Origin of the sequence: Synechococcus sp. N26 (assembly GCF_900473975.1) — a bacterium.
Lineage (GTDB): Bacteria > Cyanobacteriota > Cyanobacteriia > PCC-6307 > Cyanobiaceae > Parasynechococcus.
In genome coordinates, this window is sequence record NZ_UCNM01000011.1 from 1 (window position 1) to 53,820 (window position 53,820).

A 53,820-nucleotide genomic window follows, 5' to 3' on the forward strand; every position below is an offset into this window, starting at 1 on the left:
CTTCTTTGATTCGGTTAAGGCTGTTGGAAGTCAGCCCCGCCGATAGAGGGGGCTGACATCACGCAATTAATCAGACATCACTAGGGTCTTGCCCCGCAGAGCTGCGGATTCTCTGGACTGCTCATCTGGAGAAAAAGACGGATGAGGCAGGGGGTGAGATCCCTGCCTTTTTATTGCGAGGGCTCATCCCACCCCAAGAACCCAGCCCACCTGCTTTTGCTACCACGGAGCCCAGAGCTTGTACTTCTCCTTCGTGGGCTCGCCTCACGGGCGTAGCCCACTACGCGAGTGAATTCGTGGTGCCCCTTATGACCAACTTGCTCGTGCTTTTCGCAAACCATCCACATCTCATGCACCTGGGAGGGGCGGCCTCCCTCCTTGTCCTCTTTGCTGCGATGCAGGACGAAATCGCATAACCACGACCGGTGCCAGCTCTGGTGCAGATGGTGCCCGGGGGGATGCAGACCCCTCGGGCTTTACCTTCGTGCCCTGAATCGCTACCTTCCGCTGAGACTAGAAAGCCATGTCGTCGCGATGAAAATTTTTCTGACTTTATTTACCGTATTTGGGATTGCAGCGTTCACACCCACATCAGTTCAATCAGAACAAAAAATAAGTGAAAACGATACTTTCAATTCGTTTTGGTCTGGGGCTTCGCAAGCCGGTGCAGGAGTGATTTGTCACGCATACAAGGAAGGAATGATTGAGGTAGATCAAGCTCTAGACTTGATATTTAATGAATATCTTGTCGCATACAATGTCGAGATGGATTCATGGGATCCAGGAATTGATTGGAAAGGTCAAAGCTTGGGCAGCTCTTTTGTGGCTTCTTTTCGCAAGGAGCTTGATAGAGCTGGATGCGCATCTCTGAATGCTCCTAACTATCTTTTTGCTACTGATGGGGACAGCAATGCAGTCACTAAATCTATTCAAAAATCAATTAAAAGACGTGCTGGAGGCTTCTAAGGGGTCCTTTGCATAGAAATGCTTTCGGGTCACCCGAAGTCGCGTTGTTTGCCTAAGCACGACCGTTTGAAATTTGTTTGGTCTGAATTAGTGGCTTTTACGCGGTGCTACCTCTACGCCATTCATATAAGCGGTCATTGAGAAGAGCAAAACTCAATTTAAGTAGCAAGTGATACGCAGGGTGCTGGGTCTCCAAAGTTGTGACTTCGGTGCTCCAGTTGATTTGCACCTCTGAGAGCGGCGATATCACCTCTGTGTAGGCGGTGGTTTCGCTTGTCAAAAGCTGTGATTCAACATGCAGTGGGTGACGCTGCGGCACGTGATTGAACTGGCTGAGGACAGCTAACGCCTGCGTCGCGCTTTGGCTTTTAAGGCTCGCTTGTTGCGCCATACGGCGAGATAACCGCCGAGCCCTAATCCAACCAGCAGGAGAAGAGGACTCATGCGTGTTCAGAGAGCATTAACCACCATCTACCTGACAGCCGACCATTGCTCCTGCTGCAGCTCCAACAGGGACTCCCACCCAACGGCCTTTGTCCCTGGACAGAGCCGCGCCTAATCCTGCTCCAAGCAATCCACCAATCACACTCCCTTGGCTGCAGTCGTTGTTGTCGATATCGACTTCTTGGGATTTCTGCGTAGAGGCCTGAGTCGAGCTGCCAGAGCAGGCAATCTCTACCTTTTCAGTCCAATTCCGTACGTATCCAGGCCTGTCTTTTGTACCAGGTACGTATTCCTCCCTGTACTCGTCCCGAAAACACTTCGTACTACGCGAATAACCAGGCTGGGAAACGGTTTGGGCTTCTGCGCCTACAACGACAACGAGCGGCGTAGCCGCTGTGCCAATCAGCAGGGACACAAGGAAAGGTTGGAGCGAGGGCATCGTGATTGTTCCTCTACAGAAAAGCTACTCCCATAGAGACGCCAAGGTCAGCTGATTGGAAGACACCGAAATGGGAAGTTATGGAACGCCAATGAGCCAAGTGAAGAAAGCTGCCGAGCGCCTTTCTCATCAACCTTCAGATCTCGACTACTAAACCCAAACGAAATTAAATATTATTTCACCAAATCACTCAAGTGATGTTGCCTGGCTGGCGAACTGCAGCGCTGATGCGCCAAAGACTTGTAGGCGCTCTTCTCAACCCTGCTCAATGATCTCCATCTCCCCTGGTCTAACCATTCTCTTAAAGCCACATCGACGCAGTTTTTATATCCTTCGTCGCTGTCAAACCTCTCCCAAGCAAAAGCTGAGTGAGCCGAAATGAGCAGAACAGAAAGGAGCACCGGCAGTCGTTTCACGTAAAACCCTCGAACCAAAGTTCAATATGGCTTGAAATATCCTAGGCCGCAAAAGGATCGCAACTTTCAGTAAGCGCCATACAATGCCAAGGGGTGAAGAGCGGCTGAACTCCGAGCATAAGAAAAAGCTATGTCACTTTGTGTCGAACACAGCAAAGGTGTACGAGCAATGGATAGACATTGGGGACTACAGCTTGGTTCTGTCCCGCCTAATTCATGTCAAGGTGATCCGCTGCAGCTCATAGAGCAGATCACCTGAGCCAAGACCGCCATTTTCCTGGCCATCTCGTCTCACTTGCATTCATAGCAATGAATCGTGAATCGCGTCTACAACACTGGCCGGAGACGCAGCTCTGCATCCGCAAGCCTGAGAAGATCAATCAATAGATGGAGAAATAGGCGCTACTACAGAACCAATTGATCCTTCTGGCCAAGAGGAGGTCCAGAATGAGTGATAACAAAGTGATCCGAAAACGCCGATGACGAGTAGTAGGGCCAAAAAATGGGACTGGCGAACGAACAGCAAAGAAATGCTGTCCTGGATTGCCGAGGCTGTCGTTGGTAGTTCATCAGCTTGGGATGAAACTGATGACGACGAGATCGACCCCATCGCAGTTATGGGGAGAACGGATAATCGCTCTGACTGGGTTGGTGCAACTACACCAAAAGGAAACCGTGGAACAAGATCGCCCCAGCGGCCCGATCTGGCACGGCGCTACTTCATCAGCCGTGAACAATCACCTGTAGGCAACTTCTTCGAGAAAAAGAAACCAGAGTGGACGCGCGAACAGCAGATTGATGCATACCGCGACTACGTCTGGGATGAGTGGCTCCAGAAAGGGAACATGCCCGACGGGGCTGACCGTTGGTTACGTGCGCGTGCTGCAGAGGTAATTGCAGGCAAAACCATCGACTTGATTTCCGACTCCCGCGAGTTCAGCCGAAAAAATGGAGGAGGCTTCATCGGAGAAGGAGCTCCTTATGACTGCCATGGCCATGTCGTCCGAGCCTTAATCCTGATCAAGGCTGGACGGATCACCAAAGAGGATTACTTCGCTAGCCAGGCTGAATATCTCCTGAAGATGGAGGGCGATCCGATTGGATTGGCCTGGAAGCAGGAGGCCAAGGAAATCATCGCGGCACGTGAGGCGGCCCAAGAGGAATCCAAATCGGACCCATGGTCTGAGTAAAGCTGCTCTCAAATGATCTTTGTCGGGGCTTACTCGATACGGTTGAGCCCGTTAAGCCGTCCAAGGTTTTGTGACGAACCGAACGCTCTGTCTCGGTCTACTCAGTCAAGACTAATCCTGCTGCCTACTTATTGGGTCAGCTGGAACCCATGACATGAGAGCAACCAAACTCACCACCGCTCCACAAGGCTTCGAGTACTACAGGGTCTGCGACAAAGAAGGTGTATGCCGCGTAGTCCGTGGGGTGTGGGCAGCCCAGCACCTCATAGAGGACATGCCTCACTTAACCGCCACCAAGACAAAACTCTTTCCAGTGGACTGGGGTTAGCGCTCAAGCAAAGCAACGTGGCATTAGCTAGTGGGCAGAGGCCGTGGCACCCAAAGCCGATGGCCACTAAAAAGAGATCCAAAGCCTCAATGTCTTTATGGCCAGGGTCAAGTGGGAAACAATGACTGACGAAAGTCAGGCCATGGCTAAGAAGGTCGGACTGATCAGCCTTGGTGGAGTCATCCTGTTGGCCCTCAGCAAGATGATTTTCCCCCTAGTCCTGCTTGGTGGCGGCAGCTATGTCGCCTGGAGAGCCCTATTCAAGAAGTAGGACGCAGTACTTTCACTAGGACGCACTTCCAAGTCAACCCACACAAATCAACTGCAGGGGAACAGGTTTCAAGAAAGCTGTTCAGGAGTTTTAGTCACACCCTAGCTAGCCAAAAGCCAGATGGGCACAAACGAGTTGCGATCACTGTGTCCTGCCCTGCAGAACAAGACCTACTTCAATTACGGCGGCCAAGGGCCTTTGCCCAATCCTTCCCTGGAGGCGATCACCGCAAGCTGGGCGTGCATTCAGGAGTTGGGGCCATTCACAGCAGATGTTTGGCCCTACATCGCCAAGGAGGTGAACAGCACCCGCCGCCTTCTGGCCCAGTGCTGCGGTGTTCCGCCCCATCGGCTTGCCCTCACTGAAAACGTCACCAGCGGCTGCGTGCTGCCGCTCTGGGGGTTGCCCTTTACCGAAGGGGAGCGGCTGCTGATCGGCGACTGCGAACACCCCGGTGTTGTGAGTGCCTGTGTGGAACTGGCCCGACGCCAGAACCTCGCCATCGATGTACTGCCGGTGAAGCACTTGCGGGGTGATCAACCCCAATGCGATGCCGCCGTGGTCGAGGCGATTGACCAAACCCTCACCCCCCGCACCCGTCTGGTGGTGCTGAGTCATCTGCTCTGGAACACCGGCCAGGTGATGCCGATTACCGCCGTCGCCAAGCAACTCCATCAACACCCCCAACAACCTTTCCTGTTGGTGGATGCAGCCCAAAGCTTTGGACAGATCCCCGTCGAAGACGCCGCTGCAGCTGCGGACATCTATGCCTTCACCGGGCACAAGTGGGCCTGTGGACCGGAAGGCCTGGGGGGCGTGGCGCTTTCAGAGCGTGTGGTGGCCGAGGCGTCTCCAACCGTGATCGGTTGGCGCAGCCTGCGTGATGAAAGCAAGGTGGATCTGAGCAGCACTGATCTGTTTCATCACGACAGCCGCCGCTTCGAAGTGGCCACCAGCTGCGTTCCCCTGATGGCCGGCCTGCGCTGTTCACTGCAACTGCTGGAGAACGCTGGATCAGCCCAACAACGCTGGAACCACATCCGAGCCCTCAGCGGCAAGTTCTGGCAGGCACTCCAGGGGCTGGATCACGTCACACCCCTGCTGGAAGTGCCGCCCGCCAGCGGACTGGTGAGCTTTCAGATCATTGGCGATGTGCCCCCCATAGAGCATGTAAAGCAGCTGGGGGGCCAGGGGCTGTGGATTCGCGATCTGGCAGACCCCAGTTGCTTGAGGGCCTGCACCCACATCACCACCACAGACGACGACATCAACGCTTTGGTGGCCGCGATCAGCGCCCTTTGATCGGCTCAGATCAACCGCGTCAGAGCAACTTGTTTCAAGACAACCTCAAACGCAGGGCGCGTTCCGCCTCCTCGCGATCATCGAAATGCACCTTTTCGGTGCCGAGAATCTGGTAGTCCTCGTGCCCCTTGCCAGCCACCAACACCAGATCGTTCGGTTCTGCTTCGGCAATGGCTGAGGCAATCGCCTTGGCTCGATCAGCCTCCACAAGCAAATCGCTACCGGCCGGGATCCCCACCACCACGTCATCCAGGATCTGCTGAGGATCCTCGGTGCGGGGGTTGTCTGAGGTGACCACCACGCGGTCCGACAGGCGTGCCGCAATCGCCGCCATCTGCGGACGCTTGCCCCGATCCCGATCACCACCGCAACCGAACACGCAGATCAGCCGCCCGGTGCAGAACGGACGCGCTGCTGAAAGCGCATTGTCCAGACCATCGGGCGTGTGGGCGTAATCCACCAGCACCGGGGGCAAATTCGCTGCATCCACCCCGTTCAGGATCACCCGCTCCATGCGGCCGGGCACGCCACCGAAACGGCCGATGGCCTCCAGCAGCACCGGCAAGGGCAGCTGCTGCTGAAGCAGCACCCCCACCGCCTGGAGCAGGTTCATCAGGTTGAAGCGACCCAACAGGGGCGAACGGAAACGACCCTCGCCCACAGGACTGATCAAGCGACCCTCCACCCCAGCAGCCGTCATCTGCAGGCCACTCATGTGCAACTCGGCCGAGGGATCCACAAGGGAGCTGCGCCAACAGGCTGCCCCAAGCCGTTCGGCCAGGCGCGCCCCCCAGGGGTCATCGCTGTTTACCACCGATCGCACGCCGTCGGCCAGCAGCAAAGGATCCGAAAACAGCGACGCCTTGGCCTCGAAGTAGTCCTCCATTGAGGCGTGGTAATCGAGGTGATCCTGGGTGAGGTTGGTGAACACGGCGCCCGCGAAGCGGCAGCCCGCCACCCGCTGCTGCGCCAGAGCGTGGGAACTCACCTCCATCGCCGCCAGGCCGCAACCTGCGGAGGCAGCCTCGGCGAGTTGCCCCTGCAGGCGGTCGGCAAAGGCCGTTGTGTGGGTGGCCGTGATGCTGTGGCCCGGCCAGCGGTTCACCAACGTGCCGAACAAGCCCACCGATTGGCCGGCCGAAGCGGCCAGATGCTCGATCAAATGGGTGGTGGTGGTTTTGCCATTGGTGCCGGTCACACCAATTAGGGCCATGCGCCTGCAGGGGTGATCCCAGTACGCCGCGGCGATCTCACCAATCCGACGCGCCACCGGCTCTTGGATCACCACCACGGGGTCGTCAGCAGCTGGCGGTTGCGCAGCAGCGGCTTCAGCTCCAATCACGGCAGCGGCGGCCCCGGCCTCAAGGGCTTGGGCCCAGAAGCTGCCTCCATCCACCCGTTCGCCTGGGAGACCGAGAAACAAGGTTCCAGGGCCGACGCGACGGGAATCGGTGGTGATGGCCTCCAACCCAGGGTTCACCAGCCCCGGCGGCACTGCGATGCCTGCGTCACGTAACAGGGCATGCAACACCTGCGTCATCCCGTCTCCCCTGTGCTTGGGGGAGTTTTAAGCCGTTCAGAGCGCCGTGGACAGACAGCGTTGCAACCAATTCAACAGTCCCTCACCCGTGAGCCGCGGGGAAACCCGGGGAAGCTCAGACCCATCGAGCGCGAGCACAGGCACCTCAAGGTCGTAGCGCGCCTTCAGCTCCTGGGGGGTGCCGGACGCATCAATATCGATCACGGTCAGCTCGATCGAGAGCCCCAGGAGATCGAGATCGCGCAAGCGAGATTCCAGGCCTTCGCAGAGGCAGCAACCGGTACGGCTGTAGAGGGTGAGCTGCTTCATCAATCGGGCACCGGGTCACATCCGCAGGGCGTGAAGGGATGACAGCGCAGCAGCCGTTTCACGGTGAGCCAGCCCCCTTTCCACGGTCCATGCTTCTGGATGGCCTCCAGGCCATAGGCGCTGCAGGTGGGCGTGAAGCGGCAGCGAGGCCCGATCATCGGGGAGATGAAACGCCGATAAAACCCAATCCCTGCCAGGAGAACAGCCGCCAGAGCCTGGTTCAACGCCTGTCGCAGCTTGGCCATCGGGCCGCCAGATACAGTGGCAGATTCGTGCATCGCTGCAGATGCCTGGAGCTGTTTCGGTTCCAGCATGGCCAACAACAGCACGAACTCAACACACACCTTCCCACCTATGTCTCGTTACCGCGGCCCTCGCCTGAGGATCACGCGGCGCTTGGGAGACCTCCCCGGTCTCACCCGGAAGGCCGCCAAACGGTCCTATCCCCCCGGTCAGCACGGCCAAGCCCGTCGCAAGCGCTCTGAATACGCGATCCGTCTCGAAGAGAAGCAGAAGCTTCGCTTCAACTACGGCGTCTCCGAGCGTCAGCTCGTGCGCTACGTGAAGAAAGCGCGCGCCCAGGAAGGTTCCACCGGAACCAACCTGCTCAAGCTGCTCGAGAACCGTCTCGACAATGTTTGTTTCCGCCTCGGCTTCGGTCCCACCGTGCCCGGCGCCCGTCAACTGGTGAACCACGGCCACGTCACAGTGAACGGTCGTGTGACCGACATCGCCAGCTACCAGTGCAAGCCCGGCGATGTGATCGCCATCCGCGAGCGCAAGTGCAGCAAGAAGCTGGCTGAAGCCAACCTCGAGTTCCCCGGTCTGGCCAACGTGCCCAGCCACCTCGAGCTGGATAAGTCCAAGCTGAGCGCCAAGGTCACCGCCCGTTGCGAACGCGAGTGGGTTGCCCTGGAGATCAACGAACTGCTGGTGGTGGAGTACTACTCCCGCAAGGTCTGATCCAGATCCGCAGTTCACAACCCCACGATGCGCAACCCTGGGTTCAGGGTTGCGTTTTTTTTGGCTGATCCCCAGGCACTGCAGTCGCTCACCGGCCACGACTGGCTGGGATTAATCCACCCCGTGCTGATGATCCTGTTCGTCTACCCGGTGGTGGGCGCCACGATCCGACTGGGAATCCTGGCGCGAGAAAAGCGGCTCAAGATCAACCCAATTGCCGACACGGTGCCGGTGGAGCATGCGCAGCATGGGGCCTGGGTGACCGGCGGAGTGCTGGTGGCGGTGCTGATCGGCCTGGGCCACAGCCTCTGGAGCAGCCATCCCCTGGGTCTGATCGTTACCGGCAGCGCTGTGTTGTTCAGCTTCGGGCGCCTGCTAACGACCCGGCTGGTCTGGCAGCGCTTTCTCTGGGCTATCGCCAGTGCCTGCGGCCTGCTTCTGCTGGGGCTGCATCCGGCCGTGGAGCGGTTCAGCGATGTTCCCTGGAGCCGCCTGTTCTGGCAGTCCCATTTCTGGATGGGGATGTTGCTCACCGCCCTGTTGCTGAGCTCAACGGCGCTGCAGCCCTTGATTGGTCATTCCGTGCAGGCCAGGCGCATTCACATCAGCAGCAATCTGCTGGTGGCTTTGCTGCTGGCCATGCAAGCGATCTCGGGAACGCGAAATCTGCTGCTGCACTAAGCCAAAGCTGAAAACTGCTGACGCAACCAGGGAAGGCTCAGGCCGATCACGTTGGAATAACAGCCATCCAAGCCATCGATGCAGAGGCCGCCGCGGCCCTCGAGGGCAAAGCCACCAGCGCATTGCAGCGGTTCTCCACTGGCCACATAGGCCTCGATCTCGGCCTGGCTGAGCGCGGCAAAGCGCACCACCGTTTCCACGCAAGCCAACAGCTCAGGTTGTCCGCGACGAATCAGGCAATGGCCCGTCAGCAGAGATCCGCAGCCGCCAGCCATCCGCTGCCAACGCTCGATCGCTTCGGCTGGCCCTGAGGGCTTGCCGAACACCTGCCCTTCAAAACTGAGCACCGAATCACAGCCCAGCACAGCCGTGATCTCGGCATCGCCCACCGGGTCAAGCGTCTGGGCAACAGCTGTGGCCTTGGCCTGAGCCAGGAGTTTCACCAGCTCTGCGGGCTCCGCATGCTGGATCTGGTCTTCATCCACACCGCTGACGCGCACCTGATGCGGGATTCCCGCTTGCTCCAGCAAACGGCGACGCGCCGGCGAGGCGGAAGCAAGCATGAGCACGGGAACACACCGCAGAACAACGCTCCGTAGGCTGCCAGGGACGGAAGGCTTCGCCATCGCTCACCCCACCGACCTGCTGGATCGACGCAGCCGTGACCGGGCCTGCCGGGCCATGGGATGCCTGCCCTTCTCTGAAGCCCTATACCGGGATCTTCAGCAGCAAGGCTTGGATGCCGGCGACCTCTGGAGCGAACCCAGCCGCTACGGCCGCAAAACACGCTGGTTCCGCAACAGCGAAGCCCTAGAAGACGACCTGCGTTGGCTGATCAGCGTGGGCGTGCTGCGCCGGGAAGTGGATGGGCAAGGGCTGACCAGCCGCTTCAGGCTCACGCCCCTGGGTCGCCAACTCCTCGATGACGACCCTGCACTCCTGCAGCGTTCGATTCCGGTATTGGAGCGTCTGCGTCACAGCCTGCGTCGGCACTGGCCGCTGTGACCCGCACCACGCCGCGGCCCCTGATGGTGCTGGGCACCTCCAGCGGTGCCGGCAAATCGCTGATGACGGCGGCACTGTGCCGGGTGCTCCAACGCCGTGGGGAACAGGCGCTGCCCTTCAAGGGGCAGAACATGAGCAACAACGCCTGGGTGGATGCCGATGGCGGGGAGATGGCCTACTCCCAGGCCATGCAGGCCTGGGCGGCGGGCCTTGAGCCCTGCTGCGCCATGAATCCCGTGCTGCTGAAACCCCGGGGAGACAGCACCAGTGAGGTGATCCATGGGGGCCAGAGCGTGGGGATCGCCCGCGCCGAGCACTACTACCGCGACTGGTTCCGCCCCGGTTGGCAGGCGATCCGCACCGGCCTGATGCAGCTCCAGCAGCAATGGCCCCAAGGCCGGCTGGTGCTGGAGGGGGCGGGAAGCCCGGTGGAAGTGAACCTGCAACGCCGCGACCTCACCAACCTGCGCCTGGCCCAGTACCTGCGGGCCAACTGCTTGCTGGTGGCCGACATTGAGCGCGGCGGTGTCTTCGCCCAGATCGTTGGGACGCTCGCTTTGCTGCGCCCGGTGGAGCGCCCGCTGATCAAAGGCATCCTGATCAACCGCTTCCGCGGCCGTCGGGAGCTGTTTGATGAGGGTCGCCAATGGCTGGAAGCCAACACCGGGGTACCGGTGCTGGGGGTGATGCCCTGGCTAAACGAGCTGTTTCCACCCGAAGATTCCCTCGATCTGCTGGAACGCAAACCCACCCGCGGGGCCACCGATCTGGAGATCGCTGTGCTGCGGTTGCCCTCATTGAGCAACTTCTCCGATCTCGATCCGCTCGAAGCTGAAGCCAGCCTGAAGCTGCGCTGGATTCAACCCGGGGAACCCCTGGGGCAGCCGGATGCGGTGATTCTTCCTGGAAGCAAGCAGACGCTGCGGGATCTCGAAGCGTTGAACAGCTCTGGACTGGCCGATCAACTCAGGGCCTACGCCCAGGCTGGGGGGTCCGTCCTGGGCATCTGCGGCGGCATGCAGATGCTGGGCAAAACGTTGAACGATCCGGAGGGACTGGAGGGCACCGATCAACGGGGACCCCAGAGCGGCTTGGGCCTCCTGCCCCTGGACACCACCTTCAGCGGCACGAAACGGCTGAGCCAGCGCAGCATCGATGGCCTCTGGCCCATGGAAACACCGCTGAACGGTTTTGAACTGCACTACGGAATGACCACCCCGGATCCCGGTCTTCGGCCGCTAAGCAGCGACCCTGGTTTGGGGTGGTGGGCTCCCGGGCCCAAGGGTTCGAGCGTGGTGGGCACCTACCTGCACGGATTGCTCGACAACGGCCCCTGGCGACGGGCCTGGCTCAACCGGCTTCGCGACCAACGGGGATTGCAACCGCTGGCCAACGATCCCAAGAACCACAGCGCCCACCGTGATCTGTTGCTCGATCGCCTCGCGGATGCCTTCGAGCAACATGTGAACCTTGCTCCATTGCTCCAGCCATGACGTCGATTCCGGTGCGCTGGCCCGATGGGCGCATCACCCACGAAACCATCGGCGAGGACTGGTTGGTGGCCGCCAGTGGAGCGGGCATCAGCATTCCCACCGGTTGCCTGGGGGGCAGCTGCGGGGCCTGCGAGATCGACGTCAACGGCAAGACGGTGCGCGCCTGCATCAGCACCGTTCCGGCGTCGAAATCAGCGAAACTCAGGGTTGAATTCGCCACCGACCCGCACTGGTGACTCGCCTTCGCCTCAGCCTGATGGCCCTGCTCACCGGCACCCTGAGCGGCGCCGGTGTGGCGGTTGTGATGGGCTGGATCGGCGGCTTAAGCCAGCGGCTCTGGGGAGATCCGGTGCTCGAGGGCTTGGATCGCAGCCTTCCCCTGGGCTGGTCGCTGCTGATCTGCGGCGGCAGCGGCTTGATCCTCTCGCTGCTGCATCACCCCGGCCCCACCACATTGCTACCGGAGCTGCGGGACACCCTGAGCGATCTGCGTGATCCAGACCAGGCGCCGAAACGCGATGAAGCTCGCGGTCTCCTCGGAGCGGCGCTGGCCCAGGTTGGGGGAGGTTGCATCGGACCTGAGGCCCTGATGAGCCGCATGGCCGCCCTGGTCAGTCAACGGATCTGGCGTGGTCGTGACCAGAAGCTTCAGGAAGCAACAGTGGCAGGCAGCCTCGCCTTTTTCGGAGCTCCACTGCTGGGGGGTGCTGTGGTGGGCGAGGTCACTCACCCCAAAAACCGCAAGCAGGCCTTCCTCGACCGCTGGTTGCCGGGCAGCCTCGGCGGTGTTGCCGGTTTTGCCGCTTTCAATGGCATGGGAACCGCCAGCGGTGGATCGCTGCAACGGCTTCCCTACATCTGGCCCAGCAACCTGGGGGAAGATCTCGGCAGCCTCAGCGCAGGCCTGTTGGGGGGACTCATCGGTTGCGGCCTGGGTTTGTTGTTTCTGCAGTGGCGAGGCTGGCTGGAGCAGCGCCAACTCCTGGCCCAATGGCCCTGGTGGCCGCTGCTGACCGGCCTGCTGTTGGGGGCCTGCATGCACTGGTTGCCGTTGGTTCCCTTCGCCAGGGAAGAGCAGCTGCGGCCCCTGCTGGAAGGCCAGAACTCAAGTGAGACCTGGGTTCTGCTCCTCTCCTCGATCGTGAAACTGCTGATGCTCGGCCTTTGCCTGGAAACAGGCTGGCGCGGAGGGGTGTTCTTCCCCTTGTTCCTGGTGGCCTGCGCACTTGGGATGGGACTCCACCTGCTGCTGCCCGATCTGGGCAGCCTGGGCAGCTGGTGCGGCGCCCTCACAGGTGCGTTGTACCGCTGCGTGCTTCCTGCACCCTTGGCGGTTCTGGTGCTCGGGGTTGCCCTCCTGCAGGGTCACGGCACAGCCAGCCTGCTGGTGGGCCTCGGCATGGCGCAGCTGATCAGGCGCCGTGCTGAGCGGGATGGTGGCCCTCCACTTCGCCCTTGAACACACGGCTGGCCCGGATGTCGGCCTCCTCAATCGTGATGAGATCCTGCTTGGTGAGGGCTTCACCCATCCGCGAAAACAACCGGTTGGCCTGGCGCAGACGGGCCCGGTCCAACGCATTGCGAACCGAGCGCGCGTTGGCGAAGAAAGGCAGCTGACGCCGACGCGAGACGTAGTCGGAGAACGCCGTCTCGGCCTTGGCACTGAACTGATAGTGCTGGGCCTCGAGGAGCAGGCCTGCAATCGCCATCAGCTCGTCGTCGCTGTAGTCGGGGAAATCGAGATGGTGCGCCACCCTTGAGGACAGACCTGGATTGGAGCTGTAGAAGGTCTCCATCCGATCTCTGTAGCCCGCAAAGATCACCACAACGTCGCTGCGCCGGCTCTCCATCTCCTGCAGGAGAATCTCAATCGCTTCGGCGCCGTAATCGCGTTCGTTGTCTGGCTTGTAGAGGTAATAGGCCTCATCGATGAACAGCACGCCACCCTGGGCACGCTTGAGCATCTCCTTGGTTTTCGGGGCGGTGTGACCCACGTACTGACCCACGAGATCGTCGCGGGTGGCCGTCACCACATGACCCTTGCGGAGGTAACCCAGGCGATGCAGGATTTGCGACATCCGCTGCGCCACGGTGGTCTTGCCCGTGCCGGGATGGCCGGTAAATGACATGTGCAAACTGGGCGCCGTGCTGGGCAACTCCAGTTGCTGCCGCGCCTGATCCACCAGCAACAGCGCTGCGATCTCTCGGATCCGCGTCTTCACCGGCGCCAGGCCGATCAGTTCACGGTCCAGTTGGTCCAACACCTCAGCCACACCGGAATCGGCATAGGCCGAAGCCAGATCAACTGAGGAGGGCATCGATCTCTGCGGCAAAGGCACGATCGGCTTCGCTCAGCTGGGCCTCGGGGCCGTCATCCTCCGGCCGGATCGTGATGTTCACGTAGGTGCGCCCAAAGCTGATGTCAGGAAAGCGCTGGGTGGCCTCGCTGTGGTCGCCGAGCTTGTCGAGAAAATCCCTGGTGGCGTCGTAGCTCTCAAACTCGAAACGACACTCGAGGCATACGGGTCGTTTCCGCTCCTGCCACTGATTCATCAGAGTCCCCGTTCAGCCTGAACCTGCTGGAAACCTAGAGGAGCGCCACCCGCTGACAGCCCATCAAGCGCCCAGACCAGGCCTCGGCGTAGGCCCGATTGGCGGCCTGCTGCTCGGGGTCATCGGTGTCCAGCGGATGCGGCATCGTGCCGGCGATGGCGGCATTGGTGACGCAGAACATCGACTTCTGGAAGCTGACGCAGATCTGCACGTGCACATCCGTTTGGCCTCGACCGTTGTCGTCGTACCAGAGGCTCAGTTCCTCGGGCAGGTGGCGGTACATGTCCTGCATGCAGAGGCTGGGGGGAATGCCCGCACCCATGCTCGGAATCGGGTCGGCGTAAAGGGCGCCGTACTTGAAATCACTTATGTCCGGTGAAATCTGCCGGGCCTGGGCGTTGTACGACACCGTTCCAAGGAAGGGCATGCCGCGGAAGAAAACGGCCTCCACGTAGGGCACCGCAACATCCACCAGAAAGGTGAGACCCGCCTCAGGGGGAAGCACCCAGATCTCTTCACCACCGATCGTCACCTTGTATTCAATCGGGCTTCCGGCCGCCGCCACCAGGCCATCGCGGATGTGATGCACCACATCGTTGACGCAGGTGACTTCCTTGATCGCGTAGCGGCGGGCCAGGTCGACAAAGATGTCGCTCATCACGCGCCAGAACAGACCGAGGCAATAAATCGTGGTGAGCGAACGGATGGCCTCGGGGGCGAAATCGGGATAAAGGCGGTTGTTGAGGGCCAGCAGAGGGTCCCGCGCCGACTTGCGCTTGATGATCCGCTGGCAGGCCTCGGCGAACTCAGGCGTGTCGAGGTAGGCATCCAACCCGCCGGTGCCATGCCAGAACATCGCCTTCTGGCAGTACTCGGCGTACTCAAAGTTGATGCGATCCCCCATCAGATGGGTCCAGAGGCGCTTGAGGTTGAACCCCTCATGGAAGAAGCGGAACACCGGGAAGGGATTGAGCATCTGCTGCTCGCCCTGATCCACCAGGTTCTTGCTGTAGGCATCGAGAACAAGCCCATAGCTCTCGAGCACATTCACCACCTGCAGCAGATGGTCGGGGGTGTCCTTGAGCAGCGGCGTGTCGCTGAGCAAACGACGGATCAACTCCTCCTGATCAGGAAGCACCGGAGGTTGAACGGGGGATGCGGATGTCGGGGTCATGACAGATCTCCAGTGATCAGGCTGAGGCCCGTGGTGGCCGCCTCACTGAGGTTCGACAGCAGCTCCGGAGCAAGGCCAAGCACCAGCACACCGAGGCTGAGGGCGATGGCCGGGGCCTGCTCCCGCAGCGCCACGCGGTTGAGGATACGGGGATTCACCACCTCGCCGGGGGCGATCGCCAGGCGACCGAAGAAGGCGCGATTCACCAACAGCAGGAAATAGACCGCCGTGAGTCCCGATCCCACCATGGAAAGCAGCGTGGCCAGGGGGAAGGGCTGAAGGCTGCCGCGGAAGATCAGGAATTCGGAAATGAAGCCGGCCATGCCGGGGATTCCGGCACTGGCCATCACCCCGATGATCATCAGAGATCCAGTGAGCGGCAGGCCGCGCTGGGGGTTGAGCAGGCCTCGCAAGACGTTGAGGTCGCGGGTGCCGGTCTGGGCGTAAACGACACCCACCACCAGGAACAGCACGCCAGAGATCAGGCCGTGGCTCACCATCTGGAACAGGGCCCCCATCAACCCAAGCGGCGTGGCGGCAGCGGCGGCCAGCAGCACGTAGCCCATGTGGCCCACCGAGCTGTAGGCCACCATGCGCTTCATGTCGGTCTGGGCAATCGCCGCAAGGGATCCGTAGAGCACTGAGATCGCAGCCCAGCCGGCCAGCCAGGGAGCAGCCACCTGCCAGGCGTCGGGGAACAAACCAAGGCAGAAACGCAGCAGGCCGTAGGTGCCCAGCTTGAGCAGCACACCTGCCAGAAGAACCGAAACCGGTGTGGAGGCCTCGGTGTGGGCATCCGGCAGCCAGGTGTGGAAGGGGAAGAGGGGGATCTTGATGCCGAAGCCGATCAACAGAGCACCCATCAGCAGCAGCTGGGCGGTCATGCCCAGTTCACCGGAAAGGATCGGCCTCAGGCTGAAGTCCATGGTTCCGGTGACCAGAGCAATGCCGAGGAAGGCACCCAGGATCAGCACGCCTGAGACGGCGGTGACGATCAGAAACTTCGTGGCGGCGTAGGCCCGGTTGGCACCACCCCATACAGCGATCAGCATCCAGAGGGGGATGAGCTCCAGTTCGTAGAACAGGAAAAAGAGCAGAAGGTTCTGGGCCAGGAAGGCACCATTCACCGCTCCGGAAATCACCAGCAACAGGGCGAAGTAGACCCGGGGGCGGTTTTCGATCGTGCGCGACGCGATCGCCGCCACCAGGCAGAGCACCCCATTCATCAACACCAGCGGCAACGACAAACCGTCCAGCGCCAAGGCGTAATCCAGCCCGATGGCATGCACCCAGCGGGCCTGTTCCACCAACTGCAAACCTGCGTCGGCGGCATCGAAGGGCAGCAGCAGGGCGAAGCTCGCCAAGCACTGCACCACCAGAAGCACGATGGACACATCGCGCAGGCGTGCACTGGACGGGGATCCCGGCCAGAGGATCAGAGCCAGAGCCCCGAGGAAGGGAATCAGAAGAAGGAGGGAAAGAAGCATCTCGGGGCGATCAGGTGAGGAACCAGCTCACCGCGGTGAGGAAAAGAACGATGGCCAGGAGCACCGTCAGCACGTACGACTGGCTCTGGCCGCTGACGCTGAGCTTGAGGCTGTCGGCACTGGCCAGGGAGAAGCGCGCCACTCCATTGAGAAGACCATCCACAACATTTCGGTCGAACCAGGAGGCCAGGCGAGAGAAGCCAGCCACCACGTTGACGATGGTGAGGCGATAGAAGCGCTCGGTGTAGAAGTCGTAGGCCAGCAGGTCCTGCCACCAGCGCAGAACAGGATTCAGCGAGCGGGACCAGGCCTTGCTCAGGGGGAGAACGGCGCCAGCGAGCAGGCCCAGCAGTCCGCTTCCCACCACAAGAGCTGCTGCCCAGAGGGGGAAGGCCAACAAACCATCGAGCGATTCAAGCCGCACCAGCAACAGCGGGGTGATCAGCACGATCACGGTGAGCGCCACCATCGGGAACGCCATCTGCCAGTTCACCTCGGCAGCCCGGCGGGACTTGATCAGGGAATCCCCCATGAACACATGGCGGAACACCCGCACCAGACCCATGGCGGTGAGTGCGTTGGTGAGCAGGAACACCGCCATGAACGGCACCGAGCGCACGCTCAGCAGCTCAATCGACTGGGCCAGGGCCAGGAAGCCACCCAGGGGCAGGAAGCCCACCAGACCAGCACCACCCACCAGAAACGCCGTGGTGGTAGCCGGCATGCGGCTGCCCAATCCCCCCAGCTCGGTGATGTCCTGACAGTTGGTGGAGGCAATCACGCCGCCAATGCTCATCGACAGCAGCGCCTTGGACACGGCATGGGTGAACAGCAGCAACAAGGCCAGAACAGGGATCTGCAGCGCAATGGCAATGAAGACAAGGCCCATGTGGGCCGTTGTGGAATACGACAGCGTGCGCTTGATGTCCACCTGAGCCAGGGCCACCAAAGAGCCACCGATCGCACTGATGCTGCCGATCACGAGCATCACGCCGATGGCGATGGGAGAGAGCTGAAGGATGGGCATCACCTTCAGCAGCACGATGGCGCCGCAGGTCACCACCACCGAGTTCCGCAGAATCGAAGCAGGGTTCGGACCCTCCATGGCTTCATCCAGCCAGAGGTGCATGGGGAACTGGGCGCATTTGCCCGTTGGGCCTGCAACCAGGCCCAAACCCAACAGCGTTGCCGCCAAGGGAGAGAGGGTGTCTTCAGCAGCCCAGGCGTAGAGGTCGTTGAAACCCATCACGCCGGAATAGCTGCAGAGCGCCACCACACCCATTAGCAGCAGCACATCACCAACGCGCTTGGTGAGGAAGGCATCCCGGGCTGCTGTAACCACCAGGGGTTGGGCGTACCAGAAACCCACCAATAAATAAGTGGAGAGCGTCAGCATCTCCAGCAGGAAATAGCTCTGGAACAGGGAGTCGCTGAGCACGACACCACTCATCGCACCCTCGAAAAAACCGAGCAGGGCAAAGAAGCGGGCCAACGCCCATTCCTTGTCCATGTAGCCCAGGGAGTACACCTGCGACAGCAAGCTGAGGCCCGTGATCAGTTCCAGGGCCACCAGGTTGGTGAGCGACAAGCTGAAGCTGATGTTCAGCTCCAGGTCAGACACGCTGAGCCAGGGGAAGGCCAGATCCACCGGCCCTGATTGGTAAACCTCCTGCAGGATCAGGCTTCCGTGGGCGAAGGCCAGCAGGGTGAGAAGAATGTTGAGGTAGGCCGCCGGTCGATGGGCATCTCGGCGGAACAAGCCACAGGCCCAAGGGAGGGAAACCAGCATCCCGATGAACCCATAGAGCGGGATCAACCAGGCGGTCTGGATGGGAAGCGAAAGCTCCGGGGTCAAAACGGCGAGCGGGATGGTGATCGAGCTGGTCGCTGGTTGGCCGGCGAATCTAGGAGCCGGTCAGGAGCTAAAGGGCTCTTTGTGAACGGCTGTGAGGAGGCTTTTATGCCTTCAGCTGCGGCGAGCTGCACCACTGCCGGCCAACACCGGCTCCACCTCTTTATGAGGACGGGCAATGATGTGAGCAGCGACGAGGCCGTCGCCCACGCGCTCGCAGGCATCGGCACCGGCACGAACAGCGGCATTCACTGCACCGGTTTCGCCACGCACCATCACCGTGACGTAGCCACCACCCACGTACTCACGGCAGATCAGGCTCACCTCAGCAGCCTTGGTCATCGCATCGGCTGCCTCAATGGCAGGAACCATGCCGCGGGTTTCGATCATGCCCAGTGCCACACCGGGAACGATGGGGGAAGGGGTGGCAGCGGGCTTGGTGACGGCTGAGCCGCCGCCGGATCCGGTGTTGGAAGCGCTGCTGCGACGGGTTGTGGTGGACGCACGACGGGTGGTTGAAGCAGGAGCTGCCTTCGCAGGAGTCGACGCGGGAGCAGGAGTGCTTGCCACAGGCTTCACGTCCACAGTCTTGTTCGCCGCGGAGGTGCTGCGGGTGGTACGACGACGGGGGGTGGGGGAAGGAGTGGCCATGGATTGGTAGGTGTGGAAGCGGAACGGAAACGGCGGAGGGAAATGAAGGATCCCTATCCGTCCGGATTCCAGAAATCGATGATGCCACCGATGGTGAGATCGGTGAGAACGGTGTTGTCAGGGCAGGCATGCCGGGCAGCCGAACCGCTGGCGGTGAACACCCAGTTGCCCTCACGGGCACCCACGGGGTCAACAGCCACCAGCTTCTTGCCCTTGTTGTTCTTGAGAATGCGCAGGTGCATGTGATCCAGACCGGCAACCCGGTAGGAGCAGACCAGCGTTCCCATCACCTGCATGATCTCCATCAGCTGGCCTTGCCTCCCGCGGGTTTGCTGGGGCTGGGGGATGGAGAGGGAGCGGAGGTCTTCGGGGGGTCGGGTTCCCAGTGGTCAATGATCCCCACGATCGTGAGGTCACTGGGATACGACTTGCTGCCGGCAGCTTCACGGGCGGCCGAGCTGCTGACGCAGATCACCCAGTCTCCAGGTTTCGCACCCACCGCATCGACGGCCACCTTTTTGGTGCTGCCATCCAGAACCACCTGGAGGTGTTTGTGCTCGAAATCGGGAATCCGGTTGGTGGAAACGAGCGGCTTGACGACCTTGACGATGAGCATGATCAGTGAGCCTCCGGAAGTTGCGGGTCGAGCGTGGAACCGACGACCTCGGCCGGAGCCGTCTGGTTGCGGTCGCGAATGGTGAGACAAGTGTGGAGCAGACCCTCATCAACGAGAGCTGCGTAGCGATCGGCGATGGCCTGGTTCACCCGTTGGCAATCGGCGATGGCCCGTTCCCGAGCACCCGGCACGCGGCCGGAATAGTCGAAACGCACCACAACCGGAATCGGCAGATCCCTGGACACATTCAGACCCTTGAAAATTTTCACGCCCACATCGAGATCGGGGGCGCCCTCCTCGACGGTGTCGAGGTGAGCGAAATAGGTGAGGTTGCGCAGATGCACCTCTTTAAAACCAATGCCAACGCCAATGAAACGCTCGGCGTGCCCGGCATCCGGGTACGTGCCCCCGTGAAGATCCTGCACGTAGTCGATCTGGGAGAAGTTATTGGCGAGCAAACGGGTCAGGAACGACACCATCCCGGCATCCATCGGTCCAGGAGCAGAGCTCTCAACGGCTTCAGCAATCTGTGCCATTGCTTGATCGGCACTCATCGATGCCGTGGCGGCATGCAGTTCCCTGGCGCAGAGCCAGCGGTCGAGCACCATTTCGCTGTCACGGCTTGGGGGATGCACCCGGATCGCATCGGTGTCGGTGTCGAGGCCGATCAGCAGAAGGTCAACGGAGGCACCGCAACAGAAGCTGTTTTCCACCGACTCACGGAAATCGAGCAGGCGTTGATGACCCGCCGCTGCCGCCAGTTCGTCATTGCTGCCATGGGCAGCGCAGCCCTGATGGGAGGGATCGAGGGAACTGAAGTGGTAGGTCACCACCTTCAGGTAACGGGTCGGTTCCGTGGAGGGATTGGGTGAACCTTCGCGGTAGCGACGGTGCTCGGTTTTGACCCAGCGGTTCACCGTGTTCTCCACGTCGAACATAGCGCCAGCGTGGGAACGGCGACGCACAGCGCTGAAGGGAATGCGCAGGGCATAGGCCACGGTGTGAGCCAACCGACCATCGGCACAGGGCGTCAGGTCGAGCAGATGGATCCCGCAGTCGAGCAGGAACTGTTCGAACTCCCGGGAGGCAGCACTGCCCGTACCGGCATCCAGGGGATCGTCCTGGAAGAAGCGGTCACTGAACAGCCGGTGGCTTTCGAACACGCACCAGGCGAACAGGGCACGCATGTCGAGGGGGCGAACCCAGGCCCGCTGCAGGATGTGATCCGGCAGATCAAAACCGAGTTCGGCCCGGCACAACCGCTGGGCCTGGGGAATGAAATCGGTTTCGTGCTGAAGCGCTGAAACCTGCTGGAGCAGGGGAACGATCCGATCAAAGCGGCCCTTGATCTCCTGCTCGTAGGCCTGGAGACGGGCATTGGCCGCTGCATCCGTCAACGGATGACGCCAGTGGGTGATCGGCAGAGAGCTGCGGCTCAGATTGAAAGGAACCGCCCGGGTGGATGCCTTCTCACGGCGGACCCAGCCCGGCTGAGTGGATGCGGGACGTTGAACGTCCTTGCTGGAGCGAATCCGACCACCACCGACCGGGGCGCCGCCCAGTTGAGCGGCCTTGCCCTCAGTGGTGAGGGCAAGGCGCCGATCAAGAGCGTCCTTGCGAGTGGAGGACTCCACGTCAGACGAGGTCTGAACGAAATCAGAGGTTGTGGCCAGCTGTTGAAGCTGACGTCTGGTAGGTGCCGAGGGGGCCTGAGGTCGCCCGCCACGGAGAGGCTTGGAGCGAACCATCAATGAATCAGCCCCGTGCGCCGCCGGAGACGGTGATCAGGGAACCCTTCTCGGTGTTGCCACTGGAACCGGTCACGCGGCTCACAGGCCATTCGTTCTCCTCGTTGCGCTTGCGCTCGAAGGGGGACATGGCACTCATCGGGCCAGGACGGCTGGGGTTACGACGGCGGGCCGAAGCACCCTCAGTACCGGTCACGTGCTCACCACGATCCCAGTCGTCACCAGTGATCTTTGTGGAGGAGCCCTCGCCGGTCACCCGGGATGCAGGCTTCTCGGAAGGCTCGCTGACCACAGCCACGGTGGGCTGGAACTGGCGCTGCTGACGGTTCTGGAACTCGCGGTTGTCGAAGCGGAACTGCTCGGTACCGGTCACCTTGCCACCAGCCATGTCAAAAGGGCCGGTGATGCGATTCCCCTGCTCATAGGAGGTACCCGTCACACCAGAGGCGGCCTCACGTTGCTGCTGGGCAGCACGGGCGGGAGACACCACGCTGAAGCGGGTCCAGGCAGCACCCTCAGGAGCTTTTCCGTGGGTGTCGGTGCCAGCGGGAGCGTCAGCGCCGCAGGCAGCGGCCAGCTGATCAGCACCCACGTAAGGGGTGCCGGTGACTGCTTCGCATGCACCACGCTTGTCGCCGGTCATCACACCACCCACACCAGGCTGGATGCCGGTCATGGCAGCGGAGGGGGTGCCAACACGCACAGGCGTGCGCTCACGGATGGCCTGAACTGCAGGGGTGCCGCAGTGCTGGCCGGCCTGCTCAAGACCTGCATAGGGGGTTCCGGTGACAGCCTGGCAGCTACCGGGCTCGTCGCCAGTCACGTTCTCCGAACGGCCCGTACGGGTGCCGCTCACCACCTGGTTGCGGTTGGTGATGCTGAAGCCAACCTTGGCGGCCTCGGGCTCGGGCTTGCCGCCACAGAACGCATTCACCTGCTCAGCACTCACGTACTGATCACCCGTCACGCGGTGGCAGGAGCCGAACTCATCGCCGGTCACCTGAGCGGAACGGCCGACCATGGTGCCGGTCACGCCAGTGCCGGAGAGGGTTCCGGAGAGACCCACCTTGGCGGCAGGGCGACCTTCGGTAAGAGGATCTGAACCAAGGTACTGATCGCCGGTGAGGCTGCGGTTGGCACCTGCTTCATCACCGGTAACGCTGGCGGAGCGACCCACCATCACACCACTCACAGGACGCCCCTGTTCGGTGAGGCTGTGGCCTACCTTGCGCGGGGAGGTCACGCCACCACCGCAGTAGGCAGCGGACTGGTTAGCAGAGATGTACTCGGTGCCGGTCACGCTCTTGCAGGTGCCGGGCTCATCGCCGGTGACCTTTTCGGAACGGCCGACTTCATTACCGGTGACGCGGTTGCCATGGCTGGTGGCGGTGACGCGCACCTTGGCCGGAGTGGTGGCAGCGGGAGCTGTCTGACAGAAGCTCTGGAAGACCTCGGCGCCCAGGTACTCGGTACCGGTGATCGAACGGCAGGTGCTGGCCTCGTTACCGGTGGTTTTCACCGAGCGGTTGGCCTGGGTGCCGGTCACGGTCTGGCCACCGGTGGTGGTGCTTTCACCCACCTTCCAGTGGGCATCAGCGGCAGCGGCTTGCTTGGCGCCGTGGCGGTTGGGACCGGTGGGGCGGGTCACACCAGCGCTTTGCTTGTTGCGGGCACCGGCCTTGGTGCGCAGCTCACGCACCTGTTGGGCGAGCTCACGGCTAGTGAGGTCAGGATTGGCCTGACGGGCAACGGCGGCTGCACTGGTGGGTTGCTTGCCAGCGGTTTTGCCATGCTTCGACATGGCTTCACGACGGGCCAGCACCAGCGCGCGGCTGGGGTTCTCGATGGCACGACGTTTCGGAGTGGCCGAACGGCGCTCTGTGCGGGCAGACAACTTGGGAGCCGGTGCACTAAGGGAAGCCTTTTCAGCGGCGCGCTTGCCACCGCAACCACAACTCTTGGTGGTTTCAGCGGGTGCAGCAGCAGGAGCGGCTGCTTTGGTTTGACGGGGAACATCAGCGCGGTTGCGATCGCGGCTGGTGTCGGCGGTCTTACCGCGGCGGGACAGGGCATCACGACGGGCGAGCACCAATTCGCGGCTGGGATCGCGATGGGGCTTGACCTGGGAGCTGCGCTTTGCAGGAGCAGCTGAGAAGGACGTGGTCCGCTGCGGAGCTACAGCAGCGGGGGTTGCAGGTGCAGAGGCAGGCTCAGCAGCTGCGGCCGCGTTGGTGCGGGTGGGACGGGCATCAGCAACGGTGCGAACACGGTTGGCGCCATCACCAGCCGCTACCGAGGACTTCTTACCGGAAGTGGTCAGCGCCTTGCGGCGTTCAAGTGCGAGTTCGCGACTGGAGAGTCTTGCCATGTCCGCCCGAGGATGTCGTCGTGAGGTGGAAGGGCACTTGCCCCTCCGGAAAAAGCTGGAGCCCTGATCAGGTCAGGGCTCGGAACCAAGGGTTCGAAGGATCAGCGTCCTTCGAAGACCACGAAGCAGGCACCCTGGCTCTGGGTGTAGGCGTCGTAACCGACGATGCGCACGTGGTGGTCGGGGTATGCGCGGTGGCAAGCCTCGAGCTCACTGACAACGACGTTCAGATCCTTCTCACCGAAGAAGGGGAGCTTCCAATACGACCAGTAGGTGGCCATGGAGTTGCTGGGGTGGACGTGCTCGACGAGCGGGCTCCAACCCTGGGCAATGATGTAGGCGATCTGGTCGTAGATCTCGTCCTGGGTCATCGGCGGGAGGAAGCCGAAGGTCTCCAGGGTGGCGACTGTTTGATAGTCACCCACGGTGCTCTGGAAAGGCATGGGGATCCTGGGTGTAAGAAAAAGGGGTGGCCGGTTGCATCAACCGGCCGTTGAGACGATCAGTTCTGGACGTCGAGCTTGTCGACGGTGTCGAACTCGAACTTGATCTCCTTCCAGGTCTCGAGGGCGATGGCCAGCTCGGGGCTGTGCTTCGCGGCTTCCGTGAGGATGTCGCGGCTCTCTTTCTCGAGATGACGGCCGGCATTGCGTGCCTTGACGCAGGCCTCGAGGGCCACACGGTTGGCAGCAGCACCTGCAGCGGAGCCCCAGGGGTGACCGTGGGTACCACCACCGAACTGAAGAACGGAGTCGTCGCCGAAGATGGTGACCAGGGCGGGCATGTGCCACACGTGGATACCGCCGGAAGCAACGGCGAACACGCCAGGCATGGAACCCCAGTCCTGATCGAAGAAGTTGCCGCGGCTGCGGTCTTCGGGCACGAAGGATTCGCGCAGCTGGTCGATGTAGCCGAGGGTGGTCTGACGATCACCTTCCAGCTTGCCGACCACGGTGCCGGTGTGGAGCTGGTCACCACCGGACAGACGCAGACACTTGGCGAGAACGCGGAAGTGGATGCCGTGCTTGGGGTGACGGTCGATCACCGCGTGCATGGCGCGGTGGATGTGCAGCAACATGCCGTTCTTGCGGCACCACTTCGACAGACCGGTGTTGGCCGTGAAGCCACCGGTGATGAAGTCGTGCATGATGATCGGCATGCCGAGTTCCTTGGCGAACTCAGCGCGCTCGTACATCTCCTCGGGAGTGTTGGCGGTCACGTTGAGGTAGTGACCCTTGCGCTCGCCGGTCTCCTGCTCGGACAGCTTGATGGCTTCCGCAACGAATTCGAAGCGGTTCTGCCAACGCTGGAAGGGCTGGGAGTTGATGTTCTCGTCGTCCTTGGTGAAGTCCAGACCGCCACGCAGGCACTCATAGACGACACGGCCGTAGTTCTTACCGCTCAGGCCGAGCTTCGGCTTGATGGTGCAACCCAGCAGAGGACGGCCGTACTTGTTCATCCGGTCGCGCTCGACCTGGATGCCGTTCGGCGGGCCGTAGCAGCTCTTGATGAACGCCATCGGGAAGCGGATGTCTTCCAGACGGAGGTGGCGCAGAGCCTTGAAACCGAACACGTTGCCGACCAGGGAGGTCAGAACGTTGGTGATCGAACCCTCTTCGAACAGGTCGAGGGGGTAAGCGATGAAGGCATAGAAAGACTCCTTGTCACCAGGGACGTCTTCGATGCGGTAGCAACGGCCCTTGTAGAAATCGAGATCGGTGAGGAGCTCGGACCACACAGTGGACCAGGTGCCAGTGGAGGATTCAGCAGCCACAGCAGCGGCAACTTCTTCCTTGGGCACACCTTCTTGGCCGGTGCACTTGAAGCAGGCCAGCAGGTCGGTGTCGAGGGGGACGTAATCAGGAGTCCAGTAGGTATCCCTGTACTCCTTGACCCCAGCGTCGTACTTCTTGCTCATGGGAAAACTCCGTTAGGTCGGTGAAGAGGTTGAGACGTTCGCGTGCCTCGTCAGAGGCTCAGCGGAAGATCTCAGTCCTTCTGACCCAGGAAGTTGCCGTTGCCCAGAGCAGGCTCCACTTCGCGGTGGGGGCGGGCAATGATGTGAGCGGCGACCAGGCCGTCACCGACGCGCTCGCAAGCGTCAGCGCCAGCGCGCACAGCAGCGTTGACAGCGCCAGTTTCGCCGCGAACCAGAACGGTGACGTAGCCGCCGCCGACGAACTCACGACCGATCAGGCGCACTTCGGCAGCCTTGGTCATGGCATCAGCTGCCTCGATGGCGGGGACCAGACCGCGGGTCTCGATCATGCCGAGGGCGATGCCCATGGTTTCGTTAGCCATTGCCTACCGGGAGAAGGGATGGAATGTTCGCTGGGGACATTGCTTCGCCAGAACCCTTCCCGTCAAGCGATTTGGACGACATTCCCGATCACTGTCCATAGTGAACCAAATAAGCCGGGCTTATCACCCTGTGCCTCACTGTTCCGGTCTGCTGTGGTAGTTCGTGTGATCACATCCCCACAAGTCGTTGTCGGCGCTGGTGAAGCTCCATAGGTTCACGTTGCGTCACCTTCCCAAAGCCTTGCTACGGGGTGGAATGTTCAACCCAAACAGGTGTCGCTGGGTCGAATCCAGAGATTGTTAGCTCCTAGCCCCAACCAGCCCGCACAATGGAGGCCCTCTTTTGACGGCCCTCCTTGGCGCTTCAGCTCACCATTGCCACGGGCAACCCCATCAAGGTTGCTGAAATCGAGGCCATGCTGGGACCTCTTCCTCTGGACGTGCAGCGTCAACCTGCCGATCTGGACGTTGAAGAGACGGGGAGCACCTACCGCGAGAACGCTGAGCTGAAAGCCAGCGCTGCCGCCCTGCGCACAGGCAACTGGGCCTTGGCTGACGATTCAGGGCTTGAGGTGGATGCGCTCCAAGGGGCACCTGGTCTGTATTCGGCCCGCTACGCCGAGGGAAACGACGCCAAGGTTCAGCGGATCCTGGAGGAACTGGTGGGATCGCCTTATCGGAGTGCCTGTTTCCGCAGCACGATGGTGTTGTGTGATCCCTCCGGCAACTGTCGTGCCGCGGCGGAGGGAATCTGCTGGGGCGAACTCCTGAGTGCCCCGGCCTACGCCGGCGGCGGATTCGAATCCTTGCTTTGGGTGCGGGAAGCCCGTTGCAGCTATGGCGAACTGAATGCGGCTCAGCTCAGCCGCCTGGGCAGCCGCGGGAAAGCGGCACGAGCTCTTGCACCACAGCTGCGTGAGCTTCTGCACCTGAGCTGATCCGAGCTGGTCTGAGTGCTCAGCGCAGCCTTGCGTTGCTGTTGATGTGGTCGATGGCGCGCATCGCCGCCGCGGCCGCCTCCTCCACATCACCTTCCCGTCCCGCCAGGGTGAGACGTCCGAAGGCACCCACCGCTTTCACGTCCACCAAGGTGATGTTGGAGGCCTTTTCCGCTTCGTTGGCAGCGATCAACACGTATCCGGCCGGCTCCGTCTCCAGGATGAACATGCTCATCCCGGCTTCGATCATTGAGCCGCGTCGGTTCTGCCGGTTGATCAGCACGGCATGGTCGGGGGTGATCGCCCGGATCACTTCCGTCCAGCTCACATCGGCTGGAGAACGCTGATCGATGGTGCTCCCGATCGCTTCCAGCACCACATCTCCGGAATGGAGCACCGTGCTCTGGTCGCGGTGATAGAGGGCCATCGAGCCGAACGCCCGCTCCACCACCATCTGGCCGAGACGGACGTTGCTGGCCTTCAGAGCGATGTCTGTCACCCGGTGCACCGCCATGCCCGGTGACACCTCCATCCAGAGGCAGGCATCTCCGGGGATGGGCAGAAATCCCTGGCTCACAGAACCCATGTAGGCCGCCAGTTGCGGCTGCAGCGAGTCGATGAAGACGTGGGTGCGCAGTTCAATCGACTGCACATGGCTGTTCTGCCGCAATAGCCGAGGCGACTCCGAATCCGTTGTCACAACACAGCTCGCCCCCCCCTGCTGGGGGGTCACCTCAGTGCCGGTGACGAGAGCACTACCGCCGCGTCGCCGCTCCCGAGCATCGAAGCTGGCAAAACGGGTCATGGCGGGGAGTGTACCGGACGAATTCAGCAGAAACGGGCCAATAAAGAGTTAGAGCCTGCGGTCTTGCGCCTTGAAAAACAGCCGATACCGTCCGGAGAACCCCTCTAGAGATCTTGCAATGACTGAGCAGTCTTCTTTGAAGCCAGTGGATCTCAACGCTGATCAAGCCCTTGGGATGGTGAGCTTCGGCCTGATGCAACGGCTTGCGCAGGACGGCCAGGTGGATCTGCCCTGGCTGGAGGCATCTGGAAATGCAGACAGTGAGCGTCTGCGCCAGCTGCGTCAACGGCTGGAACTGACCTCGTTGGCCATCGAAACCGGTGCTCCACTCACCACCGCGGAGGTGAGCATGCTGCTGGGGGCCCGCCCCGGAACGGAACGGGTGGAACGCGGTGGCCTCGTTGCCCGCCGGGTCAGCCGAAACGTCTGGCGCTTGAGCAAAGCAGAGGAGAGCGATCGCACAGATCGTTACGACGGATTCCGTCGCCGCCTTTGAGCTGCGGCAGGGCCTGCCTGGCTTGGGCGATCCCAAAGAGTTTGAGCGACCTTTCCACTCCTCAGCGGATTTATTCGCAACTTGGAGAGGTTGATCATCAAGGGAGCGGCCGATGGCCGGGCCAACGCTGCTGAAGGAGTCGGGGCCTCGCGAAGTGTTCTGCGGCCTCACCTCGATTGTGTGGCTGCATCGGCGCATGCCCGATGCCTTTTTTCTTGTGGTGGGATCACGCACCTGCGCCCATCTGATCCAGAGCGCCGCAGGGGTGATGATTTTTGCCGAACCCCGTTTCGGCACAGCCATTCTCAGCGAGCGGGATCTGGCTGGCCTCGCCGATGCCCACGACGAACTCGACCGGGTCTGCAGGGAACTGCTGCAACGCCGCCCCGAAATCCGCACGCTGTTTCTGGTGGGGTCCTGCCCCAGCGAAGTGATAAAGCTGGATTTGGCCCGGGCCGCCGAACGGCTCAACGAAGAACTGACAGGCCGGGTGCGGGTGGTGAACTACTCCGGCAGCGGCATTGAAACCACGTTCACCCAGGGAGAAGACGGGGCACTGGCAGCCCTCATTCCCCTGCTCCCCGCCAGCGATGAGCGTCAGTTGCTGCTGGTGGGAACCCTCGCTGATGCCGTGGAAGACCGGCAGATGCACCTGTTCCAGCGGATGGGCATCGAGACGATTCGCAGCCTGCCGCCCCGGCAATCGACTGACCTGCCCGCCGTGGGAGCGGGAACCACGGTGCTGCTGACCCAACCCTTCCTCACGGAAACCGCGCGCCTGCTCAGCGACCGCGGCGCCACGGTGCTCACGGCCCCCTTCCCGTTGGGGGCCGAGGGGAGTCGCCGCTGGATGGAGGCTGCTGCTGCTGCCTTCCATCTGCCTGATGAACGGGTTGCTGCTGTGCTCGACCCGTTAATGGAGCGCGCCCAGAGCGCCTTGGCCCGCCATCGCGCCGTGCTGGAGGGCAAGCGGATCTTCCTGCTTCCCGAATCCCAGCTGGAACTGCCCCTGGCCCGGTTTCTGCAACGGGAATGCGGCATGGAACTGGTGGAGGTGGGCACGCCTTATCTGAACCGCGAACAGATGGCTGCCGAGCTGGCCTTGCTCCCCGATGACGTCCCGGTGATGGAGGGGCAACACGTGGAGCAGCAACTGGACCGGGTTCGTGCCAGCCAGCCCGACCTGGTGGTGTGCGGGATGGGCCTGGCCAATCCGCTGGAGGCCGAAGGCATCGCCACCAAATGGTCGATCGAACTGGTGTTCAGCCCGATCCACGGCATCGACCAGGCCGGCGACCTAGCGGAACTGTTTTCGCGGCCGTTGCGTCGCCGGCAACTGATTCGACCTGGCCTCCACCCCAGCAGCCCCGACCCAACCGTGCACGCCTGATCCCATGCAACTCACGCTCTGGACCTACGAAGGGCCACCCCATGTGGGGGCCATGCGCATTGCCGCCTCCATGCACGGCGTTCATTACGTGCTCCATGCCCCCCAGGGGGACACCTATGCCGATCTGCTGTTCACGATGATTGAGCGGCGCGGACAGCGTCCGCCCGTCACCTACACCACCTTTCAGGCCCGGGATCTCGGCGGGGACACCGCCGAACTGGTGAAACGGCATGTGCGTGAAGCGGTGGATCGCTTCCAACCCGATGCCCTGCTGGTGGGGGAAAGCTGCACCGCGGAGTTGATTCAGGATCAGCCCGGTGCCCTGGCCCAGGGCATGGAGCTCACCATGCCGGCGGTGAGTTTGGAGCTGCCGGCGTACAGCAAAAAGGAGAACTGGGGGGCCGCGGAAACCTTCTACCAACTGGTGCGCAACCTGCTGAAGGAGCAGGCGCCAGCCAACAGCCAGCACGACCCCAGGGCATGGCAACACCAGGGGCGCCGGCCCCGGGTGAACCTGTTGGGCCCATCCCTGCTGGGCTTCCGCTGCCGCGACGACGTGCTGGAGATGCAGAAACTGCTCACCCTGCACGGCATCGATGTGGGCGTGGTGGCGCCCCTCGGGGCAGGCGTGGAGGATCTGCAGCGGATCCCGGATGCCGATCTCAACGTCTGCCTTTATCCGGAGGTGGCGGAATCCAGCTGCAGCTGGCTGGAGCGCAATTTCGGCATGCCCTTCAGCCGAACGGTGCCGATTGGCGTGGGCGCCACCCACGATTTCCTCGTCGAAGTGCACGAAATGCTGGGGATGGAGCCCCCCGCCCCCGACGAGGGCTACCGGCGCTCACGCCTGCCCTGGTATTCGGAATCCGTGGACTCCACGTACCTCACGGGCAAGCGGGTGTTCATCTTTGGCGACGGCAGTCACGCCCTCGCCGCAGCCCGGATCTGCAGCGAGGAACTGGGTTTCACGGTGGTGGGGCTGGGCACCTACAGCCGGGAGATGGCACGGCCCGTGCGGGCCGCCGCCAAATCCCTGGGCCTGGAGGCCCTGATCAGTGACGACTACCTGGCGGTGGAAGCGGCCATGGCCGAAGCGGCACCGGAACTGGTGCTGGGAACCCAGATGGAGCGCCACAGCGCCAAGCGGCTGGGGATTCCCTGCGCGGTGATCAGCACACCCATGCATGTGCAGGACGTTCCTGCCCGAATGAGCCCCCAGATGGGCTGGGAAGGAGCAAACGTGATCTTCGACGACTGGGTGCACCCGCTGATGATGGGCCTGGAGGAACACCTGATCGGCATGTTCCGCCACGACTTCGAATTCGTGGATGGCCACCAGAGCCACCTGGGCCATGCCGGTGGTGCCGGCGCCGCCGAAAGTTCCGGCTTGAGTGACATCCCAGGGGAGGGCGATGGCGCTCTGCAGTGGACGGCCGATGGGGAGGCCGAGCTGAAGAAGATCCCCTTCTTCGTACGGGGAAAGGTGCGACGCAACACGGAGGCTTACGCGCGCGATGTGGGCTGCAGAGAGATCAGCAGCGAAACGCTGTATGACGCAAAAGCCCACTTCAAGGCATGAGTATTTGCACTCATTTCTTTTTATTTAATTGAAAGAAATTCTGCTCTTGCAACTCAAGCAAAAGCCAGATCTTTCATTTCTTGGTGAAAACCAACCACTGCACATCTGCTGCTGTTGAATGAAATCGACTTCTCTTGCACAGGTCGCTGCATGACCACAACCCTGACGCGACCGGCGGACGGTGAAGGCAGCGTGCAGGTCCACCAGGACCCGGCACTGAACATCCAGGAAGAAACCCTGGTGATCGCGGTCTATGGCAAAGGCGGGATCGGCAAATCCACCACCTCCTCGAACCTGTCAGCCGCCTTCTCGAAGCTGGGCAAGCGGGTGCTTCAGATCGGCTGCGACCCCAAGCACGACAGCACCTTCACCCTTACCCACAAGATGGTGCCGACGGTGATCGACATCCTTGAAGAGGTGGACTTCCACAGCGAAGAGCTGAGGCCTGAGGATTTCGTCTTCACCGGCTTCAACGGGGTGCAGTGCGTCGAGAGCGGCGGCCCACCGGCGGGCACGGGCTGCGGCGGATACGTGACCGGTCAGACCGTGAAGCTGCTCAAGGAGCACCATCTGCTGGAAGACACCGATGTGGTGATCTTCGATGTGCTCGGCGATGTGGTGTGTGGTGGTTTCGCCGCCCCGCTGCAGCACGCCAACTATTGCCTGATTGTGACCGCCAACGATTTCGATTCGATCTTCGCGATGAATCGCATCGTTCAGGCGATTCAAGCCAAAGCCAAGAACTACAAGGTGCGGCTTGGCGGCGTTGTTGCGAACCGCTCGGCAGACACCGATCAGATCGACAAGTTCAACGATCGCACCGGCCTGCGCACCATGGCCCATTTCAGGGATGTGGATGCCATCCGGCGATCCCGACTCAAGAAATGCACCATCTTTGAAATGGATGATGCCGATGAGGCTGTGAAAGCGGTGCAGAACGAATATCTGCGGCTGGCCCAGAACATGCTCGACAAGGTGGAGCCGCTCGAGGCCACATCCCTCAAAGACCGCGAAATCTTCGACCTGCTGGGATTCGATTGATCCTCACTTGATCAACAAAGCCATCAACAAAGCCCTGGCCGCTGCAACCGGGGCCTTGTTGTGATGAGCTCAGCTCAAAGGCCAACGAGTTTCATCGACAGCTCCCACACCCGGCGGGCTGTTTCTGGATCAGTGGCCTTGTCGGAGAGTTCCTGGCTGAACTGCTGTCCATCCTTCTTCTGGCGGTTGCCCCAGCTCCAGTGCACCCCGGATTCGGCGAAGTCGGGATTGGCCACCACATCAGCCACCCGTTCCCCCGCCAGGGCCTGGGAGACGTAGCCGCCGGTGATGTTTTTCTGAAACCAGGGGAAGATCGTCTGGAAGGCCTTGGGGGTGTTGCGGAACAACGGTGTGTCCGCCACACAGCCCGGGTAGAGCGACGTGAAGGTGATCCCCGTGTCCCCGTGCAGACGGCGATGCAGCTCCTGGGTGGTGATCATGTTGCAGAGCTTGCTGTCTTTGTAGGCCTTGCCGGGCTTGAACGGCTTGCCACTGGCCATGGTGACGGGGTCTTTGAACCCGGCTTCAAAACCAGAGAGGTCCCCCAGATCTGCCGGCGCGGGGATCGGAATCTTTCCCCCCAGCTCCTTGGAGTTCGCCGTCACGGTGCCCAGGATCACCACCCGCTTGGAGGGATGAGTGGAGGCCTTCAGCCGACCCAAGAGCAGCTGCACCAGCAGGAAATGGCCGAAATGGTTGGTGGCCATCGAGATTTCATAGCCCTGGGGCGAACGCTCCGGCTGCTTCAGTTTCGGCTTGTACACGGCTGCATTGCAGACCACAGCATCCAATCGCTCGGGCAAGGCATCCACCGCCCGACGCACACTGTCGAGATCACCCAGATCCATCAGCACGTGCTTGAGCCGGTCTTTCGGGAGATCCAGCTCATCCGCCGCCGCCGCGGCACGCTGCGGGCTGCGGTTCGCCGTGATCACCGTCCAACCCCGCTTCACCAAGGCGCAGGTGGCATTCAGGCCCACACCGGAGGTGGTGCCGGTGATCAGAACGGTGCCGGGCGTGGACATCAAGACAGGGCCAGGAAGGCTGCCAGTCTGCCGGTCAGCACTCAATCCCAACGCCGCTGGTCACGAATCTCAGCGCCAGATCACGCGCAGACGGTTGGGGGCGATCCACTGATCCTGCTCGCTGATCAGACGCTTCTCTCCACCGATGCTGAACAGACGATCAAAACGATGTTGCAGCGTTTCCAATTTCGCCGACTCAATCGACACGACCGCCGCGATTTCACTGTGGCGATCCATGCGTTCCTGATAGGCCACGGACAGACGGATCAAGCTCACAGCGCCCAACAGAACAAGCCCAGCCTTGGCCGCTAAGGCGAGAAGGCTGCACTGCAGTTCCTGTTGGTCGGTCTGCCGCTGAATCGCCGCAGCCATGCTGGCTGCATCCGTGCGGGGAGCTGATCTTTGAACCTGACTGGCGGTCACCGCATCAGCACGAACATCCGCTTTTATCGCAATCCGTTCGCAGTGCCAAGACCAGCTCTACGCCCGTTGATCTGGGCTGCCTTTGAAATCAGGCCTCGTAAAGGCTGATGGAGAGACGCAGAGCCAGAACAGCGGCATGGGCAGCCACCACGAGGGCAATGAACACCTCAGGTGCAGACAGAACGGTTTCCATGGGAGCCATGCATCAAACGGTCCCATTCTTCTCTGAGGGAAGGGCTGCAGGCCATCATTCGCAAAGGCCTGTCACACCAGCCCATGGATCCGGTTCTGATCGATGCCCCTGCTATCCGCGCCTTGGATCTACGGCCGCTGGAGATCTGGAGCACTCAGCCGCTGGATGCACTGCTGAGCCAGGGACCAGTGCTCGAGCTTCGTTTCGATTGGCCTCGGGCACAGGATGACCCACGCGAACTGCCGGAATGCCCCGAGCCTCGGCTCTGGGCCCTGCGGGCCGATGCGCGCTACCCCTGGCTGCCGCTCTTGCTTGAACGCGACCAGGGCAGCCTGATTCGCCATGTGGCCCTGGTGGTGCCACACAGTTTCAGCCGCAGCGAAGGCCTGCGTTTTGACCCGGAAGCCTTGGAACTCTGGGTGACGCATCGATTGATGCAGTTGGACGACCTCTGCCAGCGAGAGCTCGGACGCCCGATGCGGGGCAACCTCTCCCAGATGGCCGCAGCCCTGGGCTACGAGCTGGATGCGGGATTTTGGAACCTGTTGGGCTGACCAGTCAGCTCAGCCAAAGCTGCAGGGCCCGCCTGGAGCTGTCGATCGCCAGGATGATGGCGAGTCCCCGCAGACAGCGCACCAGCAGGGCCGCATCAAACTGATCGAGCCGGCTGGCCGTCCACTGCGCAGCGATCGCCGCCACCGCCCCCAGCAGCAGGCCCATCAGAGGAACGCCGCGTCCTTCATGCAGGAACTGGAGGGATGCTGCGCTGGCCGAGCAGAGCACCGCCACCGTGCTCAGCCGCACGGCTTGATGAATCGGCACAGACATCGGACCGCTCATCAGGGGCACCATCACAAGCCCCCCGCCCAGGCCCAACATCCCAGCGGTCCAGCCGGCGATGCAGCCCACACCCGCCAACTGCGGAGCGCTGCCGTCATCAACGTCATCATTGGCGTCCGCCTCGGGCCGTTCGCGAACGCAGAACGCCAGCACGATGTACATCAGCGTCTGCATCGCCAGCAGAATCCAGCCCGCTGCCAAACCGGCCAAACCACCGAACAGCAGTGCCGAGCCAAAGGCCGCCAAGCCGATGGCGAGTCCCGGCCGGGTCGGCAGCCGGCCCTGGCGCAGATGGGTGATGGTGCCCGCCAAAGCCGTGGGCACAATGGCGAAACTGCTGGTGGCCAGGGCCTGATGGGGCGGGAGATCAAGCCAGAGCAGGAGCGGGGCAAAGATCAAGCCACCGCCGATTCCCAACAACCCGGCCAAGCCCCCCGCCAACAGGCCCAGGGCGATCAGGATCGGCACATCCCACCAGGGCACCATGGCGTGCGATCGATGCTTCCCTCCAGCATGCCCGCAACCGGGCGTTTGCTCCCCACCCAGCAAGCGGATGGACACACCCAGATGGCTTTGGATGCCTGGCTTCTGAAGCGCAGCAACGGTCCGGTTCTGCGTTTTTACCGCTGGGATGGGCCCTGGCTCTCGCTGGGACGCCATCAACGCCACTGGCCTGAGCACTGGAATGAGCTGGCCCGCCGCGGCCGCATCAGCCTGGTGCGACGCCCGAGCGGAGGTCGGGCCGTGCTTCATGCCGGCGGTCTCACCTATGCGTTGATCTGGCCGGATGCACCCCGGCGACGCCAGGAGGCTTACCGCCAGGCCTGCCAGTGGTTGATCGATGGCTTTCAGGATCTCGGGCTAGCGCTGCACTTCGGCTCGGACCCTGCTGGTGGCGAGGCCAACAACTGTTTCGCCTCGGCAACGGTGGCCGACCTGGTGGATCCATGCGGCGTCAAACGGGTTGGCAGCGCCCAGCGCTGGCAGAACGGTCGCCTGCTTCAACACGGTGAAATCCTGCTGGATCCCCCTGCTGAGCTCTGGGAGGAGGTGTTTGAGGAAGCGGCTCCAGCGGCGGCTCCAGCCCGGATCAACCGGCTGGAGCTGGATCAGCGACTGCGCCAGAGCCTGGTTCAATCCTGGAGCCATTGCCCGTGGCAGATGCAGCCTCTGAAGGCTGAGGAAGTTCAGGAGTTCGAGGTCGAGCTGGCGTCCGGCTCTGCGCTCTGAGCCTGCATCGACTGCACCATCTGGGGAAGCATCGCCAAACCCAGGGGGTATCCATTGCGCTTGCGCGCCTCATCGAGGATCGCGGGGGGCAGGGTCACCCCGAGCCGCTTCAGCACCGCATCGCCCACATCCATTCGGTCGAGGGTGCCGGAAGGAAGGCCCGCAGCACTCATCACCAACAGGCGTCCCTGGGAGGCCGCCTCCAGGGCCGGCACCGCCTCCACCAGGGGAGCCGAACTGGCGATGGACGGCAGTTCAGTGAGGGGGCGCAGATGATCCTCGAGGCGCTGTTGGTCCCATTGCTGCACCGGCAGCAGTTTCAAGGGCTGATCATCAATCCAACCCACCCAACGGCCGCTCTTGCAGACCAGCACCAAATCGGCAGGTCCCTCCGCCTCGCTGGCGGTCAGCCGCAGCTGACTGAGGCGCCGCAAGGTCTGATCCGCCTCCAGCACGCGGAAACGCTTGCCGGCCGCAGCCTCCACCTTCAACTCCCGCAGCACCGTCTGCAACTGCAGCATCTGGGTCTGACTGCGGTTGGCACTCAAGCCGAACCAACCGATCAACATCAGCAGGAGGCCGTTGAGCCCCCAGCCCTGCCAGAGCAGAACACCACCCAACAGGATCATCAGCATCGACAAAGCCCGTCCGGACGCCGATGCCACCTGAACACCTTTCTGCTGACTGCCGCTCAGCTTCCAAACCAAGGCCTTGAGGATCAGCCCGCCATCGAGGGGCAGCCCGGGCAAGAGATTGAACAAGCCGAGCATCAAGTTGAGCAAACCCACCTGGCTCAATAACTGTGTGGCCAAGGGCTGGGTGTCCGACAGGGCTGCAGCCCCCGCCAGCATCCCAAAGGCCAACACCAAACTCACGATCGGGCCAGCAGCCGCAATGCGCAGATTGCCCATGGCGGTGGGGCATTCCTTCTCCACCCGCGCGATGCCGCCCAGATGAAACAGGGTGATGCTCAACACCTTCACCCCTTCCCGCAGGGCCATCAGGGCATGGCCCAATTCATGCAGCAGCACGGAGCTGAACAGCAACAAGGTCGTCAGCAATCCCAGCCCCCAACTCGCCGTTACCGAGGCCGTTGTCGCGTAGCGGGACTGAAACAACGTGGTGAAGATCGCCACGGCAAACAACCAGCTGGGCTGAAGCCGCAGGGGAATTCCGCCAATCTTGAGCACCTGCCAGCCCTCTCCCACCGCCAATCCCATCGTGTGCCGCTGCTGCGGACTGTCATCCACGATCCTAGGGAGAGCAACCCATGCAGCCCTTGCGTGATCCCCGCCCCACTCCAAACCTCAAGATCTGTGGGATCACCGACCCCGAGCAGGCTCAAGCCATCGCGCAGATGGGGGTGCAGGCGATTGGCGTGATCGGCGTTCCCGCCACCCCACGCTTTGTGGAACAAGCCCAGCGCAGGGCCTTGTTCCAGCTGCTGGAACAACAGCACCCCCAGCTGCATCGCGTTTGGGTGGTGGCCGATCCCGACGATGCCGCTCTCGAGGAAGCGCTCAACGGTGCTGGGCAACCCTCCGTGGTGCAGCTGCACGGCAGCGAGTCAGACCAACGCTGCCAACACCTGAAACAGCGCTACCCCAGGCAGCAGTGGTGGAAAGCGTTGCGGGTGCGTGAACCCAACGATCTCAAGCAGCTCGAGCAGTACGCGCCCCATGTGGATGCTCTGCTGCTCGATGCCTGGAGCGCCGATCAACTGGGCGGCACCGGGCACCGGATCCCCCTTGATTGGCTGGCCGAAACCGAGCTTTCGGTGCCGTGGTGGCTGGCAGGGGGAGTGAGTGCGGAGTGGGTTCCAGAACTGCTCAGCCGAGTCACGCCCCAGGGGCTCGATGCCTCCAGTCGGCTGGAGGAACGGCCGGGATGGAAAAACCTCGACAAGGTTCAAGCCCTTGTCGAGGCTGTGAGGTCGAGACCGTGAAGTCGAGGAGTTGAAAGAGCGTTGAATCGCGGCTGATCAGGTGCTGAGCAGCGCTTCCTGCTGACGCACCAGCTCAAAGAACTCCTGCTTGAGGCTGGGGTCGTGGCGGAAATCGCCTCGCACAACGGAGTTCACCATGCTGGTTTGGGGCTCTTTCACCCCACGCCACTTCATGCAGTAGTGCTGCGCCTTAATGATGATGCCGAGCCCCTGGGGCTCACAGAGCTTCTCGATTTCATCGGCAAGGATCATCACAGCCTCTTCCTGGATGTGAGGGCGGGAGAAGACCCAATCAGCCACGCGGGTGAATTTGGAGAGACCGATCACCCGGGCACCAGGTTTGATCCCGATCCAGCAGTTGCCCATGATCGGCACCAGGTGATGTGAACAGGCTGAACGAACCGTGATCGGGCCAACGGTGTAGATCTCATCCAGCTGTTTCACATTGGGGAAGCTGGCCACCTTGGGCTGCTGGTGGTAACGCCCCTTGAACACCTCCTGGAGGTACATCTTGGCGACGCGCTCCGCCGTCTCATGGGTGTTGTGGTCGTTATCGATATCGATCACCAGGCTGCGCAGCAGGTCGCGAACCTTGTCTGCAACTTCAACCTGAAGCTGATCCAGCTCACCCGGCTGGAGGTGATCAGCGATGTTGTCGTTCGCCAGGAAGGAAGCACCCGCTTCCCTCAGGCGTTCACGGATGCGCGCAGAAATCTGGGGATTCAAGCTGCCATTGCCGTTGCCGTTGGCGACGCCGTTGGAAACGAAAGGGACTGTGGAGGTCATGGTGTTCGTTCAGAAGGCGCCGGCGGCCGGCATAAGGGTGAGGTCTTCGATCAACTGGTTGCTGGGTTGCAACGCCAGATTCGCCAGTGTTTCTGCCGCCTGGTCGACAGAGAGCATGGCACGACGATCGAAATCGCTTTGTACGGTTTCCGCATCCCAAAGTGGTGTGTTCACGGCCCCAAGAGTGAGGGTGCAGGCACGAATGCCATTGCTCCGTTCCTCTTCCGCCAGGCAGCGGGTGAAGCTGGCCAAGGCAGCTTTACTGACGCAATACGCCCCCCATTGAGGGAAGGCATTACGGGCGGCGTGGCTGCTGATGTTGATCACCAGTCCGCCGTGCTCACGCATAGCGGGAACAACAGCAGAACAAACCTGCATCACGCTGGTGACATTCAGCTGTAGCAGCCATTGCCAACGCTCAATCGGCATGGCCAATAGATCGCCGGTGTAGGCCGCACCCGCGTTGTTGATCAACACGGAAGGGGTCTCACCCTGCTGCAACAAGCCAGCCATCGCAGCTGCGATGCCATCGGGTTGCGTGAGGTCGATGGCGGCAGAGGCCACAGAAACACCTTTGGTGCTGAGCTGAGCACTCAGCTGCTCCAGTTGATCAGCGCTGCGGGCGGTGAGCAGCAAATCCCAACCTTGATGAGCCAGAAGCTCAGCAGTTCGGCGACCTATGCCTCGGCTCGCACCTGTGATTAGAGCCGTTGGCAAAAACCGTTAGCAAACCACGACATTTTAAGCGGCTTTGTCGACATCCTGTGACGTTTTTTCGAGGAACCGTCCCATGGCTCTGAATTTGGAGTAACGGGCCTCGCGCAGCTGCTGTTCCGAAAGGCTCAGCAGTTGGTCGAGGTGACGCTCGATTGCCGCCCGCAGGTTTTCTCCGGCCTCCAATGGTGCCCAGTTGTTGCCGCCGGAGGGCTCCTCAAGCACCTCATCCACCACCCCAAGCTCCAGTAAGTCGCGGCCGGTGATCCTCAAGGCTGCCGCCGCATCAGGCGCTTTGGCCGCATCTCGCCAGAGGATGGAGGCGCAGGCCTCAGGGCTGGCCACCGTGTAGACGCTGTGCTCGAACATCAGCAAGCGATCGGCCACCCCGATGCCCAAGGCACCGCCGGATCCACCTTCACCGATCACGGTGGCGATCACCGGAACACGCAAGCGGAACATCTCCCGCAGGTTGACGGCGATCGCTTCACCCTGGCCCTGCTCTTCAGCCTCGAGGCCGGCATAGGCCCCGGGGGTATCGATGAACGTGAGAATCGGCAAGCGGAAGCGATCGGCATGATCCATCAACCGCATGGCTTTGCGGTATCCACCCGGAGCGGCCATCCCGAAATTGCGGGCGACATTCTCTTTGGTATCGCGGCCTTTCTGATGGCCGATCAACATCACGGGTCGATCGCCCACCCGGCCGACACCGCCGATCAAGGCCTGATCGTCATTACCGCGACGATCGCCATGCAGTTCAACCCAGTCGTCGCAGAACATCTGGATGAAATCCAGCGTGCTTGGACGCTGCGGATGACGGGCGACCTGAATTTTCTGAGCGGGAGTCAGCCCCTGAAAGATTTCCTGACGCCGACGGGCCGCGAGGCTTTCCAGTTGTTGCAGTTGCTGCGAGACGTCGACTTCCGAATCTCTGGCCAGCTGACGGATCTGCTCAATCTGCTGCTCCAGCTCGACGAGCGGTTTTTCGAACTCAAGCAGGGGGCGACGGGGCATAGCTCTGGCTCTTCGAAGGTCAGGCAGCAGTGGCCTGCAGGTTGGGTTGAAGGTTCAAGGTGCTGAACCCATGGCGCACCGATGCCGCGCCGATGAAATCCATCTTCTCGAGGGTGATGTTGTTGCGCCCCCAGCTGAAGTTGGTGTGGCAGCGCTCAAACTCGAGCAGCATGGCTTCGGCAAAGCAGGCAAACATCTGGCGCTGCGGCCGCTCCATCTCGGCGATGGCCATCATCGACCAGCCAATGTCACGGCAGAACTCAACGATTCCACCCTTGAGAACGTGGATGCCACCACCGGCAACCTTCGTATCAAGGTTCTTCGGGTAGCCCCCATCAATCATCAGACAGGGCTTCTTGAGGCTGTCTTGATCGATCTCAAGGGTGCGGGGCATGCTTGCCACCCAGACGACCACATCGGCCTCAGGCAGGGCCTCATCGAGCGACAAAATCCGGCCACCGCCTAGTTCCTGCTGAAGATCAAGCAGCGGTTGCTGCTGACGCGCCACCAGCAGGAGCTCACCAACTCCGGTGCGTGCCTGCAGCCAACGGCAGACGGCGGAGCCGATATCACCAGTGGCACCAACGACGGCCACCTTGGCTTTGCTGAGATCGATCCCGAGACTTGGAGCGTTGTTCTCCACCTGACGGCAGATCACCCAGGCCGTGTGGGTGTTTCCGGTGGTGAACCGCTGCCAATCCAGGGTGGTGCTCCGCACCGTCTGGTGCTGGAGCAGGTTGAAATTCTCGAAAATGATCGAGGTGAAGCCACCCAGGGCAGTGATGTTGATGCCCTTCTTCTGGGCGAGTTCCATGGCGTTGAGCACCTTGCGCCGGGCCGTCTTGAAGCGGCTCAGCATCTCGGGAACGAAGCAGGAGTCGATGTAGGCACCCTCGATGGTGGTACCCACGGGACTGGTGACTTCCACGTGCTCAACGAGCTGCGGAGGTGCACTGCACCACACATCCAGATCACCGTCGGCGATGTGATCGAACCCGAGTTCCATCGCCTTGCGGCGAGCAGCTTCAAAACTCGTTGAATGTCCGATCAGACCAAACATGTCTTACTGCTGACGTCTCAAAGAACACCTCGAACAACCATGCTCCCATGGCAACCGGTATCGACGGCAACGTGCCTGTCGATAAACCGGCGTTGGATCAAAACCTGAAACGGGTCAAACAGCAAGCGCTGCTGCGGCCATGCGGGCGATGTCGCGGGAGGTGAAACCGATTTCACCCAAAGCTTCCTGGTAAGCGATCAGGAAGTCCTCGATCAGGTCTTCCTTCTCCATGTGAAGGACGGCAGCATCAGCTGCCACTTCTTCCAGCATCGAGCGGATGAGGGGAAGGTTGGCTTTGTTGGCCTCGAACAGTTCGTCCTTGCTGGCCTCGAAATTGGCCTTCAGCCATTCCTGGCCGTAGTTGAGGTGGGTGTATTCGTCCTTCACCACACCCTCAGTGATTTTGCGAGCGAAGGGATCGGCCACAGGGATATAGATGTGATAGGCAGAGATGGCGAATGCTTCGATCAGCAGGGCCTGAATCAGCAGGCAGGTGACCACTTTGCCCTCCTTGAGAGCGGCCTGAAAATTGCCGTGAAGGGGTTCGAAAAACTTCTTGGCGAAGGGAAGATCGGCTTCAACCCCGAGGTTGCGCCCGCAGGAGGTGAAGCCCTTCATGTGCTTCATTTCCATCCGCGCCAGACGCTTGAGCTCTTCGGCCTGCTCGGGGATCAGCGTGCCCAGGGAGATGTAGTTGTCATGGGCTTCCTGTTCGCCCTCGATCACGATGGCGTTAATCCGGCTGTAGGCGTCTTTGTAGGCCTCGGTTGTGAAATCAGGCAGTGCGTCCTGGCCCTCCAGCACGGGTGCTTCAGGTGCATTGAGGGTCGTCATAGGACGCAGTCCACCACATTCAGTGGGACTGACAATAACCAGTGCCCCAAGAGTTGGGGACACATGCGTCCAAGGTTCAGGACTTGGGCGTGATGTTGGACGGTTTGGTGAGAAGACTTTGCGTGGGTGGCCAGTCACTGGCCAGAAGGGTTTGAAAGCGCTCCTGCCAGTGCTTGATCAAGCGATCTTGCAGGCAACGTCCCAGATCAGCGGAGGCCTGGCGCGCATCACCGATCACTCCCGTCGCGCTGAGGTCGTCGGTGAGCCAGGCGCAGGGCGCCGCCCCCTCGAGACTCCAGCCCGCTGGAGGATCCTGCGCAGATCCTGGTGCTGGACGGCCATCCACAGGGCGGGCAGATCCAACCAGCTCTGGAGCCATCTGCAGCATCAAGCTGGTTTCGGCTTGGCCGGCATGAAGTCCATGGGCCAACTCCTGCTCAGGCAACAGATCCGCCAGCCCCTCCACGCCACTCCAGAGGAAGCAGGGCAGAACAGCCAACGACGGGCAGCGAGCGCGCAGCTGTCGGGCTGCCACCTGCAGCAAACCGATCTGGCCGCCATGGGCGTTGAACAGAACCAGGCGCTGCACCCCCATCGCCGCCAGCTGCGTGCCCACCTGGTCGACCAGATCCAGAAGCAGAGGAGCTGAAAGGCTGAGGGTGCCGGGAAAGTTCTGGTGCTCAGGCGAAAAGCCGATGGCCTGACACGGCAGTCGCCAAATCGGCAGAGCTGGCTCAAGCCCGCGCAACACGGACTCGAGGATTCCCTCAGCGAAAACAGCGTCCGTCGAAAGCGGCAGTTGGGGGCCGTGTTGCTCACAGGCTCCGAAGGGCCAGATCACCGTTGCACCAGGTTGGCTAGCAGCACAGCTGGCCTCGGGCCAGGTCAGCTGATCAAATCGCTTGCGGAGCTGGTCCATGGCGTTGCACAGGCACGGGGGTGCTGATCCCAACCCAGCCTGTCAAAATGAGCGATCGACAAGCTCAATGGTCCATGCCCGCAGCCGGCAGTCCGCAGCCCAACCGCCCCAAGGCACCCAAGCCGGCAGCGACGAAACCGCTGCAGGTGATGCAGATCAACCGCCGAGAAGAGCAGGAAAAGCTGGCTCGTGAAGCGGCTGAAGCACGGGCAGCAGCAGAGGCTGCGGCGGAAAAGGCACGCATCCTTGAGGAAAGGGCGGGTCTCGCCACCCCGCCGCGACCGGTCCAGCAGGACTCCACCTCGTCTCCAGACACGGATGACGACGCTCTGTTCGACATGGGCGGCATGGAAGGCATGACCATGGCCGACCTGATGGGCGCGCCGGATCAACAACCCAAGAAGGAGCAGCGCAATCAGCCGCGCAGCGTGGACGACTTCGATTTCGATGAAGAAGCCTTCCTCGCCGCCCTGGACGAGAACGCTCCGGTGGGCACCACCGGTGAGGTGATCAAGGGCACGGTGATCGGCATCGAAAGCGATGGCGTGTACGTGGATATCGGCGGCAAAGCCCCCGGCTACATGCCCAAGAGCGAGGCGGGCCTGGGCGTGGTGACCAACTTCCGGGAGCGCTTCCCCAAGGGCCTGGAGGTTGAAGTTCTGGTGACCCGTGAGCAGAACGCTGATGGGATGGTCACGATCAGCCGTCGCGCCCTTGAGCTGCGCAAGAGCTGGGACCGGGTGAAGGAACTGGAGAAACAGGGGAAAGTGGTTCAAGTCATCGTCAATGGCTTCAACCGCGGCGGTGTCACCTGCGATCTCGAAGGGCTGCGCGGCTTCATTCCCCGCTCTCAACTCCAAAACGGTGAAAACCACCAGGAGCTCGTGGGCAAGACCCTGGGCGTGGCCTTCATCGAGGTGAATTCGGAGACGCGCAAGCTGGTGCTGTCCGAAAAACGAGCCGCCGTGGCCGAACGCTTCCAAGATCTGGAAGTGGGCCAATTGGTGGAAGGGCAGGTTGCTGCGGTGAAGCCCTACGGCCTGTTCATCGACCTTGGTGGCATCAGCGGACTGCTGCACCAATCAGCCATCACCAATGGCAGCCTGCGCTCGATCCGTGAGGTGTTCGACCAGGGCGACCGCGTTTCGGCCCTGATCACGGAACTGGACCCGGGCCGCGGACGGATCGGCCTCAACACAGCACTGCTGGAGGGGCCTCCTGGCGAGCTGCTGATCGAAAAAGACAAAGTGATGGCTGAAGCCGCCGATCGAGCCAGCCGCGCCCAGAACACCCTGAAACAGCAGGAGCAATCGGCCGGATGAGCACTGCTGCCCTGACAGCCGCCGAAGACTGGGAACTCGACTTCTACTCCCGACCCATCCTTGAGGCCGATGGCCGCAAGCGTTGGGAACTGCTGATCACCTCCACCCCCGCCGCAACTGGGGATGCAGAGCCATTTCGCTTCGCCAAGGTATGCCCCTCTGGTGAGGTGAACTCGCTCTGGTTGAGCCAAGCCCTGGCTGAAGCCAAACAGGCATCCTCAAGCGGGGGCTGGGGTTCACCCGTGCGCCTGCGCTGCTGGCGCAGTTCGATGCGCACCATGGTGCAGCGCGCCGCAGCCGAACAAGACCTCGAGGTGATTCCAAGTCGCCGCACCTTCGCCCTGCTCGACTGGCTTCAGCAGCGCGAAAGGGAGGTTTATCCCGAGGAGGAGGGCTTCATGGCGGGCCCGCTGGCACCACCGCCGGCGCCTGTTCCAACCCCTCCAGTGCCCCTGCCGGAGGAAGTTCAAGGAGACGCCTGGAGCTGGGCCGCCCTGCCGGCGAGCCTCCTGCTGGAGGCATCGGAATGGCCGATGAGTTTCAGCGGGCTGCTGCCGGTGCCCGATGACATCGATCCCGAAGCCTCTGTGCCGGGTCTGCGCCTGTTCAGCCAGAGCCGCTCCCTCGCCATGGCGGGCTGGTTGGGGGGTCTGGAACCGGTGCGGATGATCGTTGAAGACCGTCAGCTGGTGCTGGAGGCTGGTCAGGATGACCGCTGGTTGGTGAGCGACCTGGAGCCAGGCGTCGCAGCTGAAATCTCCGAGGCCCTGGCCACTTCGCAGCAGCAGGTGCGGGGCCTGCAATTCATCGCCATCCAGTCCAGCCCCGAAGAACAGACCTTCGGCGGCTTCTGGATGCTGCGGGACATCCCCATGGCCTGATTGCAGGGCTGATGAAAGACGGGCCGTTTGATCGACCAGACAGCCGCTTCAACACGTTGAAGGGCTGGACCTGGATCGGTTGTTACGGGGGCTATTACCTCCAGAGCGATCTGCTGCATGGGCAGGGTTTCGAGCACGGCTTCTTCACCCGGCTCTGGCACGGCCGTGGTCCTGATGAACTGGCGGGGTACGTCAGCGCCGGCATCAGCGTCCACAGGCCCCAGCAGATCCACAGTGGGATCGTGCTGAACGCCAGCGACGCCCCTCAGGATCCCTGGCCTGAGGCCGATGGCCTGGTGAGTGATCGCGGGGGCCAGAGCCTCTGGGTGTGCGGTGCCGACTGCACACCGGTTCTGATCGCAGATCCCGGCACCGGGCATGCCGCGGCCTGTCATGCCGGTTGGCGGGGGGTGGCGGCTGGAATCCTGATCACGGCCCTGGATCGGTTGGTGGAACGGGGGGCCCGGCGGGAGGATCTGGTGGTTGCCCTGGGCCCGGCCGTCAGCGGCCCCTGCTACCAGGTGGGCGATGAGGTGGTGAAGGCCGTCAGCGCCGCGGTCCCCAACAAGGCTTGCCTATCCGATGCAGGGGCCCTGCTGCCGGATGAGCAACCGGGGCGGCATCGCCTTGACATTCGAACCGCCGCCAGAGTGCAGCTCCAGGGCGCAGGAATCCCCAGCGAACGGATCGCCCACTGCCCGCTTTGCACCGTCAGTGAGCCCGAGCTATTCCATTCCTGGCGACGGGATCAGGTGAAAGCCGTTCAGTGGAGCGGAATCGTGGCGCAAGCCCCCGTCTGCAGCTGAAACTCAAACAGGCTTGCTCCCCAGGATCTGAATGACCAAGGCTTCAGCAGCCCGAATGCCATCGATTCCGGCCGAGAGGATGCCGCCGGCATAGCCCGCCCCTTCACCCGCGGGCACCAGCCCCTTCACATTGAGCGATTCCAACGCTTCATCCCTGGGAATCCGCACGGGCGATGACGTGCGGGTTTCCACGCCGGTGAGCACCGCATCGGGGTGGTCATACCCCTTCAGCTTGCGGGCAAAGGCCGGCAACGCCTCCCGCAAGGCCTCAACGATGGCAGCAGGAAGCAGGTCATCCAGATCGGCGGGATGCACACCCGGCTGATACGACGCGGCGATGCCACCCAGACGGGTGGAGGGACGGGCCGCCAGGAAATCCTCCAACCGCTGCGCCGGTGCGGCGTAACTGCTCCCTCCAAGCCTGAAGGCGCGCTCCTCCAGCTCCCGCTGCAGAGCAATCCCCGCCAGCGGATCCCCGGGGAAGCGTTCAAACGGTGCCAGGTCATCGGCGTCCAGAGCCACAACCAAACCGCTGTTGGCGTTGCGCTCGTTGCGGGAGTGCTGGCTCATGCCATTGGTCACCACCCGGCCTTCCTCCGAGGTGGCACCCACCACAAATCCTCCGGGACACATGCAGAAGCTGTAGACGCAGCGGCCGTTTTCAGCATGGTGAACCAGCTTGTACTCGGCGGCCCCGAGACGCGGATGGCCCGCCGCCTCTCCCCAGCGGGCTGCGTCAATCAGATGCTGCGGATGCTCAATCCGCACACCCACGGAAAACGGTTTGCGCTGCAGCTGCACACCGATCTGCTCCAGCATTTCGAAGCAGTCGCGCGCGGAATGACCGGGAGCCAGCACCAGATGGCGGCAGGGAATCTCCGTTCCATCGGCCAGCACCACCCCATCGAGTTGATGCGGCTTCCCAGCGCTGCTGTCGCTGAGCTGAAGGCGTGTCACGCGACTGTTGAAACGCACCTCACCGCCGAGGGCTTCAATCCGTGCCCGCAGGCCACGCACCACGGTGGCGAGCTTGAAAGTGCCGATGTGGGGGCGGTGCAATGTGAGGATCTGCTCGCTGGCACCACAGGCCACCAGCTCCTCCAGCACCTTGCGGCCGTAGTGCTCGGGATCGCTCACCTGGCTGTAGAGCTTGCCGTCGGAGAAGGTGCCGGCTCCGCCCTCACCGAATTGGGCATTGGATTCCGGGTTGAAGGGGCTGGTGCCCCGCCAGAAGCCAAAGGTGTCAGCGGTGCGTTGCTTCACGGCCTGACCCCGTTCCAGCAACAGCGGTCGGAACCCCATCTGTGCCAACAGCAGAGCCGCGAAATAACCGCAGGGGCCTGCACCCACCACCACAGGCCGATCGGCCGCATCCAAGGGGAAGCCATCGGGGGCATGACCCACAGACCGATAGCGGGTGTCTGGAGCCAGACGCACCCGGCCTTTGTTGCCGATGCGCCGTAACAGGGCGGCTTCACCCTTCACCTTCACATCCACGCTGTAAATCAGCTGAATCCGCTCGCGACGCCGCGCATCAACACTGCGCTTCACCAGGGTCTGACCCAGAAGACGATCCGGCGGAATCCTCAAACGCTTGAGCACCGCCTCCTGCAGCGCTTCCTCCCCATGGTCGAGGGGCAGCTTCAGTTCACTCAGGCGCAGCATCTCGAGGTCGTGTCCCCAGACCTCATTCGATCAGACCGGCCATGGCCTGGCCCGATGGTGCCAAGCCAGCACGAAAGCGGGAATCACTGGACACCGCCTTCAGACGCAGACGCTCCCCGCGGCGACGCTGATCAAAGGCCTGGCAAATCGGAACGACCTCCTTCTGATCAGGGTCCAACCAACCCATCGCATCGATGCCCCCGTCAGCGGACAAAGGCAAGGGTGCTGCAACCCAAGCTGTTGCCAGGGCACCGCGGGCGCGTCCTGCAGGTCTTCCGCCTCGGTGAGCCAATCCAGTTCGGCGCCTGCGGTGCACCACCGCCGAAGCGCCCCTGCTGCTGCTCAGCCCGCAGCTCTCGGGAGAGGGGACCGTTCGGAGCATCAGCCACCACAACGGTGGGCACCCAAGACCAGGCCATGTCGTCCTTGAACCGTTGCAGACGCCCGTTGTTGCTGGGATCCACCCGCTGGACCGGCTGTGCTTCGTAGCTCTCAACAATGCCGCCAGCGGCCTTGAACCGCTCCACAAAGGCCGTGGAGCTGGTGGACTCAAGGGCAGAAGGGTCTTCGACCACCATCGCCCGTCCCCAGCCGGCCTCCATCGCAGCCGCCACCATCGCCTTGAGATCCTCCTGGCGGTAAGGAACCAGCGGCCAGAGCCGTTCACGGCCTTCCAGCCCGCACAGGGTGTCGAGCGACTGTCCACGCTGATAGGGGAGCAGAATGGTGAGATCCCGCTCGTCAGCGAAGGCGGCAAAGGCCCGCAAATCCGCAGACGAGGGAGCCACCAGCAGCTTGAGCCCCGTCGAGGGCATCAGCTGCGGATCGGGCGCATCGCCGGAGTTGGTCCCATGCCAGGCAACCTGCGGGAAGGGCTCACCACAGGCCTCCACCGAAGCCTGGCCCAAAAGAAAGCCCTGGAGGAAGTTGTGCCGCAATTCAGCATCGCGGTGCCCCATCGGCAGCAGCACCGCCAGCCTTGGGCGGCTGACGCCACTGGCCACGATCGACTGGCAGCCGATGAGCGTTGCTGCAACAACACACCACGACAGCCAAGGCCAACGTCGCCACTCAGGCTTCGACATGGGATCGGAGGGAAGCAACCCGATCCCCGCAAACTAGGGAGAGGGGTCGGACTCGTCCGGTTTTGTCACAGAGGATTCAGGCCCACCGTCTGAGCCACCACCCAACTGGGACAACCAACCCGCCAACAGCAACCCAGCACCGATGCCGATGGCCAGGGTGCGGTTTTCAGCTGCGGCGCCCTGCCCCCAGGCCGCTGTGGCCAGAAAGGCACCCCCCAGCAGCAGACAGGGCACCAAGACAATGCCCCGGGCAATGCGGTTATCAGCCATCGCCCCCACAGCTGTTGCTGGCCAAACCCGCGGCAATCAGGCCGGTGCTGAGGTCACGCTCAGCACCGATCGGGGTCACCCGGGCCATCAGCTGCCCCTCGCTGGAGCCGACGGGCCGCAGATTGACCTTGCGACGGCGCGGCAGTTCCTGACGCAGCCATGCGGTGGCCTCGGCCTCCTGGCTTGCATCAACGGCGGAACAGGCCAGAGCAACGGTGTAGGTGCGGTTGTGATCTCCCACCTGCAGCAGGGAACTGCTGCGCACCTGAAGCACCTCTGCGGCCTGCACCGGTACGGCCCAAAGCAGCAGCAGAACGCCGATTAAGACAAGACGAATCAAGAGGTCGGGGCGTTTAGAACCGGCATGGGAGCCGGAAGGCCCACCATTTCAGCATTGCTTTTGCCCGGGGGAACCATCGGATAGCAGTTCTCACCACGACGCACGTGGATGTCGATCAACATCGGGCCGGGGGCCTTGAGCGCCGCATCGAGATCACGCTTCAACGAGTCCCGCTCGCGGATGTGCACGCCGTCCACACCGAAGGAGCGGGCGAGAGCAACGAAGTCCGGCATGCCATTGAGCATGTCGGAGGCGGAATAACGCTCCTCGTAGAAGCTCTCCTGCCACTGACGCACCATGCCCTGCCAGTGGTTGTTGACTATCACCACCTTCACCGGAAGGCCGTAGGCCGCCAGGGTTCCCAACTCCTGAATGTTCATCAGGATGCTGGCGTCACCCGCGATGCACACCACCTGACGATCGGGGCACGCCACCTTGGCGCCCATGGCGGCCGGCATGCCGAAGCCCATGGTGCCAAGACCGGCACTGCTGATCCAGCCCCGGGGCCCATTGCGCAGGTACTGGGCCGCCCACATCTGATGCTGGCCCACGTCAGTGGTGACGATGGCATTCGGTGCCAGCTCGCGAACGGCCAGCAGCACCTCCTGGGGGAAGAGGGGGCCTTCGGTGGGAGGCACGGTGAGGGGATAGGTCTGTTTCCACTCGGCGATGCGGGCCAACCAAGGAGAAGTGCGGGGTTGCACCTGCTGCTGCAGGCTCAGCTCCACCAGGCGCGCCACGCTCAGGCCCAGATCACCCAGCACCGCCACATCGGGGCGACGGGTCTTGCCGATTTCGGCCGGGTCAATCTCAAAGTGGATCACCCTGGCCCGGGGGGCGAAGGTGTCGAGCTTTCCGGTCACCCGATCGTCAAAACGGGCGCCAACAGCAATCAGCAGATCGCATTCGGTGACGGCGAAGTTGGCATAGGCCGTGCCGTGCATGCCGAGCATGCCCACCGAGAGAGGGTCGTTTTCATCGAAGGCACCCTTCCCCATCAAGGTGGTGGTGACAGGGATCTGATAGCGCTCAGCGATCACCCGGAGGCTGTCGTGAGCACCGGCTGAGATCGCACCACCGCCCACATAGAGCAGCGGACGCTCCGCCTCGGCGATCAGATCAAGCGCCGACAGGATCGGTTCATCCCGGGGGGGCTGAGGCTTGCGGAAGCCTTTGGGAACAATCGATCCGGGCTCAACCGGCACGTAATCGAACATCTCCTGGCCAACATCCTTCGGGATGTCGATCAGCACGGGGCCCGGACGACCACTGGCTGCAATCAGGAAGGCCTGGGCAACGATGGAGGCGAGATCAGCCGGATCGCGCACCACCCAGGAATGTTTCACGATCGGCAGGGTGATGCCGAAGATGTCGGTCTCCTGGAATGCATCGGTGCCAATCGCCGGACGCGGCACCTGACCGGTGATCACCACCATGGGCACCGAGTCCATCTGGGCGGTGGCGATGCCGGTCACCAGGTTGGTGGCACCCGGCCCAGACGTGCCGAAGCAAACGCCCACCTTGCCGGTGGCACGCGCATAGGCATCGGCCGCGTGGGTGCCGGCCTGCTCATGCCGCACCAGGATGTGCCTCACCCAACCCTCGCTCTCGGCGATGTGGAGTGCGTCGTAGATCGGGAGAATCGCGCCGCCGGGGTAGCCGAAAATCGTGTCGACGCCATGGCGCCGCAACGCATCCATCAGGGCTGTCGCCCCAGACATTCTCTGGCCACCGTGACCGGCCTGCTGCCCAGTGACGGCCGAAGACGCTGAGGTGAGAGTCACAGAGGCGACGGGTCAATGACCCCCAAGGTTAAGGGCCCGCAGCTCCCCTGGCTTGGTCAGAGCAGGCCGAGGGCGTGCAGCGGCCCTTGACCACTGATCAGCTCGAGCAAAAAGGCTGAAAAACCAACCATGGCCAGACGGCCGTTCCAGACCTCGGAACTGTTGTTCCAACCCCATTCCCACTTCTCCTGGGGATAGAGCTTCACCTTGTTGGGCAGCTCCGCCGCCGCATCGAGACTCACCTCAGGGCCCTGCAGGCTGGTGGCCACGAGATCCGCCAATCCCTCGATGAAGGGGGCATAGGTGTCGAGAGCACGCACCCGACGGAAGTTCACCACACCGGCTTCGGTGGCCAACTCCCTGTATTCGATGTCGATTTCCTCAAGCGTCTCGATGTGTTCGCTGACGAAGCTGATCGGCACCACCACCAGATCGTTGGTCTTGGCTTGACCCAATTCCTCAAGGGCCTCCTCGGTGTAGGGCTTGAGCCACTCCACCGGACCCACACGGCTTTGGTAGGCCAGGGTGAAGGGGTTCTCGTGGCCCATCTGAACGGCCAACTCCTTCATGATCAGACCGGTGCAGGTTTCGATCTCCTTTTGATAGGGGTCGCCCGCCTCTTCGACGTAGCTCTTCGGCACACCGTGGGCACTGAAGAAGACGTGGGCTTTCGTGGGGTCGTCGCTGTTGCGGACCTCTGCCGCGATCAGCTCGGCCATGGCCTTCACATAGCCCGGGTGGTCAAACCAACTGCGGATGCAGCGAATCGGCAACTTCTCAAAGGCCGGATCTGCCTGACGCAGGCGCTGCAGCTCACGGAAACTGGATCCACTGGTGCTGATCGAGAAATGGGGGTAAAGGGGAAGCACCACCACCTCATCCATGCCATCTGCCTTGATGTCCGCCACAGCGGATTCGGTGAACGGATGCCAGTAGCGCATGGCCACGTAGCTGGTGGCATTGATGCCGCGCTGACGCAGCAAGCTCTGGAGTTCACGGGCCTGCTGCTCGGTGATGCGCCGTAGCGGTGATCCGCCACCGATGGAGCGATAGGCCTCCTGCGACTTGCCACTGCGCAGGGTGCTGATCAACCAAGCCAGCGGCTTCTGCAGCGCCGGACTGGGAAGCCGAATGATCTCCGGATCGGCGAACAGGTTGTAGAGAAACGGGCCAACGTCCTGGATCCGCTCCGGGCCACCCAGGTTCAGCAGGACGACACCGACGCGAGACATACCAACCAGAACGGTTTTCGGGGGTTGAGCGTAGCCGCCACGGACGCGATCCTTGGTTCCACCGACACATTTATGGAGCTCAAAAGTGCGCTGGAGACCGCCAATGCGCAGCTGGCGGCACAGGGGTCAGGCCTGCGCATCGAACAGCGGGGTCGGCGGCTGAACCTGCGCGGGTCTCTGCCGTTGCGCGGGGATCCAAGCCGGAACGGCCTGCAACGGATCAGCCTGGGGCTGATGGCCGATGCAGCCGGACTGAATCAGGCCCTCAGCACCGCTGCCCTGGTGCAGTTGCAACTGGAGCAGCGCAGTTTTGATTGGACGCTCTGGTCGGCCTCCACCTCTGCCGCCACGGCCAGAGGGCGTTCGATCGGGATCCAGGCCGCCATCGAGGGCTTCGAAGCAGCCTTTTTTGCAGACCCGCGCCGACGCCGTTCCCCGGCGAGCAGTCGCACCACCTGGACCAGTGCCTATTTGCCCTACCTCCGGCGACTGGCGCGTCAGTGCAGTGATCAGCCGCTGGAGCCAGCTCTGCTGATGCAGACGCTGACCAGTTACGAGGACGGCAGCCGCAGCCGGCAGCAATGCGCCACAGCCCTGGCCGCCCTGGCCCGGCATCTGGAGCTGCCCTTGCCGGAGGACTGGCGCCAGGAGGCCGGCGGCTATGGCCTGCACCGAGCCCGGTTCCGCCAGCTGCCCACCGATCCACAGATCCTCGAGGCCGCAGGCCGCATCCCCAATCCACAGTGGCGCCTGGCCTTTGCCCTGATGGCCACCTACGGCCTGCGCAACCACGAGGTGTTTTTCTGCGATTGCTCCTCCCTTGCACCGGGCGGAGATCAGGTGCTGCGGGTGCTGCCCACCACCAAAACCGGTGAGCACCAGAGCTGGCCGTTCCACCCCGACTGGGTCGAGCACTTCGGGTTGCAGGAGCTGGCGGAAAATCCGGCCGCTCTGCCAGCCATCCAGACCGATCTGCGGCGCACCACCCTGCAGCAGGTGGGACGGCGGGTGAGTGAGCAGTTCCGCCGCTACGACCTGCCGATCACCCCCTACGACCTGCGCCACGCCTGGGCGGTGCGCACCATCCATGTCGGCCTGCCGGA

At 62.2% G+C, this 53,820-nt stretch carries 59 protein-coding genes (1 of these 59 only partly in view); 22 read left to right on the plus strand and 37 right to left on the minus strand.

The window, feature by feature from the left end; translation table 11 throughout:
• Window positions 1–534: 534 nt before the first annotated feature.
• Entirely contained in the window at window positions 535–966 is a 432-nt protein-coding gene (locus DXY33_RS12055) for a hypothetical protein (RefSeq protein ID WP_136975456.1), read from the plus strand.
• A 460-nt stretch (window positions 967–1,426) separates the two neighbouring features.
• Here the strand turns inward: DXY33_RS12055 and DXY33_RS10400 are convergent, their stop codons facing one another.
• The gene (locus tag DXY33_RS10400) at window positions 1,427–1,849 is read right to left on the minus strand and encodes a glycine zipper 2TM domain-containing protein (protein WP_115132837.1); all 423 of its coding nucleotides are present in this window, start codon (window positions 1,847–1,849) and stop codon (window positions 1,427–1,429) included.
• A 946-nt stretch (window positions 1,850–2,795) separates the two neighbouring features.
• On the opposite strand from DXY33_RS10400, the gene DXY33_RS10405 reads away from it, so the two are divergent.
• From DXY33_RS10405 to DXY33_RS10410, 3 genes are all read left to right on the plus strand, one after another.
• Entirely contained in the window at window positions 2,796–3,455 is a 660-nt protein-coding gene (locus DXY33_RS10405) for a hypothetical protein (RefSeq protein ID WP_136975457.1), read from the plus strand.
• A gap of 470 nt (window positions 3,456–3,925) precedes the next feature.
• Window positions 3,926–4,054 (plus strand): hypothetical protein, encoded by a 129-nt coding sequence (locus DXY33_RS12885; RefSeq protein ID WP_256377205.1) that lies wholly within the window; start codon window positions 3,926–3,928, stop codon window positions 4,052–4,054.
• 120 nt (window positions 4,055–4,174) lie between these two features.
• Window positions 4,175–5,356 (plus strand): aminotransferase class V-fold PLP-dependent enzyme, encoded by a 1,182-nt coding sequence (locus DXY33_RS10410; RefSeq protein WP_115132839.1) that lies wholly within the window; start codon window positions 4,175–4,177, stop codon window positions 5,354–5,356.
• A 34-nt stretch (window positions 5,357–5,390) separates the two neighbouring features.
• Here the strand turns inward: DXY33_RS10410 and DXY33_RS10415 are convergent, their stop codons facing one another.
• Genes DXY33_RS10415 through yidD form a run of 3 tightly spaced genes read right to left on the minus strand, consistent with a single transcriptional unit; the run spans window position 5,391 to window position 7,483 of the window.
• On the minus strand, window positions 5,391–6,896 hold the full coding sequence (locus DXY33_RS10415; protein ID WP_115132840.1) for a UDP-N-acetylmuramoyl-L-alanyl-D-glutamate--2,6-diaminopimelate ligase: 1,506 nt from the start codon (window positions 6,894–6,896) through the stop codon (window positions 5,391–5,393).
• Window positions 6,897–6,932: 36 nt separating this feature from the next.
• Window positions 6,933–7,205: a glutaredoxin family protein gene (locus DXY33_RS10420; protein WP_115132841.1), complete on the minus strand. Its 273-nt coding sequence runs from the start codon at window positions 7,203–7,205 to the stop codon at window positions 6,933–6,935.
• Window positions 7,205–7,483 carry a membrane protein insertion efficiency factor YidD gene (gene yidD, locus DXY33_RS10425; protein WP_025362425.1) on the minus strand — a complete coding sequence of 93 codons (279 nt, stop codon included), beginning with the start codon at window positions 7,481–7,483 and terminating at the stop codon, window positions 7,205–7,207. Before yidD ends, DXY33_RS10420 begins: the two co-directional genes overlap by 1 nt.
• 76 nt (window positions 7,484–7,559) lie before the next feature.
• Between yidD and rpsD the strand changes: the two genes are divergently transcribed.
• Together rpsD and DXY33_RS10435 are read left to right on the plus strand one after the other, a co-directional pair.
• Window positions 7,560–8,168: a 30S ribosomal protein S4 gene (rpsD, locus tag DXY33_RS10430; RefSeq protein WP_011363781.1), complete on the plus strand. Its 609-nt coding sequence runs from the start codon at window positions 7,560–7,562 to the stop codon at window positions 8,166–8,168.
• 27 nt (window positions 8,169–8,195) lie between these two features.
• Window positions 8,196–8,849 carry a DUF4079 domain-containing protein gene (locus tag DXY33_RS10435; protein WP_170951037.1) on the plus strand — a complete coding sequence of 218 codons (654 nt, stop codon included), beginning with the start codon at window positions 8,196–8,198 and terminating at the stop codon, window positions 8,847–8,849.
• Here the strand turns inward: DXY33_RS10435 and DXY33_RS10440 are convergent.
• A complete protein-coding gene (locus DXY33_RS10440; RefSeq protein ID WP_115132842.1) occupies window positions 8,846–9,412 on the minus strand; it encodes a nucleoside triphosphate pyrophosphatase in 567 nt (188 codons plus the stop codon). The genes DXY33_RS10435 and DXY33_RS10440 overlap by 4 nt on opposite strands.
• On the opposite strand from DXY33_RS10440, the gene DXY33_RS10445 reads away from it, so the two are divergent.
• From DXY33_RS10445 to DXY33_RS10460, 4 genes are read left to right on the plus strand one after another with little or no spacing between them, the layout of a single operon-like run.
• Window positions 9,411–9,854 carry an Npun_F0494 family protein gene (locus DXY33_RS10445; protein WP_115132843.1) on the plus strand — a complete coding sequence of 148 codons (444 nt, stop codon included), beginning with the start codon at window positions 9,411–9,413 and terminating at the stop codon, window positions 9,852–9,854. The two genes, DXY33_RS10440 and DXY33_RS10445, sit on opposite strands and share 2 nt — an antisense overlap.
• A gap of 23 nt (window positions 9,855–9,877) precedes the next feature.
• Complete coding sequence (locus DXY33_RS10450; RefSeq protein WP_115132940.1) at window positions 9,878–11,347, plus strand: cobyric acid synthase; 1,470 nt, start codon at window positions 9,878–9,880, stop codon at window positions 11,345–11,347.
• The gene (locus DXY33_RS10455; RefSeq protein ID WP_115132844.1) at window positions 11,344–11,583 is read left to right on the plus strand and encodes a 2Fe-2S iron-sulfur cluster binding domain-containing protein; all 240 of its coding nucleotides are present in this window, start codon (window positions 11,344–11,346) and stop codon (window positions 11,581–11,583) included. Before DXY33_RS10450 ends, DXY33_RS10455 begins: the two co-directional genes overlap by 4 nt.
• Window positions 11,580–12,806, plus strand: a complete 1,227-nt coding sequence (locus DXY33_RS10460) for a chloride channel protein (RefSeq protein ID WP_115132845.1) — start codon at window positions 11,580–11,582, stop codon at window positions 12,804–12,806. Before DXY33_RS10455 ends, DXY33_RS10460 begins: the two co-directional genes overlap by 4 nt.
• On the opposite strand, the gene cbbX is transcribed toward DXY33_RS10460, so the two are convergent.
• The 13 genes from cbbX to DXY33_RS10525 all read right to left on the minus strand — a co-directional run bounded on the left by cbbX (window position 12,760) and on the right by DXY33_RS10525 (window position 26,097).
• Entirely contained in the window at window positions 12,760–13,665 is a 906-nt protein-coding gene (cbbX, locus tag DXY33_RS10465; protein ID WP_115132846.1) for a CbbX protein, read from the minus strand. The genes DXY33_RS10460 and cbbX overlap by 47 nt on opposite strands.
• A complete protein-coding gene (locus DXY33_RS10470) occupies window positions 13,649–13,900 on the minus strand; it encodes a 4a-hydroxytetrahydrobiopterin dehydratase (protein ID WP_115008707.1) in 252 nt (83 codons plus the stop codon). Before DXY33_RS10470 ends, cbbX begins: the two co-directional genes overlap by 17 nt.
• A 34-nt stretch (window positions 13,901–13,934) precedes the next feature.
• A complete protein-coding gene (locus DXY33_RS10475) occupies window positions 13,935–15,074 on the minus strand; it encodes a CO2 hydration protein (RefSeq protein WP_115132847.1) in 1,140 nt (379 codons plus the stop codon).
• Window positions 15,071–16,561, minus strand: coding sequence for an NADH-quinone oxidoreductase subunit M (locus DXY33_RS10480; RefSeq protein WP_115008705.1), 1,491 nt, complete (start codon window positions 16,559–16,561; stop codon window positions 15,071–15,073). The genes DXY33_RS10475 and DXY33_RS10480 overlap by 4 nt, the downstream gene beginning before the upstream one ends.
• Before the next feature lie 10 nt (window positions 16,562–16,571).
• Complete coding sequence (locus DXY33_RS10485; RefSeq protein ID WP_115132848.1) at window positions 16,572–18,416, minus strand: NAD(P)H-quinone oxidoreductase subunit F; 1,845 nt, start codon at window positions 18,414–18,416, stop codon at window positions 16,572–16,574.
• A 111-nt stretch (window positions 18,417–18,527) separates the two neighbouring features.
• Window positions 18,528–19,064, minus strand: coding sequence for a BMC domain-containing protein (locus DXY33_RS12900; RefSeq protein ID WP_115132849.1), 537 nt, complete (start codon window positions 19,062–19,064; stop codon window positions 18,528–18,530).
• Window positions 19,065–19,117: 53 nt separating this feature from the next.
• Window positions 19,118–19,369: a carboxysome peptide B gene (locus DXY33_RS10495; RefSeq protein WP_011363752.1), complete on the minus strand. Its 252-nt coding sequence runs from the start codon at window positions 19,367–19,369 to the stop codon at window positions 19,118–19,120.
• Window positions 19,369–19,680, minus strand: coding sequence for a carboxysome peptide A (locus DXY33_RS10500; RefSeq protein WP_006850911.1), 312 nt, complete (start codon window positions 19,678–19,680; stop codon window positions 19,369–19,371). Before DXY33_RS10500 ends, DXY33_RS10495 begins: the two co-directional genes overlap by 1 nt.
• 2 nt (window positions 19,681–19,682) lie before the next feature.
• A complete protein-coding gene (locus DXY33_RS10505) occupies window positions 19,683–21,428 on the minus strand; it encodes a carboxysome shell carbonic anhydrase (protein WP_115132850.1) in 1,746 nt (581 codons plus the stop codon).
• A 7-nt stretch (window positions 21,429–21,435) separates the two neighbouring features.
• Window positions 21,436–23,796 (minus strand): CsoS2 family carboxysome shell protein, encoded by a 2,361-nt coding sequence (locus DXY33_RS10510; RefSeq protein ID WP_115132851.1) that lies wholly within the window; start codon window positions 23,794–23,796, stop codon window positions 21,436–21,438.
• A 101-nt stretch (window positions 23,797–23,897) separates the two neighbouring features.
• Window positions 23,898–24,239 carry a ribulose bisphosphate carboxylase small subunit gene (locus DXY33_RS10515; protein ID WP_006043651.1) on the minus strand — a complete coding sequence of 114 codons (342 nt, stop codon included), beginning with the start codon at window positions 24,237–24,239 and terminating at the stop codon, window positions 23,898–23,900.
• 59 nt (window positions 24,240–24,298) lie between these two features.
• Window positions 24,299–25,714: a form I ribulose bisphosphate carboxylase large subunit gene (locus tag DXY33_RS10520; protein WP_011363747.1), complete on the minus strand. Its 1,416-nt coding sequence runs from the start codon at window positions 25,712–25,714 to the stop codon at window positions 24,299–24,301.
• Window positions 25,715–25,785: 71 nt separating this feature from the next.
• Complete coding sequence (locus DXY33_RS10525) at window positions 25,786–26,097, minus strand: BMC domain-containing protein (RefSeq protein ID WP_006169870.1); 312 nt, start codon at window positions 26,095–26,097, stop codon at window positions 25,786–25,788.
• Between the two features lie 356 nt (window positions 26,098–26,453).
• On the opposite strand from DXY33_RS10525, the gene DXY33_RS10530 reads away from it, so the two are divergent.
• Window positions 26,454–27,035, plus strand: coding sequence for a non-canonical purine NTP pyrophosphatase (locus DXY33_RS10530; RefSeq protein WP_115132852.1), 582 nt, complete (start codon window positions 26,454–26,456; stop codon window positions 27,033–27,035).
• A gap of 19 nt (window positions 27,036–27,054) precedes the next feature.
• Here DXY33_RS10530 and DXY33_RS10535 read toward each other — a convergent pair whose 3' ends face one another.
• On the minus strand, window positions 27,055–27,840 hold the full coding sequence (locus DXY33_RS10535) for a BMC domain-containing protein (RefSeq protein ID WP_115008700.1): 786 nt from the start codon (window positions 27,838–27,840) through the stop codon (window positions 27,055–27,057).
• A gap of 118 nt (window positions 27,841–27,958) precedes the next feature.
• On the opposite strand from DXY33_RS10535, the gene DXY33_RS10540 reads away from it, so the two are divergent.
• From DXY33_RS10540 to bchL, 4 genes are all read left to right on the plus strand, one after another.
• Complete coding sequence (locus DXY33_RS10540; RefSeq protein WP_115132853.1) at window positions 27,959–28,336, plus strand: hypothetical protein; 378 nt, start codon at window positions 27,959–27,961, stop codon at window positions 28,334–28,336.
• A 112-nt stretch (window positions 28,337–28,448) separates the two neighbouring features.
• Window positions 28,449–29,726: a ferredoxin:protochlorophyllide reductase (ATP-dependent) subunit N gene (locus DXY33_RS10545; protein ID WP_115132854.1), complete on the plus strand. Its 1,278-nt coding sequence runs from the start codon at window positions 28,449–28,451 to the stop codon at window positions 29,724–29,726.
• A 4-nt stretch (window positions 29,727–29,730) separates the two neighbouring features.
• Window positions 29,731–31,305 (plus strand): ferredoxin:protochlorophyllide reductase (ATP-dependent) subunit B, encoded by a 1,575-nt coding sequence (locus DXY33_RS10550; RefSeq protein WP_115132855.1) that lies wholly within the window; start codon window positions 29,731–29,733, stop codon window positions 31,303–31,305.
• Window positions 31,306–31,455: 150 nt separating this feature from the next.
• On the plus strand, window positions 31,456–32,346 hold the full coding sequence (gene bchL / locus DXY33_RS10555) for a ferredoxin:protochlorophyllide reductase (ATP-dependent) iron-sulfur ATP-binding protein (protein WP_115132856.1): 891 nt from the start codon (window positions 31,456–31,458) through the stop codon (window positions 32,344–32,346).
• A gap of 74 nt (window positions 32,347–32,420) precedes the next feature.
• Here bchL and DXY33_RS10560 read toward each other — a convergent pair whose 3' ends face one another.
• The 3 genes from DXY33_RS10560 to psaM form a co-directional block, all read right to left on the minus strand.
• Window positions 32,421–33,371, minus strand: coding sequence for a protochlorophyllide reductase (locus DXY33_RS10560; RefSeq protein ID WP_115132941.1), 951 nt, complete (start codon window positions 33,369–33,371; stop codon window positions 32,421–32,423).
• Window positions 33,372–33,440: 69 nt separating this feature from the next.
• Entirely contained in the window at window positions 33,441–33,743 is a 303-nt protein-coding gene (locus DXY33_RS10565) for a hypothetical protein (RefSeq protein WP_114988519.1), read from the minus strand.
• A 139-nt stretch (window positions 33,744–33,882) separates the two neighbouring features.
• A complete protein-coding gene (gene psaM, locus DXY33_RS10570) occupies window positions 33,883–33,987 on the minus strand; it encodes a photosystem I reaction center subunit XII (protein WP_025362433.1) in 105 nt (34 codons plus the stop codon).
• A gap of 83 nt (window positions 33,988–34,070) precedes the next feature.
• On the opposite strand from psaM, the gene DXY33_RS10575 reads away from it, so the two are divergent.
• Entirely contained in the window at window positions 34,071–34,541 is a 471-nt protein-coding gene (locus DXY33_RS10575) for a CRR6 family NdhI maturation factor (RefSeq protein ID WP_115080694.1), read from the plus strand.
• Window positions 34,542–34,545: 4 nt separating this feature from the next.
• Here the strand turns inward: DXY33_RS10575 and DXY33_RS10580 are convergent, their stop codons facing one another.
• Window positions 34,546–35,313, minus strand: coding sequence for a sulfite exporter TauE/SafE family protein (locus DXY33_RS10580; protein ID WP_115008694.1), 768 nt, complete (start codon window positions 35,311–35,313; stop codon window positions 34,546–34,548).
• A 27-nt stretch (window positions 35,314–35,340) separates the two neighbouring features.
• Here DXY33_RS10580 and DXY33_RS10585 point away from each other — a divergent pair, with 27 nt between their 5' ends.
• Entirely contained in the window at window positions 35,341–36,057 is a 717-nt protein-coding gene (locus DXY33_RS10585) for a lipoate--protein ligase family protein (protein ID WP_115132943.1), read from the plus strand.
• On the opposite strand, the gene DXY33_RS10590 is transcribed toward DXY33_RS10585, so the two are convergent.
• Window positions 36,015–37,277 (minus strand): site-2 protease family protein, encoded by a 1,263-nt coding sequence (locus DXY33_RS10590; RefSeq protein ID WP_170951042.1) that lies wholly within the window; start codon window positions 37,275–37,277, stop codon window positions 36,015–36,017. The two genes, DXY33_RS10585 and DXY33_RS10590, sit on opposite strands and share 43 nt — an antisense overlap.
• 50 nt (window positions 37,278–37,327) lie before the next feature.
• Between DXY33_RS10590 and DXY33_RS10595 the strand changes: the two genes are divergently transcribed.
• Complete coding sequence (locus tag DXY33_RS10595; RefSeq protein WP_115132857.1) at window positions 37,328–38,002, plus strand: phosphoribosylanthranilate isomerase; 675 nt, start codon at window positions 37,328–37,330, stop codon at window positions 38,000–38,002.
• Window positions 38,003–38,038: 36 nt separating this feature from the next.
• On the opposite strand, the gene folE is transcribed toward DXY33_RS10595, so the two are convergent.
• The 6 genes from folE to DXY33_RS10625 form a co-directional block, all read right to left on the minus strand.
• Entirely contained in the window at window positions 38,039–38,788 is a 750-nt protein-coding gene (folE, locus tag DXY33_RS10600) for a GTP cyclohydrolase I (RefSeq protein WP_011363732.1), read from the minus strand.
• 9 nt (window positions 38,789–38,797) lie between these two features.
• Entirely contained in the window at window positions 38,798–39,505 is a 708-nt protein-coding gene (locus tag DXY33_RS10605; RefSeq protein WP_115132858.1) for an SDR family oxidoreductase, read from the minus strand.
• Window positions 39,506–39,529: 24 nt separating this feature from the next.
• Window positions 39,530–40,519, minus strand: a complete 990-nt coding sequence (locus DXY33_RS10610) for an acetyl-CoA carboxylase carboxyltransferase subunit alpha (RefSeq protein ID WP_114988525.1) — start codon at window positions 40,517–40,519, stop codon at window positions 39,530–39,532.
• A 19-nt stretch (window positions 40,520–40,538) separates the two neighbouring features.
• Window positions 40,539–41,579 carry a long-chain acyl-[acyl-carrier-protein] reductase gene (locus tag DXY33_RS10615; RefSeq protein WP_006850195.1) on the minus strand — a complete coding sequence of 347 codons (1,041 nt, stop codon included), beginning with the start codon at window positions 41,577–41,579 and terminating at the stop codon, window positions 40,539–40,541.
• A 114-nt stretch (window positions 41,580–41,693) separates the two neighbouring features.
• The gene (locus DXY33_RS10620; protein ID WP_115132859.1) at window positions 41,694–42,413 is read right to left on the minus strand and encodes an aldehyde oxygenase (deformylating); all 720 of its coding nucleotides are present in this window, start codon (window positions 42,411–42,413) and stop codon (window positions 41,694–41,696) included.
• A 76-nt stretch (window positions 42,414–42,489) separates the two neighbouring features.
• Window positions 42,490–43,332, minus strand: coding sequence for a creatininase family protein (locus tag DXY33_RS10625; protein WP_115132860.1), 843 nt, complete (start codon window positions 43,330–43,332; stop codon window positions 42,490–42,492).
• A 74-nt stretch (window positions 43,333–43,406) separates the two neighbouring features.
• Between DXY33_RS10625 and DXY33_RS10630 the strand changes: the two genes are divergently transcribed.
• The 3 genes from DXY33_RS10630 to pgeF are packed head-to-tail and all read left to right on the plus strand — an operon-like array spanning window position 43,407 to window position 46,341.
• Window positions 43,407–44,654: a S1 RNA-binding domain-containing protein gene (locus tag DXY33_RS10630; RefSeq protein WP_115132944.1), complete on the plus strand. Its 1,248-nt coding sequence runs from the start codon at window positions 43,407–43,409 to the stop codon at window positions 44,652–44,654.
• Window positions 44,651–45,535 (plus strand): Tab2 family RNA-binding protein, encoded by an 885-nt coding sequence (locus DXY33_RS10635; RefSeq protein WP_115132861.1) that lies wholly within the window; start codon window positions 44,651–44,653, stop codon window positions 45,533–45,535. Before DXY33_RS10630 ends, DXY33_RS10635 begins: the two co-directional genes overlap by 4 nt.
• Window positions 45,536–45,546: 11 nt before the next feature.
• Window positions 45,547–46,341, plus strand: coding sequence for a peptidoglycan editing factor PgeF (gene pgeF, locus DXY33_RS10640; RefSeq protein WP_115132862.1), 795 nt, complete (start codon window positions 45,547–45,549; stop codon window positions 46,339–46,341).
• A 3-nt stretch (window positions 46,342–46,344) separates the two neighbouring features.
• Here pgeF and DXY33_RS10645 read toward each other — a convergent pair whose 3' ends face one another.
• The 7 genes from DXY33_RS10645 to hemH are packed head-to-tail and all read right to left on the minus strand — an operon-like array spanning window position 46,345 to window position 52,717.
• The gene (locus tag DXY33_RS10645; RefSeq protein ID WP_115132863.1) at window positions 46,345–48,006 is read right to left on the minus strand and encodes an NAD(P)/FAD-dependent oxidoreductase; all 1,662 of its coding nucleotides are present in this window, start codon (window positions 48,004–48,006) and stop codon (window positions 46,345–46,347) included.
• A gap of 22 nt (window positions 48,007–48,028) precedes the next feature.
• The gene (locus DXY33_RS10650; protein WP_115132864.1) at window positions 48,029–48,220 is read right to left on the minus strand and encodes a hypothetical protein; all 192 of its coding nucleotides are present in this window, start codon (window positions 48,218–48,220) and stop codon (window positions 48,029–48,031) included.
• On the minus strand, window positions 48,210–49,091 hold the full coding sequence (locus DXY33_RS10655; RefSeq protein ID WP_136975459.1) for an amino acid ABC transporter substrate-binding protein: 882 nt from the start codon (window positions 49,089–49,091) through the stop codon (window positions 48,210–48,212). The genes DXY33_RS10650 and DXY33_RS10655 overlap by 11 nt, the downstream gene beginning before the upstream one ends.
• Before the next feature lie 33 nt (window positions 49,092–49,124).
• The gene (locus tag DXY33_RS10660; RefSeq protein ID WP_114988532.1) at window positions 49,125–49,361 is read right to left on the minus strand and encodes a GIVxVP protein; all 237 of its coding nucleotides are present in this window, start codon (window positions 49,359–49,361) and stop codon (window positions 49,125–49,127) included.
• The gene (locus tag DXY33_RS10665; protein WP_115008683.1) at window positions 49,354–49,701 is read right to left on the minus strand and encodes a nuclease; all 348 of its coding nucleotides are present in this window, start codon (window positions 49,699–49,701) and stop codon (window positions 49,354–49,356) included. Before DXY33_RS10665 ends, DXY33_RS10660 begins: the two co-directional genes overlap by 8 nt.
• Window positions 49,698–51,485: a biosynthetic-type acetolactate synthase large subunit gene (gene ilvB / locus DXY33_RS10670; RefSeq protein WP_115132866.1), complete on the minus strand. Its 1,788-nt coding sequence runs from the start codon at window positions 51,483–51,485 to the stop codon at window positions 49,698–49,700. Before ilvB ends, DXY33_RS10665 begins: the two co-directional genes overlap by 4 nt.
• A gap of 56 nt (window positions 51,486–51,541) precedes the next feature.
• Window positions 51,542–52,717, minus strand: a complete 1,176-nt coding sequence (hemH, locus tag DXY33_RS10675) for a ferrochelatase (RefSeq protein WP_115132867.1) — start codon at window positions 52,715–52,717, stop codon at window positions 51,542–51,544.
• Window positions 52,718–52,789: 72 nt separating this feature from the next.
• Here hemH and DXY33_RS10680 point away from each other — a divergent pair, with 72 nt between their 5' ends.
• On the plus strand, window positions 52,790–53,820 hold the 5' portion of the coding sequence (locus tag DXY33_RS10680) for a site-specific integrase (protein WP_115132868.1). It continues 124 nt past the right edge of the window; 1,031 of the gene's 1,155 nt are visible here — the first part of the coding sequence; the start codon lies at window positions 52,790–52,792; its stop codon lies beyond the right edge, outside the window.

Bases quoted from the DNA above. Each gene is read 5' to 3' on its own strand.
- DXY33_RS12055 (WP_136975456.1), top strand. From the start codon at position 535: ATGAAAATTTTTCTGACTTTATTTACCGTATTTGGGATTGCAGCGTTC.
- DXY33_RS10400 (WP_115132837.1), bottom strand. From the start codon at position 1,849: ATGCCCTCGCTCCAACCTTTCCTTGTGTCCCTGCTGATTGGCACAGCG.
- DXY33_RS10405 (WP_136975457.1), top strand. From the start codon at position 2,796: ATGCTGTCCTGGATTGCCGAGGCTGTCGTTGGTAGTTCATCAGCTTGG.
- DXY33_RS12885 (WP_256377205.1), top strand. From the start codon at position 3,926: ATGGCTAAGAAGGTCGGACTGATCAGCCTTGGTGGAGTCATCCTGTTG.
- DXY33_RS10410 (WP_115132839.1), top strand. From the start codon at position 4,175: ATGGGCACAAACGAGTTGCGATCACTGTGTCCTGCCCTGCAGAACAAG.
- DXY33_RS10415 (WP_115132840.1), bottom strand. From the start codon at position 6,896: ATGACGCAGGTGTTGCATGCCCTGTTACGTGACGCAGGCATCGCAGTG.
- DXY33_RS10420 (WP_115132841.1), bottom strand. From the start codon at position 7,205: ATGAAGCAGCTCACCCTCTACAGCCGTACCGGTTGCTGCCTCTGCGAA.
- yidD (WP_025362425.1), bottom strand. From the start codon at position 7,483: ATGCACGAATCTGCCACTGTATCTGGCGGCCCGATGGCCAAGCTGCGA.
- rpsD (WP_011363781.1), top strand. From the start codon at position 7,560: ATGTCTCGTTACCGCGGCCCTCGCCTGAGGATCACGCGGCGCTTGGGA.
- DXY33_RS10435 (WP_170951037.1), top strand. From the start codon at position 8,196: ATGCGCAACCCTGGGTTCAGGGTTGCGTTTTTTTTGGCTGATCCCCAG.
- DXY33_RS10445 (WP_115132843.1), top strand. From the start codon at position 9,411: ATGAGCACGGGAACACACCGCAGAACAACGCTCCGTAGGCTGCCAGGG.
- DXY33_RS10440 (WP_115132842.1), bottom strand. From the start codon at position 9,412: ATGCTTGCTTCCGCCTCGCCGGCGCGTCGCCGTTTGCTGGAGCAAGCG.
- DXY33_RS10450 (WP_115132940.1), top strand. From the start codon at position 9,878: ATGGTGCTGGGCACCTCCAGCGGTGCCGGCAAATCGCTGATGACGGCG.
- DXY33_RS10455 (WP_115132844.1), top strand. From the start codon at position 11,344: ATGACGTCGATTCCGGTGCGCTGGCCCGATGGGCGCATCACCCACGAA.
- cbbX (WP_115132846.1), bottom strand. From the start codon at position 13,665: ATGCCCTCCTCAGTTGATCTGGCTTCGGCCTATGCCGATTCCGGTGTG.
- DXY33_RS10470 (WP_115008707.1), bottom strand. From the start codon at position 13,900: ATGAATCAGTGGCAGGAGCGGAAACGACCCGTATGCCTCGAGTGTCGT.
- DXY33_RS10475 (WP_115132847.1), bottom strand. From the start codon at position 15,074: ATGACCCCGACATCCGCATCCCCCGTTCAACCTCCGGTGCTTCCTGAT.
- DXY33_RS10480 (WP_115008705.1), bottom strand. From the start codon at position 16,561: ATGCTTCTTTCCCTCCTTCTTCTGATTCCCTTCCTCGGGGCTCTGGCT.
- DXY33_RS12900 (WP_115132849.1), bottom strand. From the start codon at position 19,064: ATGGCCACTCCTTCCCCCACCCCCCGTCGTCGTACCACCCGCAGCACC.
- DXY33_RS10495 (WP_011363752.1), bottom strand. From the start codon at position 19,369: ATGGAGATCATGCAGGTGATGGGAACGCTGGTCTGCTCCTACCGGGTT.
- DXY33_RS10500 (WP_006850911.1), bottom strand. From the start codon at position 19,680: ATGCTCATCGTCAAGGTCGTCAAGCCGCTCGTTTCCACCAACCGGATT.
- DXY33_RS10505 (WP_115132850.1), bottom strand. From the start codon at position 21,428: ATGGTTCGCTCCAAGCCTCTCCGTGGCGGGCGACCTCAGGCCCCCTCG.
- DXY33_RS10510 (WP_115132851.1), bottom strand. From the start codon at position 23,796: ATGGCAAGACTCTCCAGTCGCGAACTCGCACTTGAACGCCGCAAGGCG.
- DXY33_RS10515 (WP_006043651.1), bottom strand. From the start codon at position 24,239: ATGCCTTTCCAGAGCACCGTGGGTGACTATCAAACAGTCGCCACCCTG.
- DXY33_RS10520 (WP_011363747.1), bottom strand. From the start codon at position 25,714: ATGAGCAAGAAGTACGACGCTGGGGTCAAGGAGTACAGGGATACCTAC.
- DXY33_RS10525 (WP_006169870.1), bottom strand. From the start codon at position 26,097: ATGGCTAACGAAACCATGGGCATCGCCCTCGGCATGATCGAGACCCGC.
- DXY33_RS10535 (WP_115008700.1), bottom strand. From the start codon at position 27,840: ATGACCCGTTTTGCCAGCTTCGATGCTCGGGAGCGGCGACGCGGCGGT.
- DXY33_RS10540 (WP_115132853.1), top strand. From the start codon at position 27,959: ATGACTGAGCAGTCTTCTTTGAAGCCAGTGGATCTCAACGCTGATCAA.
- DXY33_RS10545 (WP_115132854.1), top strand. From the start codon at position 28,449: ATGGCCGGGCCAACGCTGCTGAAGGAGTCGGGGCCTCGCGAAGTGTTC.
- DXY33_RS10550 (WP_115132855.1), top strand. From the start codon at position 29,731: ATGCAACTCACGCTCTGGACCTACGAAGGGCCACCCCATGTGGGGGCC.
- bchL (WP_115132856.1), top strand. From the start codon at position 31,456: ATGACCACAACCCTGACGCGACCGGCGGACGGTGAAGGCAGCGTGCAG.
- DXY33_RS10560 (WP_115132941.1), bottom strand. From the start codon at position 33,371: ATGTCCACGCCCGGCACCGTTCTGATCACCGGCACCACCTCCGGTGTG.
- DXY33_RS10565 (WP_114988519.1), bottom strand. From the start codon at position 33,743: ATGGCTGCGGCGATTCAGCGGCAGACCGACCAACAGGAACTGCAGTGC.
- psaM (WP_025362433.1), bottom strand. From the start codon at position 33,987: ATGGAAACCGTTCTGTCTGCACCTGAGGTGTTCATTGCCCTCGTGGTG.
- DXY33_RS10575 (WP_115080694.1), top strand. From the start codon at position 34,071: ATGGATCCGGTTCTGATCGATGCCCCTGCTATCCGCGCCTTGGATCTA.
- DXY33_RS10580 (WP_115008694.1), bottom strand. From the start codon at position 35,313: ATGGTGCCCTGGTGGGATGTGCCGATCCTGATCGCCCTGGGCCTGTTG.
- DXY33_RS10585 (WP_115132943.1), top strand. From the start codon at position 35,341: ATGCCCGCAACCGGGCGTTTGCTCCCCACCCAGCAAGCGGATGGACAC.
- DXY33_RS10590 (WP_170951042.1), bottom strand. From the start codon at position 37,277: ATGGGATTGGCGGTGGGAGAGGGCTGGCAGGTGCTCAAGATTGGCGGA.
- DXY33_RS10595 (WP_115132857.1), top strand. From the start codon at position 37,328: ATGCAGCCCTTGCGTGATCCCCGCCCCACTCCAAACCTCAAGATCTGT.
- folE (WP_011363732.1), bottom strand. From the start codon at position 38,788: ATGACCTCCACAGTCCCTTTCGTTTCCAACGGCGTCGCCAACGGCAAC.
- DXY33_RS10610 (WP_114988525.1), bottom strand. From the start codon at position 40,519: ATGCCCCGTCGCCCCCTGCTTGAGTTCGAAAAACCGCTCGTCGAGCTG.
- DXY33_RS10615 (WP_006850195.1), bottom strand. From the start codon at position 41,579: ATGTTTGGTCTGATCGGACATTCAACGAGTTTTGAAGCTGCTCGCCGC.
- DXY33_RS10620 (WP_115132859.1), bottom strand. From the start codon at position 42,413: ATGACGACCCTCAATGCACCTGAAGCACCCGTGCTGGAGGGCCAGGAC.
- DXY33_RS10625 (WP_115132860.1), bottom strand. From the start codon at position 43,332: ATGGACCAGCTCCGCAAGCGATTTGATCAGCTGACCTGGCCCGAGGCC.
- DXY33_RS10630 (WP_115132944.1), top strand. From the start codon at position 43,407: ATGCCCGCAGCCGGCAGTCCGCAGCCCAACCGCCCCAAGGCACCCAAG.
- DXY33_RS10635 (WP_115132861.1), top strand. From the start codon at position 44,651: ATGAGCACTGCTGCCCTGACAGCCGCCGAAGACTGGGAACTCGACTTC.
- pgeF (WP_115132862.1), top strand. From the start codon at position 45,547: ATGAAAGACGGGCCGTTTGATCGACCAGACAGCCGCTTCAACACGTTG.
- DXY33_RS10645 (WP_115132863.1), bottom strand. From the start codon at position 48,006: ATGCTGCGCCTGAGTGAACTGAAGCTGCCCCTCGACCATGGGGAGGAA.
- DXY33_RS10655 (WP_136975459.1), bottom strand. From the start codon at position 49,091: ATGTCGAAGCCTGAGTGGCGACGTTGGCCTTGGCTGTCGTGGTGTGTT.
- DXY33_RS10660 (WP_114988532.1), bottom strand. From the start codon at position 49,361: ATGGCTGATAACCGCATTGCCCGGGGCATTGTCTTGGTGCCCTGTCTG.
- hemH (WP_115132867.1), bottom strand. From the start codon at position 52,717: ATGTCTCGCGTCGGTGTCGTCCTGCTGAACCTGGGTGGCCCGGAGCGG.